Annotated in this window: 67 protein-coding genes and 4 tRNA genes (2 of these 71 running past the window's edge); 62 read left to right on the top strand and 9 right to left on the bottom strand. The window is 47.9% G+C overall.

Translation table 11 applies throughout. The features are described from left to right. From FGL10_RS08995 to topA, 5 genes are all read left to right on the top strand, one after another. Window positions 1-749 carry the final stretch of a sensor histidine kinase gene (locus FGL10_RS08995; protein WP_003707107.1) on the top strand. It extends 1357 nt beyond the left edge of the window, so 749 of the gene's 2106 nt are visible here — the last part of the coding sequence; the start codon falls outside the window, past its left edge; it ends in the stop codon at window positions 747-749. Window positions 750-753: 4 nt separating this feature from the next. After that, window positions 754-2028, top strand: a complete 1275-nt coding sequence (locus FGL10_RS08990; protein WP_003707108.1) for a sigma-54-dependent transcriptional regulator — start codon at window positions 754-756, stop codon at window positions 2026-2028. Between the two features lie 90 nt (window positions 2029-2118). Continuing rightward, window positions 2119-3312 (top strand): DNA-processing protein DprA, encoded by a 1194-nt coding sequence (dprA, locus tag FGL10_RS08985; protein ID WP_003707112.1) that lies wholly within the window; start codon window positions 2119-2121, stop codon window positions 3310-3312. A gap of 25 nt (window positions 3313-3337) precedes the next feature. Beyond that, window positions 3338-3799 carry a Smg family protein gene (locus tag FGL10_RS08980; protein WP_003707113.1) on the top strand — a complete coding sequence of 154 codons (462 nt, stop codon included), beginning with the start codon at window positions 3338-3340 and terminating at the stop codon, window positions 3797-3799. A 71-nt stretch (window positions 3800-3870) separates the two neighbouring features. After that, window positions 3871-6177 carry a type I DNA topoisomerase gene (gene topA, locus FGL10_RS08975; protein WP_003707115.1) on the top strand — a complete coding sequence of 769 codons (2307 nt, stop codon included), beginning with the start codon at window positions 3871-3873 and terminating at the stop codon, window positions 6175-6177. Between the two features lie 73 nt (window positions 6178-6250). On the opposite strand, the gene FGL10_RS08970 is transcribed toward topA, so the two are convergent. After that, window positions 6251-6946, bottom strand: coding sequence for a hypothetical protein (locus FGL10_RS08970; protein ID WP_003707116.1), 696 nt, complete (start codon window positions 6944-6946; stop codon window positions 6251-6253). A 688-nt stretch (window positions 6947-7634) separates the two neighbouring features. Here FGL10_RS08970 and FGL10_RS08960 point away from each other — a divergent pair. The 16 genes from FGL10_RS08960 to rpoC all read left to right on the top strand — a co-directional run bounded on the left by FGL10_RS08960 (window position 7635) and on the right by rpoC (window position 22731). Beyond that, on the top strand, window positions 7635-8012 hold the full coding sequence (locus FGL10_RS08960) for a helix-turn-helix domain-containing protein (protein ID WP_003707118.1): 378 nt from the start codon (window positions 7635-7637) through the stop codon (window positions 8010-8012). 88 nt (window positions 8013-8100) lie between these two features. Beyond that, a complete protein-coding gene (gene rsmD / locus FGL10_RS08955; RefSeq protein ID WP_003707120.1) occupies window positions 8101-8670 on the top strand; it encodes a 16S rRNA (guanine(966)-N(2))-methyltransferase RsmD in 570 nt (189 codons plus the stop codon). Between the two features lie 122 nt (window positions 8671-8792). Then, window positions 8793-9044, top strand: coding sequence for a YfhL family 4Fe-4S dicluster ferredoxin (locus FGL10_RS08950; protein ID WP_002215364.1), 252 nt, complete (start codon window positions 8793-8795; stop codon window positions 9042-9044). A gap of 96 nt (window positions 9045-9140) precedes the next feature. After that, window positions 9141-9224: transfer RNA gene (locus tag FGL10_RS08945), tRNA-Tyr, on the top strand. Window positions 9225-9254: 30 nt separating this feature from the next. Beyond that, window positions 9255-9328 (top strand) — tRNA-Gly (locus tag FGL10_RS08940). A 9-nt stretch (window positions 9329-9337) separates the two neighbouring features. Beyond that, window positions 9338-9412: transfer RNA gene (locus FGL10_RS08935), tRNA-Thr, on the top strand. A 43-nt stretch (window positions 9413-9455) separates the two neighbouring features. Beyond that, complete coding sequence (gene tuf / locus FGL10_RS08930) at window positions 9456-10640, top strand: elongation factor Tu (RefSeq protein ID WP_036475232.1); 1185 nt, start codon at window positions 9456-9458, stop codon at window positions 10638-10640. Window positions 10641-10646: 6 nt separating this feature from the next. Then, a tRNA-Trp gene (locus FGL10_RS08925) sits at window positions 10647-10722 on the top strand. A gap of 114 nt (window positions 10723-10836) precedes the next feature. Further along, window positions 10837-11115: a preprotein translocase subunit SecE gene (gene secE, locus FGL10_RS08920; RefSeq protein ID WP_003711141.1), complete on the top strand. Its 279-nt coding sequence runs from the start codon at window positions 10837-10839 to the stop codon at window positions 11113-11115. A 1-nt stretch (window position 11116) separates the two neighbouring features. Continuing rightward, window positions 11117-11653: a transcription termination/antitermination protein NusG gene (gene nusG, locus FGL10_RS08915; protein ID WP_003711142.1), complete on the top strand. Its 537-nt coding sequence runs from the start codon at window positions 11117-11119 to the stop codon at window positions 11651-11653. A 101-nt stretch (window positions 11654-11754) separates the two neighbouring features. After that, on the top strand, window positions 11755-12189 hold the full coding sequence (gene rplK / locus FGL10_RS08910) for a 50S ribosomal protein L11 (RefSeq protein WP_002220151.1): 435 nt from the start codon (window positions 11755-11757) through the stop codon (window positions 12187-12189). Continuing rightward, entirely contained in the window at window positions 12189-12884 is a 696-nt protein-coding gene (gene rplA / locus FGL10_RS08905) for a 50S ribosomal protein L1 (protein ID WP_003677918.1), read from the top strand. Before rplK ends, rplA begins: the two co-directional genes overlap by 1 nt. A 223-nt stretch (window positions 12885-13107) precedes the next feature. Then, window positions 13108-13608, top strand: coding sequence for a 50S ribosomal protein L10 (gene rplJ / locus FGL10_RS08895; RefSeq protein ID WP_003711143.1), 501 nt, complete (start codon window positions 13108-13110; stop codon window positions 13606-13608). A gap of 58 nt (window positions 13609-13666) precedes the next feature. Then, on the top strand, window positions 13667-14035 hold the full coding sequence (gene rplL / locus FGL10_RS08890; RefSeq protein WP_003711144.1) for a 50S ribosomal protein L7/L12: 369 nt from the start codon (window positions 13667-13669) through the stop codon (window positions 14033-14035). A 190-nt stretch (window positions 14036-14225) separates the two neighbouring features. Beyond that, window positions 14226-18404 carry a DNA-directed RNA polymerase subunit beta gene (gene rpoB / locus FGL10_RS08885; RefSeq protein ID WP_036475237.1) on the top strand — a complete coding sequence of 1393 codons (4179 nt, stop codon included), beginning with the start codon at window positions 14226-14228 and terminating at the stop codon, window positions 18402-18404. Between the two features lie 151 nt (window positions 18405-18555). Beyond that, entirely contained in the window at window positions 18556-22731 is a 4176-nt protein-coding gene (gene rpoC / locus FGL10_RS08880; RefSeq protein ID WP_036475234.1) for a DNA-directed RNA polymerase subunit beta', read from the top strand. Window positions 22732-22743: 12 nt separating this feature from the next. Here rpoC and FGL10_RS08875 read toward each other — a convergent pair whose 3' ends face one another. After that, complete coding sequence (locus FGL10_RS08875; RefSeq protein ID WP_232043742.1) at window positions 22744-23043, bottom strand: hypothetical protein; 300 nt, start codon at window positions 23041-23043, stop codon at window positions 22744-22746. 261 nt (window positions 23044-23304) lie between these two features. On the opposite strand from FGL10_RS08875, the gene rpsL reads away from it, so the two are divergent. The 5 genes from rpsL (at window position 23305) to rpsJ (ending at window position 27991) form a co-directional block, all read left to right on the top strand. Further along, window positions 23305-23676, top strand: a complete 372-nt coding sequence (gene rpsL, locus FGL10_RS08870) for a 30S ribosomal protein S12 (protein WP_002218431.1) — start codon at window positions 23305-23307, stop codon at window positions 23674-23676. 117 nt (window positions 23677-23793) lie between these two features. Then, complete coding sequence (rpsG, locus tag FGL10_RS08865; protein WP_002242159.1) at window positions 23794-24264, top strand: 30S ribosomal protein S7; 471 nt, start codon at window positions 23794-23796, stop codon at window positions 24262-24264. 18 nt (window positions 24265-24282) lie between these two features. Next, entirely contained in the window at window positions 24283-26388 is a 2106-nt protein-coding gene (gene fusA, locus FGL10_RS08860; RefSeq protein ID WP_003711150.1) for an elongation factor G, read from the top strand. A gap of 89 nt (window positions 26389-26477) precedes the next feature. Beyond that, entirely contained in the window at window positions 26478-27662 is a 1185-nt protein-coding gene (gene tuf, locus FGL10_RS08855) for an elongation factor Tu (protein ID WP_036475232.1), read from the top strand. Between the two features lie 17 nt (window positions 27663-27679). Next, window positions 27680-27991, top strand: a complete 312-nt coding sequence (gene rpsJ, locus FGL10_RS08850; RefSeq protein WP_002215394.1) for a 30S ribosomal protein S10 — start codon at window positions 27680-27682, stop codon at window positions 27989-27991. 85 nt (window positions 27992-28076) lie between these two features. Here rpsJ and FGL10_RS12135 read toward each other — a convergent pair whose 3' ends face one another. After that, window positions 28077-28262 (bottom strand): hypothetical protein, encoded by a 186-nt coding sequence (locus tag FGL10_RS12135; RefSeq protein WP_171007427.1) that lies wholly within the window; start codon window positions 28260-28262, stop codon window positions 28077-28079. Between the two features lie 19 nt (window positions 28263-28281). On the opposite strand from FGL10_RS12135, the gene FGL10_RS08845 reads away from it, so the two are divergent. From FGL10_RS08845 to FGL10_RS12655, 36 genes are all read left to right on the top strand, one after another. Beyond that, on the top strand, window positions 28282-29346 hold the full coding sequence (locus tag FGL10_RS08845; protein ID WP_171007435.1) for a GTPase family protein: 1065 nt from the start codon (window positions 28282-28284) through the stop codon (window positions 29344-29346). An 8-nt stretch (window positions 29347-29354) separates the two neighbouring features. After that, window positions 29355-30038, top strand: a complete 684-nt coding sequence (locus FGL10_RS08840; RefSeq protein ID WP_003707130.1) for a GTPase family protein — start codon at window positions 29355-29357, stop codon at window positions 30036-30038. Window positions 30039-30255: 217 nt separating this feature from the next. Further along, window positions 30256-30900: a 50S ribosomal protein L3 gene (rplC, locus tag FGL10_RS08830; protein WP_003707134.1), complete on the top strand. Its 645-nt coding sequence runs from the start codon at window positions 30256-30258 to the stop codon at window positions 30898-30900. Continuing rightward, a complete protein-coding gene (gene rplD / locus FGL10_RS08825; RefSeq protein ID WP_003707135.1) occupies window positions 30900-31520 on the top strand; it encodes a 50S ribosomal protein L4 in 621 nt (206 codons plus the stop codon). The genes rplC and rplD overlap by 1 nt, the downstream gene beginning before the upstream one ends. Next, window positions 31517-31831: a 50S ribosomal protein L23 gene (gene rplW / locus FGL10_RS08820; RefSeq protein WP_171007434.1), complete on the top strand. Its 315-nt coding sequence runs from the start codon at window positions 31517-31519 to the stop codon at window positions 31829-31831. Before rplD ends, rplW begins: the two co-directional genes overlap by 4 nt. Window positions 31832-31836: 5 nt before the next feature. Beyond that, entirely contained in the window at window positions 31837-32670 is an 834-nt protein-coding gene (rplB, locus tag FGL10_RS08815) for a 50S ribosomal protein L2 (protein ID WP_003707139.1), read from the top strand. Window positions 32671-32675: 5 nt separating this feature from the next. Beyond that, entirely contained in the window at window positions 32676-32954 is a 279-nt protein-coding gene (gene rpsS, locus FGL10_RS08810; RefSeq protein ID WP_003707141.1) for a 30S ribosomal protein S19, read from the top strand. An 8-nt stretch (window positions 32955-32962) separates the two neighbouring features. Continuing rightward, a complete protein-coding gene (gene rplV / locus FGL10_RS08805) occupies window positions 32963-33292 on the top strand; it encodes a 50S ribosomal protein L22 (protein WP_002215424.1) in 330 nt (109 codons plus the stop codon). A 9-nt stretch (window positions 33293-33301) separates the two neighbouring features. After that, window positions 33302-33997 (top strand): 30S ribosomal protein S3, encoded by a 696-nt coding sequence (rpsC, locus tag FGL10_RS08800; protein ID WP_003707143.1) that lies wholly within the window; start codon window positions 33302-33304, stop codon window positions 33995-33997. Continuing rightward, window positions 33981-34397, top strand: a complete 417-nt coding sequence (gene rplP / locus FGL10_RS08795; protein ID WP_003675880.1) for a 50S ribosomal protein L16 — start codon at window positions 33981-33983, stop codon at window positions 34395-34397. The genes rpsC and rplP overlap by 17 nt, the downstream gene beginning before the upstream one ends. Next, window positions 34397-34588 carry a 50S ribosomal protein L29 gene (gene rpmC, locus FGL10_RS08790; protein ID WP_003675882.1) on the top strand — a complete coding sequence of 64 codons (192 nt, stop codon included), beginning with the start codon at window positions 34397-34399 and terminating at the stop codon, window positions 34586-34588. Before rplP ends, rpmC begins: the two co-directional genes overlap by 1 nt. Then, window positions 34588-34851, top strand: coding sequence for a 30S ribosomal protein S17 (gene rpsQ / locus FGL10_RS08785; RefSeq protein ID WP_003707145.1), 264 nt, complete (start codon window positions 34588-34590; stop codon window positions 34849-34851). The genes rpmC and rpsQ overlap by 1 nt, the downstream gene beginning before the upstream one ends. A 228-nt stretch (window positions 34852-35079) precedes the next feature. Next, on the top strand, window positions 35080-35448 hold the full coding sequence (gene rplN / locus FGL10_RS08780) for a 50S ribosomal protein L14 (protein WP_002215434.1): 369 nt from the start codon (window positions 35080-35082) through the stop codon (window positions 35446-35448). An 11-nt stretch (window positions 35449-35459) separates the two neighbouring features. After that, window positions 35460-35783 carry a 50S ribosomal protein L24 gene (gene rplX / locus FGL10_RS08775; protein ID WP_003707147.1) on the top strand — a complete coding sequence of 108 codons (324 nt, stop codon included), beginning with the start codon at window positions 35460-35462 and terminating at the stop codon, window positions 35781-35783. 9 nt (window positions 35784-35792) lie between these two features. Beyond that, window positions 35793-36332: a 50S ribosomal protein L5 gene (gene rplE, locus FGL10_RS08770; RefSeq protein WP_003707149.1), complete on the top strand. Its 540-nt coding sequence runs from the start codon at window positions 35793-35795 to the stop codon at window positions 36330-36332. A 2-nt stretch (window positions 36333-36334) separates the two neighbouring features. Then, window positions 36335-36640, top strand: a complete 306-nt coding sequence (gene rpsN, locus FGL10_RS08765; protein ID WP_003707151.1) for a 30S ribosomal protein S14 — start codon at window positions 36335-36337, stop codon at window positions 36638-36640. Between the two features lie 14 nt (window positions 36641-36654). Continuing rightward, on the top strand, window positions 36655-37047 hold the full coding sequence (gene rpsH, locus FGL10_RS08760) for a 30S ribosomal protein S8 (RefSeq protein ID WP_003707153.1): 393 nt from the start codon (window positions 36655-36657) through the stop codon (window positions 37045-37047). Between the two features lie 13 nt (window positions 37048-37060). Then, on the top strand, window positions 37061-37594 hold the full coding sequence (gene rplF, locus FGL10_RS08755) for a 50S ribosomal protein L6 (protein ID WP_003707154.1): 534 nt from the start codon (window positions 37061-37063) through the stop codon (window positions 37592-37594). A 13-nt stretch (window positions 37595-37607) separates the two neighbouring features. Further along, window positions 37608-37961: a 50S ribosomal protein L18 gene (gene rplR / locus FGL10_RS08750; protein WP_003684709.1), complete on the top strand. Its 354-nt coding sequence runs from the start codon at window positions 37608-37610 to the stop codon at window positions 37959-37961. A 17-nt stretch (window positions 37962-37978) separates the two neighbouring features. Beyond that, window positions 37979-38497, top strand: coding sequence for a 30S ribosomal protein S5 (rpsE, locus tag FGL10_RS08745; RefSeq protein ID WP_003684704.1), 519 nt, complete (start codon window positions 37979-37981; stop codon window positions 38495-38497). Then, complete coding sequence (rpmD, locus tag FGL10_RS08740) at window positions 38490-38675, top strand: 50S ribosomal protein L30 (RefSeq protein ID WP_003713268.1); 186 nt, start codon at window positions 38490-38492, stop codon at window positions 38673-38675. Before rpsE ends, rpmD begins: the two co-directional genes overlap by 8 nt. Before the next feature lies 1 nt (window position 38676). Further along, a complete protein-coding gene (gene rplO, locus FGL10_RS08735) occupies window positions 38677-39111 on the top strand; it encodes a 50S ribosomal protein L15 (protein WP_003707156.1) in 435 nt (144 codons plus the stop codon). Between the two features lie 13 nt (window positions 39112-39124). Continuing rightward, a complete protein-coding gene (gene secY / locus FGL10_RS08730; RefSeq protein ID WP_036469113.1) occupies window positions 39125-40435 on the top strand; it encodes a preprotein translocase subunit SecY in 1311 nt (436 codons plus the stop codon). Between the two features lie 4 nt (window positions 40436-40439). Beyond that, window positions 40440-40658: a translation initiation factor IF-1 gene (gene infA, locus FGL10_RS08725; RefSeq protein WP_003707159.1), complete on the top strand. Its 219-nt coding sequence runs from the start codon at window positions 40440-40442 to the stop codon at window positions 40656-40658. 18 nt (window positions 40659-40676) lie between these two features. Further along, window positions 40677-40790 (top strand): 50S ribosomal protein L36, encoded by a 114-nt coding sequence (gene rpmJ, locus FGL10_RS08720; protein ID WP_003697674.1) that lies wholly within the window; start codon window positions 40677-40679, stop codon window positions 40788-40790. A 67-nt stretch (window positions 40791-40857) separates the two neighbouring features. Next, complete coding sequence (gene rpsM / locus FGL10_RS08715) at window positions 40858-41220, top strand: 30S ribosomal protein S13 (RefSeq protein ID WP_003707161.1); 363 nt, start codon at window positions 40858-40860, stop codon at window positions 41218-41220. A 19-nt stretch (window positions 41221-41239) separates the two neighbouring features. Further along, a complete protein-coding gene (gene rpsK, locus FGL10_RS08710) occupies window positions 41240-41635 on the top strand; it encodes a 30S ribosomal protein S11 (protein ID WP_002216249.1) in 396 nt (131 codons plus the stop codon). Between the two features lie 19 nt (window positions 41636-41654). Further along, entirely contained in the window at window positions 41655-42275 is a 621-nt protein-coding gene (rpsD, locus tag FGL10_RS08705) for a 30S ribosomal protein S4 (protein ID WP_003707165.1), read from the top strand. 25 nt (window positions 42276-42300) lie between these two features. Continuing rightward, window positions 42301-43287 carry a DNA-directed RNA polymerase subunit alpha gene (locus tag FGL10_RS08700; RefSeq protein WP_003707167.1) on the top strand — a complete coding sequence of 329 codons (987 nt, stop codon included), beginning with the start codon at window positions 42301-42303 and terminating at the stop codon, window positions 43285-43287. A gap of 23 nt (window positions 43288-43310) precedes the next feature. Further along, window positions 43311-43679: a 50S ribosomal protein L17 gene (gene rplQ, locus FGL10_RS08695; RefSeq protein ID WP_003713265.1), complete on the top strand. Its 369-nt coding sequence runs from the start codon at window positions 43311-43313 to the stop codon at window positions 43677-43679. Between the two features lie 147 nt (window positions 43680-43826). Beyond that, window positions 43827-44540 (top strand): septum site-determining protein MinC, encoded by a 714-nt coding sequence (gene minC / locus FGL10_RS08690; RefSeq protein WP_118847184.1) that lies wholly within the window; start codon window positions 43827-43829, stop codon window positions 44538-44540. Between the two features lie 28 nt (window positions 44541-44568). Continuing rightward, entirely contained in the window at window positions 44569-45384 is an 816-nt protein-coding gene (minD, locus tag FGL10_RS08685; RefSeq protein ID WP_003707174.1) for a septum site-determining protein MinD, read from the top strand. 3 nt (window positions 45385-45387) lie between these two features. Then, window positions 45388-45651 (top strand): cell division topological specificity factor MinE, encoded by a 264-nt coding sequence (minE, locus tag FGL10_RS08680; protein WP_003707176.1) that lies wholly within the window; start codon window positions 45388-45390, stop codon window positions 45649-45651. 3 nt (window positions 45652-45654) lie between these two features. Then, on the top strand, window positions 45655-46575 hold the full coding sequence (gene oxyR / locus FGL10_RS08675; RefSeq protein WP_003707178.1) for a LysR family transcriptional regulator OxyR: 921 nt from the start codon (window positions 45655-45657) through the stop codon (window positions 46573-46575). Between the two features lie 543 nt (window positions 46576-47118). Then, entirely contained in the window at window positions 47119-47595 is a 477-nt protein-coding gene (locus tag FGL10_RS12660) for a hypothetical protein (protein WP_003707184.1), read from the top strand. 645 nt (window positions 47596-48240) lie between these two features. Further along, window positions 48241-48519 carry a pertactin-like passenger domain-containing protein gene (locus FGL10_RS12655; protein WP_003707188.1) on the top strand — a complete coding sequence of 93 codons (279 nt, stop codon included), beginning with the start codon at window positions 48241-48243 and terminating at the stop codon, window positions 48517-48519. Window positions 48520-48925: 406 nt separating this feature from the next. On the opposite strand, the gene FGL10_RS08660 is transcribed toward FGL10_RS12655, so the two are convergent. The 6 genes from FGL10_RS08660 to FGL10_RS08635 all read right to left on the bottom strand — a co-directional run. Continuing rightward, window positions 48926-49390, bottom strand: coding sequence for a hypothetical protein (locus tag FGL10_RS08660; RefSeq protein ID WP_003707191.1), 465 nt, complete (start codon window positions 49388-49390; stop codon window positions 48926-48928). A gap of 65 nt (window positions 49391-49455) precedes the next feature. Then, complete coding sequence (locus FGL10_RS08655; RefSeq protein ID WP_003707193.1) at window positions 49456-52293, bottom strand: valine--tRNA ligase; 2838 nt, start codon at window positions 52291-52293, stop codon at window positions 49456-49458. Between the two features lie 118 nt (window positions 52294-52411). Then, entirely contained in the window at window positions 52412-53983 is a 1572-nt protein-coding gene (locus FGL10_RS12130; RefSeq protein ID WP_003707195.1) for a protein phosphatase 2C domain-containing protein, read from the bottom strand. Between the two features lie 98 nt (window positions 53984-54081). Beyond that, window positions 54082-54741, bottom strand: coding sequence for a vWA domain-containing protein (locus FGL10_RS08645; protein ID WP_036469119.1), 660 nt, complete (start codon window positions 54739-54741; stop codon window positions 54082-54084). Between the two features lie 184 nt (window positions 54742-54925). Continuing rightward, entirely contained in the window at window positions 54926-55702 is a 777-nt protein-coding gene (gene lpxA / locus FGL10_RS08640) for an acyl-ACP--UDP-N-acetylglucosamine O-acyltransferase (RefSeq protein WP_003707199.1), read from the bottom strand. Window positions 55703-55744: 42 nt separating this feature from the next. Further along, window positions 55745-56073, bottom strand: partial view of an Abi family protein gene (locus FGL10_RS08635; protein WP_003707201.1) — the final stretch only. The gene runs 352 nt beyond the window's last position; only the last 329 of its 681 coding nucleotides appear in the window; its start codon lies off the right edge, out of view; it ends in the stop codon at window positions 55745-55747.

The raw sequence follows: 56073 nt of genomic DNA, 5'->3' as shown, positions 1-56073 counted from the left end.
CGACGGTATTACCCGAAGACAACGGCAACGGCGTGGTGATGGTGATTGACGACATCACCGTATTGATACACGCGCAAAAAGAAGCGGCGTGGGGCGAAGTGGCCAAACGTTTGGCACACGAAATCCGCAATCCGCTCACGCCCATCCAGCTTTCCGCCGAACGGCTGGCGTGGAAATTGGGCGGGAAGCTGGACGAGCAGGACGCGCAAATCCTGACGCGTTCGACCGAAACCATCATCAAACAGGTGGCGGCGTTAAAAGAAATGGTCGAAGCATTCCGCAATTATGCGCGCGCGCCGTCGCTCAAATTGGAAAATCAGGATTTGAACGCCTTAATCGGCGATGTGTTGGCATTGTATGAGGCCGGCCCGTGCCGGTTTGCGGCGGAACTTGCCGGCGAACCGCTGATGATGGCGGCGGATACGACCGCTATGCGGCAGGTGCTGCACAATATTTTCAAAAATGCCGCCGAAGCGGCGGAAGAAGCCGATGTACCCGAAGTCAGGGTAAAATCGGAAGCGGGGCAGGACGGACGGATTGTCCTGACGGTTTGCGACAACGGCAAAGGCTTTAGCAAAGAAATGCTGCACAATGCCTTCGAGCCGTATGTAACGGACAAACCGGCGGGAACGGGATTGGGACTGCCCGTGGTGAAAAAAATCATTGAAGAACACGGCGGCCGCATCAGCCTGAGCAATCAGGATGCGGGCGGCGCGTGTGTCAGAATCATCTTGCCAAAAACGGTATAAATTTATGCGTAGCAGCGATATTTTAATTGTAGACGACGAAATCGGCATCCGCGACCTGCTGTCGGAAATCCTGCAGGACGAAGGTTATTCGGTCGCATTGGCGGAAAATGCCGAAGAGGCGCGCAAGCTGCGCCATCAGGCGCGCCCGGCGATGGTGCTGCTGGATATTTGGATGCCCGATTGCGACGGTATCACGCTTTTGAAGGAGTGGTCGAAAAACGGGCAGCTCAATATGCCGGTGGTGATGATGAGCGGGCACGCCAGCATCGATACCGCCGTGGAGGCGACCAAAATCGGTGCGATCGACTTTTTGGAAAAACCGATTTCCCTGCAAAAACTGCTGTCTGCGGTCGAAAACGCGTTGAAGCACGGCGCGGCGCAGGCGGAAGAGGGTCCCGTGTTCGACAAACTGGGCAGCAGCGCGGCGATTCAGGAAATGAACCGCGAAGTCGGGGCGGCGGCAAAACGCACATCCCCCGTCCTCCTGACGGGCGAGGCGGGTTCGCCGTTTGAAACCGTGGCGCGTTATTTCCATAAAAACGGCACGCCGTGGGTCATTCCGGCAAAGGCGGAATATCTGGCCGATATGCCGATGGAGCTGCTGAAAAAGGCGGAAGGCGGTGTCTTATATGCGGGCGACATCGCGCGATACGGACGCAACATCCGGGACGGCATCGCCTTTATCGCCGGCAAGGCGGAACGCTGCCGCGTCAGGCTGGTCGCAGCGTACGGCCGGCCGGCGGGTTCGGACGGCGGGGGCGAAGAAAAAGCGGCAGGTTTCCCGCCGGATTCGACCGTCCGCATCCCGCCCCTGCGTATGCAGCACGAAGACATTCCCTTCCTGATACAGGGGATTGCCTGCAATGTGGCGGAAAGCCAAAAAATCACGCCTGCCGCATTCGGTGAAGATGCGCTTGCCGTATTGTCCCGTTACGACTGGCCGGGGAATTTCGAGCAGTTGCAAAATGTCGTTACAACGCTGCTGCTGGAGGCGGACGGGCGGGAAATCGGTATCGGCGCGGCTTCTTCGGCACTGGGGCGCGGCGCGCCTGACGACGGAACGGGGCATATGGCGTGCGGGTTCGACTTCAACCTGCCCCTGCGCGAATTGAGGGAGGCGGTGGAGCGGCGTTATTTCGAGTACCACATCGCCCAAGAAGGTCAGAATATGAGCCAAGTGGCGCAGAAAGTCGGATTGGAACGCACGCACCTTTACCGCAAACTCAAACAGCTCGGCATCGGCGTTTCGCGCCGTGCGGGGGAAAAAACCGAAGAATAGGCCCGGACGGCCGGTTTTCCGGCTGCGGGCTTCTGTGTTCAGACGGCATTTGGTGCAAATGCCGTCTGAAATCGTAAGGGGACGGATTTTATGACAGAGGACGAACGTTTCGCGTGGCTGCAATTGGCGTTTACACCCTATATCGGCGCAGAAAGTTTCCTGCTGCTGCTGCGCCGTTTCGGCAGCGCGTCAAACGCCTTGTCCGCACCGGCGGAACAGGTCGCCCCGGCGGTGCGGCACAAGCAGGCGCTTGAGGCTTGGCGCAATGCGGAAAAACGCGCCTTGGCGCGGCAGGCGGCAGAAGCGGCGTTGGAATGGGAAATGCGGGACGGATGCCGTCTGATGCTGCTTCAGGATGAAGATTTCCCCGAAATGCTGGCGCAGGGGCTGACCGCGCCGCCGGTTTTGTTTTTGCGCGGCAACGTGCGGCTGCTGCACAAGCCTTCCGCCGCCATTGTCGGCAGCCGCTATGCCACGCCGCAGGCCATGCGGATTGCCAAAGATTTCGGCAGGGCGTTGGGTGGGAAAGGCATTCCCGTTGTGTCGGGTATGGCTTCGGGCATCGATACCGCCGCCCATCAGGGTGCGTTGCAGGCAGAAGGCGGCACCATCGCCGTGTGGGGGACGGGCATAGACCGCATTTATCCGCCGGCCAACAAAAACCTTGCTTATGAAATCGCCGAAAAAGGATTGATTGTCAGCGAGTTCCCCATCGGCACGCGGCCGTATGCCGGCAATTTTCCGCGCCGCAACCGTCTGATTGCCGCCCTGTCGCAGGTTACGCTGGTGGTTGAAGCCGCGTTGGAATCCGGTTCGCTGATTACCGCCGGCCTGGCGGCAGAAATGGGGCGCGAAGTGATGGCGGTACCCGGTTCGATAGACAATCCGCACAGCAAAGGCTGCCACAAACTGATTAAAGACGGCGCGAAACTGACGGAATGTTTGGACGACATCCTGAACGAATGCCCGGGGCTATTGCAAAATACGGGTGCTTCATCATATTCTATAAATAAGGGAATGCCTGAAAAGCGCATCACTGCCGTTCAGACGGCATACGCCCCGCCGCCTTCGCCTGAAGGCAAAATGCCGTCTGAAGGGGCGGCATGCGGCACAGCCCACGGCAGCATACTGGATAAAATGGGTTTCGACCCGGTTCATCCCGACGTGCTTGCCGGGCAGCTTGCTATGCCTGCCGCAGATTTGTATGCCGCACTGTTGGAATTGGAACTGGACGGCAGCGTTGCCGCAATGCCCGGCGGCAGATACCAGCGTATCCGAACTTGAACGCACTTTATATTAAGGAACACGAATGACCGAAGTCATCGCCTACCTCATCGAACATTTCCAAGATTTCGATACCTGTCCGCCGCCCGAAGACTTGGGTATGCTGCTTGAAGAAGCGGGTTTCGATACGATGGAAATCGGCAACACCCTGATGATGATGGAAGTATTGCTCAACAGCTCCGAATTTTCCGCCGAACCTGCCGACAGCGGCGCATTGCGCGTGTACAGCAAAGAAGAAACCGACAACCTGCCGCAGGAAGTGATGGGGCTGATGCAGTATCTAATTGAAGAAAAAGCCGTAAGCTGCGAACAGCGGGAAATCATCATTCACGCGCTCATGCACATTCCGGGCGACGAAATTACCATAGATACCGCCAAAGTGCTGACCCTGCTGCTTTTATGGGCAAACAAGAGCGAGCTGCCCGTGTTGGTCGGCGACGAGCTGATGAGCGCGCTTTTACTCGACAACAAACCTACGATGAACTGAAGCGGCTTCAGACGGCCCGCCCGAGGCCGTCTGAAACGCCGGCATCAAAACCACCATCCAGAGAACGACAAATGGCGAAAAACCTATTAATCGTCGAATCCCCGTCCAAAGCCAAAACCCTGAAAAAATATTTGGGCGGCGATTTTGAAATCCTTGCATCCTACGGACACGTCCGCGACCTCGTCCCCAAAAGCGGCGCGGTCGATCCCGACAACGGCTTTGCGATGAAATACCAACTAATCAGCCGCAACGCCAAACACGTCGATGCCATCGTCGCCGGTGCCAAAGAAGCCGAAAACATCTACCTCGCCACCGACCCGGATAGGGAAGGCGAAGCCATTTCCTGGCATCTTTTGGAAATCCTCAAATCCAAACGCGGCCTGAAAAACATCAAGCCGCAGCGTGTCGTGTTCCACGAAATCACCAAAAACGCCGTGCTCGATGCCGTCGCCCATCCGCGCGAAATCGAAATGGATTTGGTCGATGCGCAACAAGCCCGTCGCGCTTTGGACTATCTGGTCGGCTTTAACCTTTCGCCATTGTTATGGAAAAAAATCCGACGCGGCTTGAGCGCGGGCCGTGTGCAAAGTCCCGCCTTGCGTCTGATTTGCGAACGCGAAAACGAGATCCGCGCGTTTGAAGCGCAGGAATATTGGACGGTGCATCTCGACAGCCGCAAAGGACGCAGCAAGTTCACCGCCAAACTCGCCCAATATAACGGCGCGAAACTCGAACAATTCGACCTGCCGAACGAAGCCGCTCAAGCCGGCGTATTGAAAGAATTCGAAGGCAAAGAGGCAGTCGTTACCGCCATCGAAAAGAAAAAGCGCAGCCGCAATCCCGCCGCACCGTTCACCACTTCTACTATGCAGCAGGATGCCGTGCGCAAACTCGGCTTCACCACCGACCGCACCATGCGTACCGCCCAGCAGCTTTACGAAGGTATAGACGTAGGGCATGGCGCGATCGGTCTGATTACCTATATGCGTACCGACAGCGTGAATTTGGCGGATGAAGCCTTAACCGAAATCCGCCATTACATCGAAAACAAAATCGGCAAAGAATATCTGCCGAGTGCCGCCAAACAATACAAAACCAAATCCAAAAACGCCCAAGAAGCGCACGAAGCCATCCGCCCGACTTCCGTGTACCGCACGCCCGAAAGCGTCAAACCTTTCTTGAGTGCAGACCAGTTCAAACTCTATCAAATGATTTGGCAGCGCACCGTCGCCTGTCAGATGATGCCCGCCAAATTCGACCAAACCACCGTCGATATTACCGTCGGCAAAGGTGTCTTCCGCGTAACCGGACAAGTGCAAACCTTCGCAGGCTTCCTCAGCGTTTACGAAGAAAGCAGCGATGACGAAGAGAGTGAAGACAGCAAAAAACTGCCTGAAATGAGCGAAGGCGACAAACTGCCCGTGGACAAACTTTACGGCGAACAACACTTCACCACCCCGCCGCCGCGCTACAACGAAGCCACGCTGGTTAAAGCTCTCGAAGAATACGGCATCGGCCGCCCCTCAACCTACGCCAGCATTATTTCCACGCTCAAAGACCGCGAATACGTTACCCTTGAGCAAAAACGCTTCATGCCCACAGACACAGGCGACATCGTCAACAAATTCCTGACCGAACATTTCGCCCAATACGTCGATTACCACTTCACCGCCAAACTTGAAGACCAGCTCGACGAAATCGCCGACGGCAAACGCCAATGGATTCCCGTGATGGACAAATTCTGGAAACCGTTCATTAAACAAGTGGAAGAAAAAGAAGGCATCGAACGCGCCAAATTCACCACGCAGGAACTTGACGAAACCTGCCCGAAATGCGGCGGACACAAACTGCAAATCAAATTCGGCAAAATGGGCCGCTTCGTCGCCTGTGCCGGCTATCCCGAGTGCGGCTACACACGCAACGTCAACGAAACCGCCGAAGAAGCTGCCGAACGCATCGCCAAAGCGGAAGCAGAACAAGCCGAACTTGACGGGCGCGAATGCCCCAAATGCGGCGGACGGCTGGTGTACAAATACAGCCGCACCGGCAGCAAATTCATCGGCTGCGCCAACTACCCCAAATGCAAACACGTCGAGCCGCTGGAAAAACCGAAAGACACCGGCGTCCAATGTCCGCAATGCAAAAAAGGCAACCTCGTCGAGCGCAAATCCCGCTACGGCAAACTGTTTTACAGTTGCAGCACCTATCCCGACTGCAACTACGCCACCTGGAACCCGCCCATCGCCGAAGAATGCCCGAACTGCCATTGGCCGGTTTTAACCATCAAAACCACCAAACGCTGGGGCGTGGAAAAAGTCTGTCCGCAAAAAGAATGCGGTTGGAAAGAGCAGATTGAACCGCCTGCGCCGAAAGAGTGAGAATAGGTCAGTTTAAAAGAGAAAAGGTCGTCTGAAAAATTTTTCAGACGACCTTTTCTTTTCTGTGATTGGTTTATTTGAATCCGCGTGCTGTTTTAAAGTCCGATAAAATACGATTCATTTCTGGTTCAAATAAGGATATGTAATCGTACGATAGACCGCGACTGGCACTGGGGTGTGGAAAACAAACGACTTCGCAATTTTCAAACGATTGGAATCTGACCTTGAAACGTGTACCGCTAAAATCTTTTTGTACTACTCGTAGCGGTTGAGTTTGTTTTCCGACAAGCTGCTCGAAGCGCGGCAATACATTTGCGCGATTAAGATAATTTGTCAGATTGCTTCCCATGAAGAGAATCAATTTCGGACGTAGTTTCTCAATATGGTAAAGAAAATTATCGACGTGTTCGGGCTGGAGAAATTTGTTTTGATTGTCAATTTTGTTACCCTGAGTAGCAGCCCAGTTGGTTTGCACCAGGGATTTTTCAAATGCACCACCCAAATCATTTTCGTCTAAGGGGTGTCCCCACATTTCAAACCAAATTTTTATCGTATTGTCGTAACGCCACTTTTTTGCCTGCTCGCCATAATATAGGGATTTATTGGCAAATGTATGGTCGATTTTATTTTCAGGGAGTTTGTATTTGCCTGCTACATAAGCAGCCTCATCGGCTTTACTCCAGCCCCATTCATACCCACAAATCATTAAGCCATGTTTGTCATTGTAGCCTTTGAATAGACTGTTGCTCAAATTTAAATCCTTCATCATGAACCCTTCCTTTTAAAATTTAAGAGCGATTGACTTCAATGTTTTTAGATGGGGTGGAAAAATCCTTGTGTAGGCAACATAAATTCAATAAATTTCTTGATAATCCGAAACCTACTAATAGCGTACCTATAAAAGCTTTTCGATTACGTTCAGCATGACGGCTACGTCGTTCATATTTTTTACGCTTGCTATTCCCCATTATTGCAGCTAAGCCAAATGATATGGCGAGAATTGCCCAAATAATAGTACTTAATAACAATTTTCCCATACTATCAATAAGGAAATAAAAAACCTTTTAGTATTAGATCGATAGGTTATAATCCATGCCCATGAAAATGCAATAAGAGCTATACATAAGATACAAGCTGACAGGATTTCTTTATTTTTAATTAAAAAACTTAGAGCAATGAGGATGACAGGCGTCAATAAAACAATAGTTACATCCTGATAGCTATAAAAGAAAACTGCCCTATTTTGAATGTGGAGATGTGCACAGAATCCAATATAGCTAAGGATAATAGTTAATATAATAAAAAAAGACCACCAAGGGTGAAGAGATAGGAATTCCATGTTTTCCCCTTTTTTGTAAAAATTAAAAAATTTTATCTAAGAGTTAATTGCCTAACCAGCCAGAAGAAGTTTAAAATCTATCTCAATAATTCAATTACCTATACAGAAAGTTCAGCTTATGGAAACCCACGAAAAAATCCGCTTGATGCGCGAATTGAACAAATGGTCGCAGGAGGATATGGCGGAAAAGCTGGCGATGTCGGCAGGCGGGTATGCCAAAATCGAACGGGGTGAGACGCAGTTGAATATCCCGCGTTTGGAGCAGTTGGCTCAGATTTTCAAAATCGATATGTGGGATTTGCTCAAATCTGGCGGCGGCGGGATGGTGTTGCAGATTAATGAAGGAGATAGTGGTGGCGATATTGCGTTGTATGCGTCGGGTGATGTTTCGATGAAAATAGAATTTTTAAAAATGGAATTGAAACACTGCAAAGAAATGTTGGAACAAAAAGACAAAGAAATCGAGCTGCTCCGCAAGCTGACCGAAACCGCTTAAACAGATATGCCGTCTGAAAAAAGTTTTCAGACGGCATATTCTTTGACAGGTCTTGTATAATACCGTTTGAACTTACAGGTTTTTGATTATGGCGGCAGGCAAACATACCAAACACAGTAACCGGGTACGCATTATCGGCGGGCAATGCCGGGGCAGGAAATTGAGTTTCGCATCCGCAGACGGGCTGCGCCCAACCCCCGACAGCGTGCGTGAAAAGCTGTTTAACTGGCTGGGACAGGATTTGACGGGCAAAACGGTTTTGGATCTCTTCGGAGGCAGCGGCGCACTCGGTATGGAAGCCGCTTCGCGTAATGCAAAACGGGTCGTGATTGCAGACAACAACCGTCAAACGGTACAAACCCTTGAGAAAAACAGTCACGAACTGGGTTTGGGGCAGGTGCAAACCGTCTGTTCGGACGGCATTGCCTATTTGACAAACCTAAAAGAGAAATTCGATGTCGTCTTCCTTGATCCGCCGTTTGCGTGGCAAAGTTGGGAAAGTCTTTTCAATGCATTGGGCACACGCCTGAATGACGGTGCATATGTCTATATCGAGGCGGGTACGCTGCCGGATATTCCCGATTGGCTGGCGGAGTATAGGGAGGGGAAATCGGGGCAGAGTACATTTGAATTAAGGGTTTTCCAAGTGGCTGAATAATATGCGCTTTGATAATCATTTCCAGGTTGTAAACATTCGTTTGCAACCGTCCGGTTCAAAAAAACCTTGTGCTATAATCCGCGCCCGCCCGGTTTTGATAATTTAGTGGAAAAGGAAAAGAAATGTCGCTCTTTATTACCGACGAGTGCATCAACTGCGACGTATGCGAACCCGAATGTCCGAATGATGCCATTTCCCAAGGCGAGGAAATTTATGAAATCAACCCCAACCTCTGCACGCAGTGCGTCGGACACTACGATGAACCGCAGTGCCAGCAGGTTTGTCCCGTCGATTGCATCTTGATTGACGAAGAACACCCCGAAACCCATGACGAATTGATGGCAAAATACGAAAAGATAATTCAGTTTAAATAAATTACATTTGAAAACAGAATATTAAATCTGTTTTAAGATAAAATAAAAAAAAACTTGACGGAAAAACGAGCCGCTAATAAACTAGCGTTCTCTTTTGGAGGGATTCCCGAGCGGTCAAAGGGGGCAGACTGTAAATCTGTTGCGAAAGCTTCGAAGGTTCGAATCCTTCTCCCTCCACCAAAATTCTTACTTGGGGCAGTAGCGAGTAATGCGGGTGTAGCTCAATGGTAGAGCAGAAGCCTTCCAAGCTTACGGTGAGGGTTCGATTCCCTTCACCCGCTCCAAACAATTAGGCCCATGTAGCTCAGGGGTAGAGCACTCCCTTGGTAAGGGAGAGGTCGGCAGTTCAAATCTGCCCATGGGCACCATCTGATTCAACCATCCTTTTTTAAAAGCTTATAGGAAATTGCCATGGCTAAGGAAAAATTCGAACGTAGCAAACCGCACGTAAACGTTGGCACCATCGGTCACGTTGACCATGGTAAAACCACCCTGACTGCTGCTTTGACTACTATTTTGGCTAAAAAATTCGGCGGTGCTGCAAAAGCTTACGACCAAATCGACAACGCCCCCGAAGAAAAAGCCCGCGGTATTACCATTAATACCTCACACGTAGAATACGAAACCGAAACCCGCCACTACGCACACGTAGACTGCCCGGGTCACGCCGACTACGTTAAAAACATGATTACCGGTGCCGCACAAATGGACGGCGCAATCTTGGTATGTTCCGCCGCCGACGGCCCTATGCCGCAAACCCGCGAACACATTCTGTTGGCCCGCCAAGTAGGTGTACCTTACATCATCGTATTCATGAACAAATGCGATATGGTCGACGATGCCGAGCTGTTGGAACTGGTTGAAATGGAAATCCGCGACCTGCTGTCAAGCTACGACTTCCCAGGCGACGACTGCCCAATCGTACAAGGTTCCGCACTGAAAGCTTTGGAAGGCGATGCCGCTTACGAAGAAAAAATCTTCGAACTGGCTGCCGCATTGGACAGCTACATCCCGACTCCCGAGCGTGCCGTGGACAAACCGTTCCTGCTGCCTATCGAAGACGTATTCTCCATCTCCGGCCGCGGTACGGTAGTAACCGGCCGTGTAGAGCGCGGTGTCATCCACGTTGGCGACGAGATCGAAATCGTCGGTCTGAAAGAAACCCAAAAAACCACCTGTACCGGTGTCGAGATGTTCCGCAAACTGCTGGACGAAGGTCAGGCAGGCGACAACGTAGGCGTATTGCTGCGCGGTACCAAACGTGAAGAAGTGGAACGCGGTCAGGTATTAGCCAAACCGGGTACCATCACTCCGCACACCAAGTTCAAAGCAGAAGTGTATGTATTGAGCAAAGAAGAGGGCGGTCGTCACACTCCGTTCTTCGCCAACTACCGTCCGCAATTCTACTTCCGTACCACCGACGTAACCGGCGCGGTTACTTTGGAAGAAGGCGTGGAAATGGTAATGCCCGGTGAGAACGTAACCATTACTGTAGAACTGATTGCGCCTATCGCTATGGAAGAAGGTCTGCGCTTTGCGATTCGCGAAGGCGGCCGTACCGTGGGTGCGGGCGTGGTTTCTTCTGTAATTGCTTAAGTTTAGAGGCCAATAGCTCAATTGGTAGAGTATCGGTCTCCAAAACCGAGGGTTGGGGGTTCGAGACCCTCTTGGCCTGCCAAATAAAAAATTAACCGGCCTTGTGTCGGTTAATTTTTTTGTATTTGTTATTTAGTAAACTCTCTTGCCATTTGCATGGATTGAGAATAGACAGATGCTATGATGGATAAATAATATGACAGAGCATACGCCTGAAAAAAAGAACGTTAAAGTGGATCAGCCGGTTGTTCAAGGTAAAGAATCTGCATCTAATCCCGGTAAAGAGGGTTTTTTTGCATATTTCTCAAACTCTTGGTCCGAATTCAAAAAGGTGGTTTGGCCTAAGCGTGAAGATGCTGTCAGAATGACTGTATTTGTTATAGTGTTTGTTGCTGTGCTTTCCATATTCATCTATGCGGCAGATACAGCAATTTCATGGTTATTTTTTGATGTATTGCTGAGAAGGGAAGGTTGAGATGTCGAAAAAATGGTATGTTGTACAGGCGTATTCGGGGTTTGAGAAGAATGTCCAACGAACATTGGAAGAGCGAATTGCCCGTGAAGAGATGGGAGATTATTTCGGACAAATCTTGGTACCTGTAGAGAAAGTTGTTGATATTCGCAATGGTCGTAAGACTATTAGTGAAAGGAAGTCATATCCGGGGTATGTATTGGTGGAAATGGAAATGACAGATGACTCTTGGTATCTTGTAAAGAGTACGCCCCGTGTTTCCGGGTTTATCGGAGGAACGGCCAATAAACCCATGCCTATCAGTCAAAGAGAAGCTGAAATTATTTTGCAACAGGTTCAAACGGGATCTGAGAAACCCAAACCAAAAGTTGAGTTTGAAGTCGGTCAGCAGATACGTGTGAATGAGGGGCCGTTTGCTGATTTTAATGGTGTTGTAGATGAAGTTAATTATGAGCGGAACAAGTTGCGTGTATCTGTTCAGATATTTGGTCGTGAAACGCCTGTCGAGCTGGAGTTTGGGCAGGTTGAGAAGATTAACTAATTTTATACTTGAAAAATAAGTATTAAAACGATAAAATTAAAAATTAATTTGGGGAGCGGAAATGGTTCCGCGTTATACCCGTTTCTAGGAGTCCTATAAAAGTGGCAAAGAAAATTATCGGCTACATCAAACTGCAAATTCCTGCAGGTAAAGCCAATCCATCTCCCCCAGTTGGTCCGGCCTTGGGTCAACGTGGTCTGAATATTATGGAATTTTGTAAGGCATTTAATGCTGCAACCCAAGGTATGGAACCTGGTTTGCCGATTCCGGTTGTTATTACTGCATTTGCAGATAAATCATTCACTTTTGTGATGAAAACCCCGCCGGCTTCTATTTTGTTGAAAAAAGCTGCCGGTTTGCAAAAAGGTAGTTCTAATCCTCTGACTAACAAAGTGGGCAAACTGACCCGCGCCCAGTTGGAAGAAATTGCTAAAACTAAAGAGCCTGATTTGACTGCTGCTGATTTGGATGCGGCTGTCCGTACTATTGCCGGCTCTGCTCGCTCAATGGGTTTGGATGTGGAGGGTGTTGTATAATGGCTAAAGTATCTAAACGCTTGAAAGCTCTGCGCTCTTCTGTTGAAGCTAACAAACTGTACGCAATCGACGAAGCAATTGCTTTGGTTAAAAAAGCTGCTACTGCTAAATTTGACGAATCTGTCGATGTATCTTTCAACTTGGGTGTTGATCCTCGTAAATCTGACCAAGTTATCCGTGGTTCAGTTGTTCTGCCCAAAGGTACCGGTAAAACAACCCGTGTGGCTGTATTTACTCAAGGTGCAAATGCAGATGCTGCTAAAGAAGCTGGTGCGGATATTGTCGGTTTTGAAGATCTGGCAGCTGAAATTAAAGCCGGTAACTTGAACTTTGACGTTGTTATTGCTTCTCCTGATGCAATGCGTATTGTTGGTCAGTTGGGTACTATTTTGGGTCCTCGTGGTCTGATGCCGAACCCTAAAGTAGGCACGGTTACTCCTAACGTTGCTGAAGCAGTTAAAAATGCAAAAGCAGGTCAAGTACAATACCGTACAGATAAAGCCGGTATCGTTCATGCAACCATCGGTCGTGCTTCTTTCGCTGAAGCTGACTTGAAAGAAAACTTCAATGCGTTGCTGGATGCTATCGTTAAAGCTAAACCTGCTGCTGCTAAAGGTCAGTACCTGAAAAAAGTTGCTGTATCCAGCACTATGGGTTTGGGTGTTCGCGTTGATACTGCAAGCGTGAACAACTAAGAAATTTTCAGGTAATCCGGTCTTTTGGATTACCTGAATTTGGGCTACTTAAAATTAAGTAGATGTCCAAGACCGTAGGGATCGTAAGATTTAATCGTAACTGCCCTACGCAGACGGTAGTCCTGAAACACATTGCAAGATTGCTTGTAAGATGTCTTTTTAGGTTACCGCGCTGGTGGGATATCGTTTCGGTATCCTGTTTATAAACAGTGGGAGGTAGACCTTGAGTCTCAATATTGAAACCAAGAAAGTGGCAGTCGAGGAAATTAGCGCGGCAATTGCTAACGCTCAAACCCTCGTAGTCGCTGAATATCGCGGTATCAGTGTTTCCAGTATGACTGAGCTTCGTGCGAATGCGCGTAAAGAAGGCGTTTACTTGCGCGTTCTGAAAAATACTCTGGCTCGTCGCGCGGTGAAAGGTACTTCATTCGCAGAATTGGCCGATCAAATGGTCGGTCCGTTGGTTTACGCTGCTTCTGAAGATGCTGTTGCTGCCGCTAAAGTGCTGCACCAATTCGCGAAAAAAGATGACAAAATTGTCGTTAAAGCCGGTTCTTACAATGGCGAAGTAATGAACGCTGCTCAGGTTGCTGAGTTGGCTTCTATTCCAAGTCGCGAAGAGCTGTTGTCCAAACTGTTGTTCGTTATGCAAGCCCCTGTATCTGGCTTTGCGCGCGGTTTGGCTGCTTTGGCAGAGAAAAAAGCCGGCGAAGAAGCCGCTTAATCGATTTTGTTTCATTTAATCAATTATTTTTTAATACAATATTTGGAGTATAAATAGCATGGCTATTACTAAAGAAGACATTTTGGAAGCCGTTGGTTCTTTGACCGTAATGGAATTAAACGACTTGGTTAAAGCTTTTGAAGAAAAATTCGGCGTTTCTGCTGCTGCTGTTGCTGTTGCAAGTTCTGCTGGTCCTGCTGCTGCCGCTGAAGAAAAAACTGAGTTTGACGTAGTATTGGCTTCTGCCGGCGATCAAAAAGTCGGCGTGATTAAAGTAGTCCGCGCAATTACCGGTTTGGGTCTGAAAGAAGCTAAAGACATCGTTGACGGCGCACCTAAAACCATTAAAGAGGGTGTTTCTAAAGCTGAAGCTGAAGACATCCAAAAACAACTGGAAGAAGCTGGCGCTAAAGTCGAAATCAAATAATTTGATGCTTCTTATGAAGGCTGGCAGTTTTCTGCCAGCCTTATTTTGCTTCTTAAAATAAGCATTAAGTATTGTTTACATTTATTTGCATAGTCTTTATCAAATCATTGCAAATAAATGTAAATATCAGATTGATGCGTACCGTTGTTTTCAGACGGCCTATTATTGAAAATTGCTTTTCGGAGTGTATATGAGCTATTCGTTTACCGAGAAAAAACGTATCCGCAAGAGTTTTGCAAAGCGGGAGAATGTCTTGGATGTTCCTTTCCTGCTGGCAACCCAAATTGATTCTTATGCGAAATTTTTGCAGCTGGAAAATGCTTTTGACAAACGTACCGATGACGGTCTTCAGGCGGCATTTAATTCTATTTTCCCGATTGTGAGCCATAATGGTTATGCGCGATTGGAGTTTGTGCATTACACATTGGGCGAGCCTTTGTTCGATATTCCCGAATGTCAGTTGCGCGGAATCACTTATGCAGCCCCCTTGCGCGCGCGTATCCGTTTGGTGATTTTGGATAAAGAAGCATCTAAGCCGACTGTCAAAGAAGTTCGTGAAAACGAAGTGTATATGGGTGAAATTCCGTTGATGACCCCGAGCGGTTCTTTTGTGATTAACGGCACAGAGCGTGTGATTGTTTCTCAGTTGCACCGTTCGCCCGGTGTGTTTTTCGAGCATGACAAAGGTAAGACGCACTCTTCCGGCAAATTGTTATTCTCCGCCCGTATCATTCCCTACCGCGGTTCATGGTTGGATTTTGAATTTGACCCGAAAGATTTGCTGTATTTCCGTATCGACCGCCGCCGTAAAATGCCGGTAACGATTTTGTTGAAGGCTTTGGGCTACGGCAATGAGCAAATCTTGGATATTTTCTACGACAAAGAAACGTTCTATTTGTCTTCAAACGGTGTTCAAACCGATTTGGTCGCAGGCCGTCTGAAAGGCGAAACTGCCAAAGTCGATATCTTGGATAAAGAAGGCAACGTATTGGTTGCCAAAGGTAAGCGCATTACTGCGAAAAATATCCGTGATATTGCCAATGCAGGCCTGACCCGTTTGGATGTAGAACCGGAAAGCCTGCTGGGCAAAGCATTGGCTGCCGATTTGATTGATTCGGAAACCGGCGAGGTATTGGCTTCTGCCAATGATGAAATTACAGAAGAGTTGTTGGCCAAATTTGATATCAACGGCGTAAAAGAAATTACGACCCTTTATATCAATGAGCTGGATCAGGGTGCTTATATCTCCAACACTTTGCGCACGGATGAGACTGCCGGCCGGCAGGCGGCGCGTGTTGCGATTTACCGTATGATGCGTCCGGGCGAACCGCCTACCGAAGAGGCGGTCGAGCAATTGTTTAACCGCTTGTTCTTCAGTGAAGACAGCTACGATTTGTCCCGCGTAGGCCGTATGAAATTTAATACGCGCACATACGAACAAAAACTGTCCGAAGCGCAACAAAACTCTTGGTACGGCCGCCTGTTGAACGAAACGTTTGCCGGTGCTGCCGAAAAAGGCGGCTATGTCCTGAGCGTCGAAGATATTGTCGCCTCGATTGCGACTTTGGTCGAGCTGCGTAACGGTCACGGCGAAGTGGACGATATCGACCACTTGGGCAACCGTCGTGTTCGTTCCGTGGGTGAGTTGACTGAAAACCAATTCCGCAGTGGTTTGGCCCGTGTGGAACGTGCAGTTAAAGAGCGTTTGAACCAAGCAGAATCCGAAAACTTGATGCCGCACGACTTGATTAATGCGAAACCTGTTTCTGCCGCGATTAAAGAATTCTTCGGCTCCAGCCAATTGAGCCAATTTATGGATCAGACCAACCCATTGTCTGAAGTAACCCATAAACGCCGTGTATCTGCGTTGGGTCCGGGCGGTTTGACCCGCGAACGTGCAGGCTTTGAGGTGCGGGACGTGCATCCGACCCACTACGGCCGCGTATGTCCGATTGAAACACCTGAGGGTCCGAACATCGGTTTGATCAACTCATTGTCCGTTTATGCGCGTACTAATGATTACGGTTTCTTGGAAACCCCTTACCGCCGTGTTGTTGATGGTAAAGTAACCGAAGAAATCGATTACTTGTCTGCCATCGAAGAAGGCTGCTATGTGATTGCACAGGCGAATGCCGATTTGGATTCAGACGGCAATCTGATTGGCGATTTGGTTACCTGTCGTGAAAAAGGCGAAACCATTATGGCAACGCCCGACCGCGTCCAATATATGGACGTGGCAACCGGCCAGGTGGTATCCGTTGCGGCATCCCTGATTCCGTTCTTGGAACACGATGATGCGAACCGCGCATTGATGGGTGCCAACATGCAACGTCAGGCAGTGCCTTGCCTGCGTCCTGAAAAACCGATGGTCGGTACCGGTATCGAGCGTTCCGTTGCCGTTGACTCTGCTACTGCAATCGTTGCCCGCCGAGGTGGTGTGGTTGAGTATGTAGATGCCAACCGCGTCGTCGTTCGTGTTCATGATGATGAAGCGACTGCCGGCGAAGTGGGTGTCGATATTTACAACTTGGTTAAATTCACCCGTTCTAACCAATCTACCAACATCAACCAACGTCCGGCTGTAAAAGCAGGCGACGTGTTGCAACGCGGCGACTTGGTGGCCGACGGCGCGTCCACCGACTTGGGCGAATTGGCTTTGGGTCAAAACATGACCATCGCCTTCATGCCATGGAACGGTTACAACTATGAAGACTCGATTCTGATTTCAGAAAAAGTGGCTGCGGATGATCGTTACACTTCGATTCACATTGAGGAATTGAATGTCGTTGCCCGCGATACCAAGCTGGGCGCGGAAGATATTACCCGCGATATTCCGAACTTGTCCGAGCGTATGCAAAACCGTTTGGATGAATCCGGCATCGTATATATCGGTGCAGAAGTAGAAGCCGGCGATGTGCTGGTAGGCAAAGTAACGCCCAAAGGCGAAACCCAACTGACTCCTGAAGAAAAACTGCTGCGCGCCATCTTCGGCGAAAAAGCGTCTGACGTAAAAGATACTTCATTGCGTATGCCTACCGGTATGAGCGGTACGGTTATCGACGTTCAAGTCTTTACCCGCGAAGGCATCCAACGCGACAAACGCGCCCAATCCATTATCGATTCCGAGTTGAAACGCTACCGTTTGGATTTGAGCGACCAGTTGCGTATTTTCGACAACGACGCATTCGACCGTATCGAGCGTATGATTGTCGGTCAGAAAGCCAACGGCGGCCCGATGAAGCTGGCTAAAGGCAGTGAAATCACGACTGAATATCTGGCAGGTTTGCCTAGCAAGCACGATTGGTTCGATATCCGTCTGGCTGACGAAGATTTGGCCAAGCAGTTGGAACTGATTAAATTGAGCCTGCAACAAAAACGCGAAGAAGCGGATGAGTTGTATGAGATCAAGAAGAAAAAACTGACCCAGGGCGACGAGCTGCAACCGGGCGTACAAAAAATGGTGAAAGTATTTATCGCCATCAAACGCCGTCTGCAAGCCGGGGACAAAATGGCGGGCCGCCACGGTAACAAAGGTGTGGTATCGCGCATTCTGCCTGTGGAAGACATGCCGTACATGGCTGACGGCCGTCCGGTAGACATCGTACTGAACCCGTTGGGCGTACCTTCCCGTATGAACATCGGTCAGATTTTGGAAGTTCACTTGGGTTGGGCGGCAAAAGGTATCGGCGAACGCATCGACCGTATGCTGAAAGAGCAACGCAAAGCCGGCGAGCTGCGCGAGTTCTTGAACAAACTCTACAACGGCAGCGGTAAGAAAGAAGATTTGGACAGCCTGACAGATGAAGAAATCATCGAATTGGCTTCCAACCTGCGCAAAGGCGCATCTTTCGCCTCTCCTGTATTCGACGGTGCGAAAGAGTCTGAAATCCGCGAAATGTTGAATTTGGCTTATCCGAGCGATGATCCTGAAGTTGAAAAATTGGGCTTCAACGACAGCAAAACCCAAATCACGCTGTATGACGGACGCTCTGGCGAACCGTTTGACCGCAAGGTAACAGTCGGTGTGATGCACTATCTGAAACTGCACCACTTGGTTGACGAAAAAATGCACGCCCGTTCTACCGGCCCGTACAGTCTGGTTACCCAGCAGCCTTTGGGCGGTAAAGCCCAGTTCGGCGGCCAACGTTTCGGTGAGATGGAGGTTTGGGCACTGGAAGCATACGGCGCAGCCTACACGCTGCAAGAGATGCTGACTGTGAAGTCTGACGACGTGAACGGCCGTACCAAAATGTACGAAAACATCGTCAAAGGCGAACACAAAATCGATGCCGGTATGCCCGAGTCCTTCAACGTATTGGTCAAAGAGATTCGCTCACTGGGCTTGGATATCGATTTGGAACGCTACTGATACGGGTTTCAGACGGCATAAGGGGAGCTGTTCTGCAGGTATGCGGGGCAGCCGACAATGTTTAAAAACGAAATGCCGTCTGAAAACACTGTACCTCTATCCATATCGAAAATCCGCCACGCGGTAAAAATACTTCCTTCAAGGAGCAAAAATGAATTTGTTGAATTTATTTAATCCGTTGCAAACTGCCGGCATGGAAGAAGAGTTTGATGCCATCAAAATCGGTATTGCCTCTCCCGAAACCATCCGCTCATGGTCTTACGGCGAAGTTAAAAAGCCCGAAACCATCAACTATCGTACGTTCAAACCTGAGCGTGACGGTTTGTTCTGCGCCAAAATCTTTGGTCCGGTCAAAGACTACGAATGCTTGTGCGGAAAATACAAACGCTTGAAATTTAAAGGCGTAACCTGTGAAAAATGCGGCGTAGAAGTGACCCTGTCCAAAGTGCGCCGCGAACGCATGGGCCACATTGAATTGGCCGCACCGGTTGCCCATATTTGGTTCTTGAAATCCCTGCCTTCCCGCTTGGGTATGGTACTGGACATGACTTTGCGCGACATCGAGCGCGTATTGTACTTTGAAGCATTTGTGGTAACCGACCCCGGTATGACTCCGCTGCAACGCCGCCAATTGCTGACTGAAGACGATTACTACAACAAACTGGACGAATACGGCGACGACTTCGATGCCAAAATGGGTGCGGAAGGTATCCGCGAATTGCTGCGTACCTTGAATGTGGCGGGCGAAATCGAAATCCTGCGCCAAGAGTTGGAATCGACCGGATCCGACACCAAAATCAAAAAAATCGCCAAACGTTTGAAAGTATTGGAAGCCTTCCACCGTTCCGGTATGAAGCTGGAATGGATGATTATGGACGTGCTGCCGGTATTGCCGCCTGATTTGCGTCCGTTGGTTCCATTGGATGGCGGTCGTTTTGCCACTTCCGATTTGAACGATTTGTACCGTCGCGTCATCAACCGCAACAACCGTCTGAAACGTCTGTTGGAACTGCACGCGCCCGACATCATCGTTCGTAACGAAAAACGTATGTTGCAAGAAGCGGTCGACTCTCTGTTGGATAACGGCCGTCGCGGTAAAGCCATGACCGGTGCCAACAAACGTCCGTTGAAATCATTGGCAGATATGATTAAAGGTAAAGGCGGCCGTTTCCGTCAAAACCTGCTGGGTAAACGTGTGGACTATTCAGGTCGTTCCGTGATTACCGTAGGCCCATACCTGCGCCTGCACCAATGCGGTCTGCCGAAAAAAATGGCGTTGGAACTGTTCAAACCGTTCATTTTCCACAAATTGGAAAAACAAGGTTTGGCTTCTACCGTTAAAGCTGCGAAAAAATTGGTAGAGCAAGAAGTACCTGAAGTATGGGACATCTTGGAAGAAGTCATCCGCGAACATCCGATTATGCTGAACCGTGCACCAACCCTGCACCGTTTGGGTATTCAAGCGTTTGAGCCTATTCTGATCGAAGGTAAAGCGATTCAGTTGCACCCATTGGTGTGTGCCGCATTTAATGCCGACTTTGACGGTGACCAAATGGCGGTACACGTTCCATTGAGCTTGGAAGCGCAAATGGAAGCGCGCACCCTGATGCTGGCTTCAAACAACGTATTGTCTCCGGCCAACGGCGAACCAATCATCGTACCTTCTCAAGATATCGTATTGGGTCTGTACTACATGACCCGCGACCGCATCAATGCCAAAGGCGAAGGCAGCCTGTTTGCCGATGTGAAAGAAGTGCATCGTGCATACCATACCAAACAGGTCGAGCTGGGTACGAAAATCACCGTACGTCTGCGCGAATGGGTGAAAAACGAAGCCGGAGAATTCGAGCCTGTCGTTAACCGTTACGAAACAACCGTCGGCCGCGCATTGTTGAGCGAAATCCTGCCGAAAGGCCTGCCGTTTGAGTATGTCAACAAGGCATTGAAGAAAAAAGAAATTTCCAAGCTGATTAACGCATCGTTCCGCCTGTGCGGCTTGCGCGATACGGTTATCTTTGCCGATCACCTGATGTACACCGGTTTCGGATTTGCGGCAAAAGGCGGTATTTCCATTGCCGTTGACGATATGGAAATTCCAAAAGAAAAAGCAGCCTTGCTGGTCGAGGCTAATGCCGAAGTTAAAGAAATCGAAGACCAATACCGTCAAGGTTTGGTGACCAACGGCGAACGCTACAACAAAGTAGTGGATATTTGGGGTCGTGCCGGCGATAAAATCGCTAAAGCGATGATGGATAACTTGTCCAAACAAAAAGTTATCGACCGTGACGGCAACGAAGTCGATCAAGAGTCATTCAACTCCATTTATATGATGGCGGACTCCGGTGCCCGCGGTTCTGCGGCTCAGATCAAACAGTTGTCCGGTATGCGCGGTTTGATGGCGAAACCTGACGGATCGATTATTGAAACGCCGATTACCTCAAACTTCCGCGAAGGTCTGACCGTGTTGCAATACTTTATTGCGACCCACGGTGCGCGTAAAGGTTTGGCGGATACCGCATTGAAAACCGCGAACTCCGGTTACCTGACCCGTCGTCTGGTAGACGTAACCCAAGACTTGGTCGTTGTTGAAGACGATTGCGGCACTTCAGACGGCTTTGTCATGAAGGCAGTCGTACAAGGCGGTGATGTGATTGAAGCATTGCGCGATCGTATTTTGGGCCGTGTTACTGCTTCTGACGTTGTCGATCCGTCAAGCGGCGAAACATTGGTTGAAGCCGGTACGTTGTTGACTGAAAAACTGGTGGATATGATTGACCAATCCGGTGTCGATGAAGTCAAAGTCCGTACGCCGATTACTTGTAAAACCCGTCACGGTTTGTGTGCGCACTGTTACGGTCGTGACTTGGCACGCGGCAAACTGGTTAACGCCGGTGAGGCAGTCGGTGTGATTGCTGCACAATCAATCGGTGAACCGGGTACCCAGTTGACCATGCGTACGTTCCACATCGGCGGTGCGGCATCCCGTGCGGCGGCAGCCAGCCAAGTTGAAGCCAAATCCAACGGTACGGCACGATTCAGCAGCCAAATGCGTTATGTCGCCAACAACAAAGGCGAATTGGTTGTCATCGGCCGTTCTTGCGAAGTCGTGATTCATGACGATATCGGCCGTGAACGTGAACGCCACAAAGTACCTTACGGTGCCATCCTGCTGGTACAAGACGGTATGGCCATCAAAGCCGGTCAAACCTTGGCAACTTGGGATCCGCATACCCGTCCGATGATTACCGAACACGCAGGTATGGTGAAATTCGAAAACGTGGAAGAGGGTGTTACCGTTGCCAAACAAACCGATGATGTAACCGGTTTGTCCACTTTGGTAGTGATTGACGGTAAACGCCGTTCCGGCAGCGCATCCAAACTGCTGCGTCCGACTGTGAAACTCTTGGACGAAAACGGTTTGGAAATCTGCATCCCGGGTACTTCTACTCCGGTATCTATGGCGTTCCCAGTGGGCGCAGTGATTACCGTACGCGAAGGTCAGGAAATCGGTAAAGGCGACGTATTGGCGCGTATCCCGCAAGCCTCTTCCAAAACCCGCGACATTACCGGCGGTCTGCCGCGCGTTGCCGAGTTGTTTGAAGCACGCGTGCCGAAAGATGCAGGTATGTTGGCGGAAATTACCGGTACCGTTTCCTTCGGTAAAGAAACCAAAGGCAAACAGCGTCTGATTATTACCGACGTGGACGGTGTGGCATACGAAACCCTGATTTCCAAAGAGAAACAGATTTTGGTACACGACGGTCAAGTGGTAAACCGAGGCGAAACCATTGTGGACGGCGCGGTCGATCCGCACGATATTCTGCGTCTGCAAGGTATCGAAGCACTGGCACGCTACATTGTCCAAGAGGTGCAAGAGGTTTACCGCCTGCAAGGTGTGAAGATTTCCGACAAACACATCGAAGTCATCATCCGTCAAATGTTGCGCCGTGTGAACATTGCGGATGCCGGCGAAACCGGCTTCATTACCGGAGAGCAGGTCGAACGCGGCGATGTGATGGCTGCCAATGAAAAAGCTTTGGAAGAAGGCAAAGAACCGGCACGTTACGAAAACGTATTGCTGGGTATTACCAAAGCCTCCCTGTCCACCGACAGCTTCATTTCCGCCGCATCGTTCCAAGAAACGACCCGCGTCCTGACCGAAGCCGCGATTATGGGCAAACAAGACGAGCTGCGCGGTCTGAAAGAGAACGTCATCGTCGGCCGTCTGATTCCTGCCGGTACCGGTTTGACTTACCACCGCAGCCGCCATCAACAATGGCAAGAGGTAGGGCAGGAGACTGCTGAAACCCAAGTAACGGATGAATAATCTTCGGCGCGTTCATTCAATAAAAAAAACCGCAAGCCTTGAGCCTGCGGTTTTTCTTTCAGACGGCATTCGTATTGATTTGGAACGCAGGCTGCTTACCAATTCTTTCAACAGCACATTTTCATCGGTTTTCTGTTGCAGCATTTGGTCTTTATGCAGGATTAATTCTTTTTGATGGCTTATGATTAATTTTAGTTTTTCGATTTCTGCAAATAGCTCATTGGAGGGAGAGTCATAGAAGGAGATGTTGTTATTATCCCCTTCATTGATCTGGCAGATAAAGCCATTATCTCCCGGTTGAAGCAAGTCCATCAAATCGACCATCGAAGATGAAATGCGCCCGACCGATGAAATGGAAAGTACCGTTTGGTAACAATCGTTTGCCTAAAATGCCGTCTGAAGGCTTCAGACGGCATTTTACATGGATTGTGCAGGCTTAAGCCTTTATCCGGAAAAAGAAAAATAATAAAACGGGAACAATGTTTTGCTTGACTAAGTGTTTGCAATAAAAATATAATTCCACTCTTGCCGACATGGTGTCGGCAAGTATTTAACTCAACAGGACGAGAAAATATGCCAACTATCAACCAATTGGTACGCAAAGGCCGTCAAAAGCCTGTGTACGTAAACAAAGTGCCCGCACTGGAAGCCTGCCCGCAAAAACGCGGCGTGTGCACCCGTGTATACACGACTACCCCTAAAAAACCTAACTCTGCATTGCGTAAAGTATGTAAAGTCCGCCTGACCAACGGTTTTGAAGTCATTTCATACATCGGCGGCGAAGGCCACAACCTGCAAGAGCACAGCGTCGTACTGATTCGCGGCGGCCGTGTAAAAGACTTGCCGGGTGTGCGTTACCACACTGTACGCGGTTCTTTGGATACTGCAGGTGTTAAAGACCGTAAACAAGCCCGTTCCAAATACGGTGCTAAGCGTCCTAAATAATTATAGGGACTCAAATAGGCACGTCGGCCGCCTAAGCTGAACAACGGCCGAGTAAGTGAATACTCAATTGGGTATTCATGGGAATTGACCCGACTGAATAGATTAAAGGAAATTAAAATGCCAAGACGTAGAGAAGTCCCTAAGCGCGACGTACTGCCAGATCCTAAATTCGGCAGCGTCGAGCTGACTAAATTCATGAACGTATTGATGATTGACGGTAAAAAATCTGTTGCAGAACGTATCGTTTACGGTGCCCTGGAGCAAATTGAGAAAAAAACCGGCAAAGCAGCAATCGAAGTATTTAACGAAGCCATTGCAAACGCCAAACCTATCGTGGAAGTGAAAAGCCGCCGTGTAGGTGGTGCAAACTACCAAGTTCCTGTTGAAGTTCGTCCTTCACGTCGTCTGGCTTTGGCAATGCGTTGGGTTCGTGATGCGGCCCGTAAACGTGGTGAGAAATCTATGGATCTGCGTTTGGCAGGCGAATTGATTGATGCGGCTGAAGGCCGTGGCGGTGCGTTGAAAAAACGTGAAGAAGTACACCGCATGGCTGAAGCCAACAAAGCATTCTCTCACTTCCGTTTCTAATATCGAAAGGCTAACAAAATGGCTCGTAAGACCCCGATCAGCCTGTACCGCAACATCGGTATTTCCGCCCATATCGATGCGGGTAAAACCACGACGACAGAACGTATTTTGTTCTATACCGGTTTGACCCACAAGCTGGGCGAAGTGCATGATGGCGCGGCTACTACCGACTACATGGAACAAGAGCAAGAGCGTGGTATTACCATTACCTCCGCTGCCGTTACTTCCTACTGGTCCGGTATGGCGAAACAATTCCCAGAACACCGCTTCAACATCATCGACACCCCGGGACACGTTGACTTTACCGTAGAGGTAGAGCGTTCTATGCGTGTATTGGATGGTGCGGTAATGGTTTACTGCGCGGTGGGTGGTGTTCAACCTCAATCCGAAACCGTATGGCGGCAAGCCAACAAATACCAAGTGCCGCGCTTGGCATTTGTAAACAAAATGGACCGTCAAGGTGCCAACTTCTTCCGCGTTGTCGAGCAAATGAAAACCCGTTTGCGCGCAAACCCTGTGCCTATCGTGATTCCGGTGGGTGCGGAAGACAGTTTCACCGGCGTTGTCGATCTGTTGAAAATGAAATCCATCATTTGGAATGAGGCCGATAAAGGTACAACCTTTACCTATGGCGACATTCCTGCCGAATTGGTTGAAACTGCCGAGGAATGGCGTCAAAACATGATTGAAGCCGCAGCAGAAGCCAGCGAAGAATTGATGGATAAATACTTGGGTGGAGATGAGCTGACCGAGGAAGAAATCGTAGGTGCATTGCGTCAACGTACTCTGGCAGGCGAAATCCAACCTATGCTGTGTGGTTCTGCATTTAAAAACAAAGGTGTTCAACGTATGTTGGACGCAGTTGTAGAATTGCTGCCAGCCCCTACCGATATTCCTCCGGTTCAAGGTGTTAATCCTAACACTGAAGAAGCCGACAGCCGTCAAGCCAGCGATGAAGAGAAATTCTCTGCATTGGCATTCAAAATGTTGAACGACAAATACGTCGGTCAGCTGACCTTTATCCGCGTTTACTCAGGCGTAGTAAAATCCGGCGATACCGTATTGAACTCCGTAAAAGGCACTCGCGAACGTATCGGCCGTTTGGTACAAATGACTGCTGCGGACCGTACTGAAATTGAAGAAGTACGCGCCGGCGACATCGCAGCCGCTATCGGTCTGAAAGACGTTACTACCGGTGAAACTTTGTGTGCAGAAAATGCACCGATTATCTTGGAACGCATGGAATTCCCCGAGCCGGTAATCCATATTGCCGTTGAGCCGAAAACCAAAGCCGACCAAGAGAAAATGGGTATTGCCCTGAACCGCCTGGCTAAAGAAGATCCTTCTTTCCGTGTCCGTACAGACGAAGAGTCCGGTCAAACCATTATTTCGGGTATGGGCGAGCTGCACCTGGAAATTATTGTTGACCGTATGAAACGCGAATTCGGTGTGGAAGCGAATATCGGCGCACCCCAAGTGGCTTACCGTGAAACCATCCGCAAAGAAGTCGAAGCCGAATACAAACACGCCAAACAATCCGGCGGTAAAGGTCAATACGGTCACGTTGTGATCAAAATGGAACCTATGGAACCGGGTGGTGCAGGCTACGAATTTATCGATGAAATTAAAGGCGGTGTGATTCCTCGCGAATTCATTCCGTCTGTCGATAAAGGTATCCGTGACACCCTGCCTAACGGTATCGTTGCAGGCTACCCTGTAGTGGACGTACGCGTACGTTTGATCTTCGGTTCCTCACACGATGTCGACTCTTCTCAACTGGCCTTCGAATTGGCTGCTTCCCAAGCCTTCAAAGAAGGTATGCGTAAAGCCAATCCTGCCCTGCTTGAGCCGATTATGGCAGTTGAAGTGGAAACCCCTGAAGAATACATGGGTGACGTAATGGGCGACTTGAACCGTCGTCGCGGTGTTGTATTGGGTATGGATGATGACGGTATCGGCGGTAAAAAAGTCCGTGCCGAAGTACCTTTGGCAGAAATGTTCGGTTATTCTACCGACCTGCGTTCTGCAACCCAAGGCCGCGCTACTTACTCTATGGAGTTCAAAAAATACGCTGAAGCTCCTGCCCACATAGCTGCTGCTGTAACTGAAGCCCGTAAAGGCTAATCAGGCAAATAGGCCGTCTGAAAGGCTGAAATGATTTTTCAGACGGCCTCTGTTCTTTAATCGATCTTTATATGTAAAGGAATTAGCTCATGGCTAAGGAAAAATTCGAACGTAGCAAACCGCACGTAAACGTTGGCACCATCGGTCACGTTGACCATGGTAAAACCACCCTGACTGCTGCTTTGACTACTATTTTGGCTAAAAAATTCGGCGGTGCTGCAAAAGCTTACGACCAAATCGACAACGCCCCCGAAGAAAAAGCCCGCGGTATTACCATCAATACCTCACACGTAGAATACGAAACCGAAACCCGCCACTACGCACACGTAGACTGCCCGGGTCACGCCGACTACGTTAAAAACATGATTACCGGTGCCGCACAAATGGACGGCGCAATCTTGGTATGTTCCGCCGCCGACGGCCCTATGCCGCAAACCCGCGAACACATTCTGTTGGCCCGCCAAGTAGGTGTACCTTACATCATCGTATTCATGAACAAATGCGATATGGTCGACGATGCCGAGCTGTTGGAACTGGTTGAAATGGAAATCCGCGACCTGCTGTCAAGCTACGACTTCCCAGGCGACGACTGCCCAATCGTACAAGGTTCCGCACTGAAAGCTTTGGAAGGCGATGCCGCTTACGAAGAAAAAATCTTCGAACTGGCTGCCGCATTGGACAGCTACATCCCGACTCCCGAGCGTGCCGTGGACAAACCGTTCCTGCTGCCTATCGAAGACGTATTCTCCATCTCCGGCCGCGGTACGGTAGTAACCGGCCGTGTAGAGCGCGGTGTCATCCACGTTGGCGACGAGATCGAAATCGTCGGTCTGAAAGAAACCCAAAAAACCACCTGTACCGGTGTCGAGATGTTCCGCAAACTGCTGGACGAAGGTCAGGCAGGCGACAACGTAGGCGTATTGCTGCGCGGTACCAAACGTGAAGAAGTGGAACGCGGTCAGGTATTAGCCAAACCGGGTACCATCACTCCGCACACCAAGTTCAAAGCAGAAGTGTATGTATTGAGCAAAGAAGAGGGCGGTCGTCACACTCCGTTCTTCGCCAACTACCGTCCGCAATTCTACTTCCGTACCACCGACGTAACCGGCGCGGTTACTTTGGAAGAAGGCGTGGAAATGGTAATGCCCGGTGAGAACGTAACCATTACTGTAGAACTGATTGCGCCTATCGCTATGGAAGAAGGCCTGCGCTTTGCGATTCGCGAAGGCGGTCGTACCGTGGGTGCCGGCGTGGTTTCTTCTGTAATTGCTTAATTGAGGGATATTGATAAATGGCAAACCAAAAAATCCGTATCCGCCTGAAAGCTTATGATTACGCCTTGATTGACCGTTCTGCTCAAGAAATCGTTGAAACTGCAAAACGCACCGGTGCCGTTGTAAAAGGTCCGATTCCTTTGCCGACCAAAATCGAGCGTTTCAACATTTTGCGTTCTCCGCACGTGAACAAAACTTCCCGTGAACAATTGGAAATCCGCACCCACTTGCGCCTGATGGACATCGTGGATTGGACCGATAAAACTACCGATGCGCTGATGAAGCTGGATTTGCCGGCCGGTGTTGATGTAGAAATCAAAGTCCAATAATTCGGACTGTCGAAAATCCCCAAGCAATCAATGCTTGGGGATTTTTTATGTTATGCCGTCTGAAAATATGCGGCGGCAAACAGATTCAAGATAAAACAACAAAATCAAAAAACAGTGCGGTCGGTGAAATCGGCTTATTTTGTGCTTCAAGAATTTTCAGACGGCATTTTTTAGTGAACAAAACAGGATATTTTTTATCCATAGCTTTCCGAAGGCTTGCCCCCCCCCGAAGAAAGGTAGAATCAGGCTTGGTTTGGGCAGAAGCATCCATCTGATTCTAAGGATGGATGATGTTTTATTCTCAAGTAAATAAAGGAAAGATGATGAGCCTACTTAATGTCTTTAAAGATATTTTAAACAACAAAGAATTGAATTCGGAAGAACGGCATGATTTGGAGCGGGCGGTTAATATCTTGCAGGATACGCACGTCAATATTTTGATTACCGGAGCCACCGGTTGCGGCAAATCATCCACCATCAATGCCTTGTTCAGCATAGATCAGGCAACGGGAAAGAGTGATGGGGCGGTAAAGGAAGTCGCAAAAGTAGGCGTGGGCGTAGATCCTGAAACTATGGATATTGCCAAATATGAATTGGAGAATATGACGATTTGGGATAGTCCGGGTTTGGGCGACGGAGAGGAGGCAGATCAACGGCACTGGCGCAATATCATCAATAAGCTGCTGGAGAAAGACAGTAACGGCAATGCCGTCATCGACTTGGTTTTGGTGCTGCTTGACGGCGGCTCCAGAGACTTGGGGACATCATACGAACTGATTAACAATGTAATCATCAATACATTGAAGAAGAGCGGGGAAGGCCGTACAGACCGGTTGCTGGTTGCGATTAATCAGTGCGATATGGCGATGAAAGGGCGGAATTGGGATGCGGAAGCCGGCCGTCCGAACGCCGCCTTGGAAAACTTTTTGGAGGAGAAAGTGTGTTCGACACGTAAGCGCATTCAGGAAGCTACCGGCGTTACGGTCAACCCGATTTATTTTTCAGCGGGCTTTAAGAGTGAGGATGAGGAGCAGCGTCCCTATAACATAACCCGCCTGTTGCGTTACATCATTACGGCTATGCCGTCTGAAAAACGGGTGATTGTGGCAGAGAAGATTAATGTGGAAGAAATCGAGCGAGATACCAGCCGCCGCAAACAGGAGGAGCGGCAAGAAATCGACAGCAGTATCGGCAGTGCGCTGGAGAAAATATTGGGGGCTGCGGGAGGCGTGGTTAAAGATGTTGTTTCAACGATAGCGAGCAGTGTCGGGACGCTGATCGGCGGCGCTGCAAAAGCGATTGGAGAAACGATTGGAAGGGGGATTAGCACGATTGCCCCTTGGTTTGGCTGGTAGGAGCGCATATGCATCGTTACCGTATTTCTGAAATCGGGCAAAAAGTCACAGCAGCCGGTTTCCATCCTCTGGATGTCTTGCTTGTCGGTGCGACAGGTGTCGGCAAGTCCTCAACCTTAAATGCCTTGTTTGGCGAACAAAAAGCCAAGGTAGGCACAGGCGTGGATCCCGAAACGCAATTGGTCGAAAGCTATATGCTGAACGATGTGTTGCGGTTTTGGGACAGCGCAGGTTTGGGCGACGGGAAGGAGGCTGACCGCACACATCGGCAAAAACTGATTGATGTCCTGTCCAAAACCTACACTCATTCGGATGGGCAGTGGGGCTGGATAGATTTGGTGTTCGTTATCCTTGACGGCAGCTCCCGCGATTTGGGTACGGCTTATGATTTATTGAGGGACGTTATCCTTAAAATGATTGATCCGGATAGGGTTATTGTTGCAATCAATCAGGCGGATATGGCGATGAAAGGACGTTATTGGGATAGGGTGCTGCATCAGCCACTGCCGAATTTGCAACAGTTTCTAGACGAAAAGGCCGAATCGGTACAAAAAAGGCTTCTGGAAGCGACAGGTTTGCAGATTTCCAAACCCGTTTACTATTCGGCATACGAAAACTACCATCTCAAAGAAATAATGGATGCAGTCATCAACCATATTCCGGTTTGTCGAAGAAAGATGCATACGCTGTGATGATTGGATACAGGCCTTTTGAAAGAGTCCGACCCTATGCCGTCTGAAGATTCAAAACGCTTCAGACGGCATATTGAAGATATTTCTGATATTTCTGTTGATATTTCTTTGACTTGTCGGATATAATGCCGAGCTTGGTACATTTGTGCTAAGTTTAACTTTGTCCGAAAGACAGGCCAATCGTAGCCTGTCCCTTTACTTTAAAAGGAAAATAATCATGACTTTAGGTCTGGTTGGACGCAAAGTTGGTATGACCCGCGTGTTCGACGAACAGGGTGTTTCTGTTCCGGTAACCGTTTTGGATATGTCTGCCAACCGCGTTACACAAGTAAAATCCAAAGATACTGACGGTTATACCGCCGTTCAAGTTACCTTTGGTCAGAAAAAAGCCAATCGTGTCAACAAAGCCGAAGCCGGACACTTTGCAAAAGCAGGTGTTGAAGCCGGTCGCGGTTTGATTGAGTTTGCTTTGACTGAAGAAAAATTAGCTGAATTGAAAGCCGGTGACGAAATCACCGTTTCTATGTTTGAAGTCGGTCAGCTGGTCGATGTAACCGGTACCTCTAAAGGTAAAGGTTTCTCCGGTACAATCAAACGTCATAACTTCGGCGCCCAACGTACTTCCCACGGTAACTCCCGTTCTCACCGTGTTCCAGGCTCTATCGGTATGGCGCAAGACCCGGGTCGCGTGTTCCCCGGTAAGCGCATGGCCGGCCAATACGGCAACACCAAAGCAACTGTTCAAAAATTGGAAGTTGTCCGTGTTGATGCAGAACGCCAACTGCTGTTGGTTAAGGGTGCTGTTCCGGGTGCGGTCAATAGTAATATTGTAGTTCGTCCCAGCGTGAAAGTAGGTGCGTAATGGAATTGAAAGTAATTGACGCTAAAGGACAAGTTTCAGGCAGCCTGTCTGTTTCTGATGCTTTGTTCGCCCGCGAATACAATGAAGCGTTGGTTCATCAGCTGGTAAATGCCTACTTGGCAAACGCCCGCTCTGGCAACCGTGCTCAAAAAACCCGTGCCGAAGTAAAACACTCGACCAAAAAACCATGGCGTCAAAAAGGTACCGGCCGCGCCCGTTCCGGTATGACTTCTTCTCCGCTGTGGCGTAAAGGCGGTCGCGCGTTCCCGAACAAACCTGACGAAAACTTCACTCAAAAAGTAAACCGTAAAATGTACCGTGCCGGTATGGCGACTATTCTGTCCCAATTGGCTCGTGACGAGCGTTTGTTTGCGATTGAGGCGTTGACTGCTGAAACTCCTAAAACCAAAGTTTTTGCCGAACAAGTGAAAAATTTGGGTCTGGAGCAAGTGTTGTTTGTAACCAAACAGCTCGACGAGAATGTTTACTTGGCTTCACGCAACTTGCCAAACGTGTTGGTTTTGGAAGCCCAACAAGTTGATCCTTACAGCTTGCTGCGTTACAAAAAAGTCGTTATCACTAAAGATGCAGTTGCACAATTAGAGGAGCAATGGGTATGAATCAACAACGTTTGACTCAAGTAATCTTGGCACCTGTCGTTTCTGAAAAAAGCAACGTATTGGCTGAAAAACGCAACCAAATGACGTTTAAAGTTTTGGCAAATGCAACCAAGCCTGAAATCAAAGCTGCTGTCGAGCTGCTGTTCGGTGTTCAAGTTACTTCTGTAACTACCGTTACCGCTAAAGGCAAAACTAAGCGTTTTGGTCGTACTTTGGGTCGCCGCAGTGATGTTAAAAAAGCTTATGTAAGCTTGGCTGCCGGTCAAGAGTTGGATTTGGAAGCCGCTGCTGCAGCTGCAGATAAGGAATAAACAAAATGGCAATCGTTAAAATGAAGCCGACCTCTGCAGGCCGTCGCGGCATGGTTCGCGTGGTAACAGAAGGTTTGCACAAAGGTGCGCCTTATGCACCTTTGCTCGAAAAGAAAAATTCTACTGCTGGTCGTAACCATAATGGTCATATCACCACTCGTCATAAAGGCGGCGGTCATAAACACCATTACCGTGTTGTAGACTTTAAACGTAACAAAGACGGTATTCCTGCCAAAGTAGAGCGTATCGAATACGATCCTAACCGTACTGCCTTTATTGCACTGTTGTGCTATGCAGACGGCGAACGTCGCTACATCATCGCTCCTCGCGGTATTCAAGCAGGTGCTGTATTAGTTTCCGGTGCTGAAGCTGCCATCAAAGTAGGTAACACCCTGCCGATCCGCAACATTCCGGTTGGTACGACTATCCACTGTATTGAAATGAAGCCTGGTAAAGGTGCACAAATTGCACGTTCTGCCGGTGCTTCTGCGGTATTGCTGGCTAAAGAAGGCGCATACGCTCAAGTCCGTCTGCGTTCTGGCGAAGTCCGTAAAATCAACGTAGATTGCCGTGCAACCATCGGTGAAGTCGGTAATGAAGAGCAAAGCCTGAAGAAAATCGGTAAAGCCGGTGCCAATCGTTGGCGCGGTATTCGTCCGACCGTTCGTGGTGTTGTCATGAACCCTGTCGATCACCCGCATGGTGGTGGTGAAGGTCGTACTGGTGAAGCTCGCGAACCTGTTAGCCCATGGGGTACTCCTGCTAAAGGCTACCGCACTCGTAATAACAAACGCACGGATAACATGATTGTTCGTCGTCGTTACTCAAATAAAGGTTAATTAGTATGGCTCGTTCATTGAAAAAAGGCCCATATGTAGACCTGCATTTGCTGAAAAAAGTAGATGCTGCTCGTGCAAGCAACGACAAGCGCCCGATTAAAACTTGGTCTCGTCGTTCTACCATTCTGCCTGATTTTATCGGTCTGACCATTGCTGTACACAACGGCCGTACCCATGTGCCCGTGTTTGTCAGTGATAACATGGTTGGTCATAAATTAGGCGAATTCTCATTGACCCGTACCTTTAAAGGCCACTTGGCTGATAAAAAGGCTAAAAAGAAATAAGGTGAATCATGAGAGTAAATGCACAACATAAAAATGCCCGTATCTCTGCTCAAAAGGCTCGTTTGGTAGCTGATTTGATTCGTGGTAAAGACGTTGCCCAAGCTTTGAATATTCTGGCTTTCAGTCCTAAAAAAGGTGCCGAGCTGATTAAAAAAGTATTGGAGTCGGCTATTGCTAATGCCGAGCACAATAACGGTGCCGACATTGATGAGTTGAAAGTGGTAACTATCTTTGTTGACAAAGGTCCAAGCTTGAAACGTTTCCAAGCTCGTGCCAAAGGTCGCGGTAACCGCATTGAAAAACAAACTTGTCATATCAATGTGACAGTGGGCAACTAAGGAAAAGCTATGGGACAAAAGATTAACCCTACAGGCTTTCGCCTGGCGGTAACTAAAGACTGGGCTTCAAAATGGTTTGCTAAAAGCACCGACTTTTCTGCTGTTTTGAAACAAGATATTGATGTTCGTAACTACCTGCGTAAAAAATTGGCGAATGCTTCTGTTGGTCGCGTAGTTATTGAACGTCCTGCAAAATCTGCACGTATTACCATTCACTCTGCCCGTCCAGGCGTAGTAATTGGTAAAAAAGGTGAGGATATCGAAGTTCTGAAACGTGATTTGCAAGCCTTGATGGGTGTGCCTGTTCATGTGAATATCGAAGAAATCCGTAAACCTGAATTGGATGCGCAAATTATTGCCGATGGTATTGCCCAGCAATTGGAAAAACGCGTTCAATTTCGTCGTGCTATGAAGCGCGCAATGCAAAATGCTATGCGCTCAGGGGCAAAAGGCATCAAGATTATGACTTCAGGCCGTCTGAATGGTGCGGATATTGCCCGTAGCGAATGGTATCGTGAAGGTCGTGTACCGCTGCATACTTTACGTGCAAATGTAGATTATGCGACTAGCGAAGCCCATACTACTTATGGCGTGCTGGGTCTGAAGGTTTGGGTTTATACTGAAGGAAATGTAAAGGCTTCAGCTAAACCTGAGCATGAAAAGAAACAAAGAAAGGCAGGTGGACGTAATGCTGCAGCCAACTAGACTGAAATACCGCAAGCAACAAAAAGGCCGCAATACCGGCATTGCTACCCGCGGTAACAAAGTAAGTTTCGGTGAGTTCGGTTTGAAAGCCGTTGGTCGTGGCCGTTTGACTGCCCGCCAAATCGAAGCTGCTCGTCGTACAATGACCCGCCATATTAAACGTGGTGGTCGTATTTGGATTCGTGTATTCCCCGATAAACCAATTACTGAAAAACCTATCCAAGTTCGTATGGGTGGCGGTAAAGGTAACGTGGAATATTACATTGCCGAAATCAAACCAGGCAAAGTGTTGTATGAAATGGACGGTGTTCCGGAGGCTTTGGCTCGTGAGGCATTTGAATTGGCTGCCGCCAAATTGCCCATTCCTACGACCTTTGTAGTAAGACAGGTAGGTCAATAATGAAAGCAAATGAATTGAAAGACAAATCTATTGAGCAATTAAATGCAGATTTGTTGGACTTGTTGAAAGCTCAATTTGGCTTACGTATGCAAAATGCCACCGGTCAATTGGGTAAACCAAGCGAATTAAAACGTGTACGTCGCGATATTGCTCGTATTAAAACCATTTTAACTGAAAAAGGTGCTAAGTAATGAGCGAAAATAAAAATGTTCGTACTTTGCAAGGCAAAGTGGTAAGCGACAAGATGGACAAAACCGTTACGGTATTGGTTGAACGTAAAGTTAAACACCCTCTGTACGGTAAAATTATCCGGTTATCCACTAAAATTCATGCCCATGATGAAAATAATCAATATGGGATTGGTGATGTAGTGGTAATTGCGGAATCTCGTCCTTTGTCAAAAACCAAGTCTTGGGTTGTAAAAGAATTGGTTGAGAAAGCACGTACTGTTTGATTTAAAATACAGTCATGCGGCTTAATCAAGAAACGAAGTCTTGCAGCAAAGTTGATTTGCGTGTAAACTTCGTTTCTTATCTTCCAGCTTCTTATGGAAGTTTCTCTCCCTTCGGGATCCAAGACTGGTTTGCTAGAACCGTGATGGTTTCATTTAATGAGCAGCTTAAAGTAAGGTGCAAGTTATGTGAAAATGGTAAATTAAGTTGGTCAATTTAAAGGTGTTAAAATGATTCAAATGCAGACCATCTTAGATGTGGCTGATAACTCTGGTGCGCGTCGCGTAATGTGCATCAAGGTATTGGGCGGATCTAAGCGTCGCTACGCTTCTGTTGGCGATATTATTAAAGTGGCAGTTAAAGATGCAGCCCCGCGTGGCCGTGTCAAAAAAGGCGATGTATACAATGCGGTAGTTGTTCGTACTGCTAAGGGCGTGCGTCGTCCTGATGGTGCGTTAATCAAATTCGATAACAATGCCGCTGTGTTGCTGAATAATAAACTTGAACCTTTGGGTACTCGTATTTTTGGTCCGGTAACCCGTGAATTGCGTACTGAGCGATTTATGAAAATCGTTTCATTGGCGCCTGAAGTATTATAAGGAATAGCGCGATGAATAAAATCATTAAAGGCGATCGGGTTGTAGTAATTACCGGTAAAGACAAAGGTAAACATGGTCAGGTAGTTCGAGTGTTGGGTGATAAAGTTGTTGTTGAGGGCGTTAATATTGTAAAACGCCATCAAAAACCTAATCCAATGCGTGGTATTGAGGGTGGCATTATTGCCAAAGAAATGCCTTTGGATATTTCTAATATTGCAATCCTGAATCCGGAAACTAAGAAAGCGGACCGTGTCGGTATTAAGCTGATTGAAAATGAAGGCAAAGTTAAACGCGTTCGTTTCTTCAAATCAAATGGCTCTATCATTGGGGCATAAGGAGATAACATGGCTCGGTTGAGAGAGTTTTATAAAGAGGCAGTTGTTCCCGAATTGGTTAAACAATTCGGCTACAAGTCAGTAATGGAAGTCCCGCGTATTGAAAAAATCACCTTGAATATGGGTGTGGGTGAAGCTGTTGCCGATAAAAAGGTTATGGAACATGCTGTTTCCGATTTAGAGAAAATTGCCGGTCAGAAGCCGGTTGTTACTGTCGCCCGTAAATCTATCGCAGGTTTTAAAATCCGTGATAACTATCCGGTTGGTTGCAAAGTAACATTGCGTCGTGATCAAATGTTTGAATTCTTAGATCGTTTGATTACTATTGCATTACCTCGCGTACGCGACTTCCGTGGTGTAAGCGGTAAATCATTTGATGGCCGTGGCAATTACAATATGGGCGTTCGTGAGCAAATTATTTTTCCGGAAATTGAATACGATAAAATTGATGCTTTGCGTGGTTTGAATATTACTATTACAACCACTGCAAAAACTGATGAAGAAGCGAAAGCTTTGTTGTCACTGTTCAAGTTTCCGTTTAAAGGATAATCATGGCTAAGAAAGCACTTATTAATCGTGAGCTGAAACGTCAAGCATTGGCGAAAAAGTTTGCAGCCAAACGTGAGGCAATTTTCGCCGTTATTAATGATTCGAATGCGACTGAAGAAGAACGTTTTGAAGCACGTTTGAAATTTCAATCCATTCCCCGTAATGCGGCACCTGTGCGTCAACGCCGTCGTTGTGCTTTGACAGGTCGTCCTCGCGGCACTTTCCGTAAATTTGGTTTGGGTCGTATTAAAATCCGTGAAATCGCTATGCGTGGCGAGATTCCCGGTGTTGTTAAAGCTAGCTGGTAATAGGAGTATAAATAATGAGTATGCATGATCCTATTTCCGATATGTTGACTCGTATTCGCAATGCGCAACGTGCTGATAAAGTAACGGTTGCTATGCCTTCCTCTAAATTAAAATGTGCAATTGCAAAAGTTCTGAAGGAAGAGGGTTATATCGAGGATTTTGCGGTTTCTGCTGATGCAAAACCGGTATTGGAAATTCAATTGAAATACTATGCAGGCCGTCCGGTAATTGAGCAAATTAAACGTGTTTCACGTCCGGGTTTGCGTATTTACAAAGCATCAAGTGAGATTCCCAGCGTAATGAATGGTTTGGGTGTCGCTATTGTTAGTACTTCTAAAGGTGTCATGACTGATCGCAAAGCTCGTTCTGAGGGTGTGGGCGGTGAGTTATTGTGCATCGTAGCCTAGTGGAGAAATGTAAATGTCACGCGTCGCAAAAAAACCAGTGACTGTTCCTGCTGGTGTAGAAGTAAAATTCGGAACAGATGCATTGGTAATCAAGGGTAAAAACGGCGAATTGTCTTTTCCTTTGCATTCCGATGTCGCTATCGAACTGAACGATGGTAAATTAACTTTTGCTGCAAAAAATGACAGTAAACAGGCTAATGCTATGTCTGGTACTGCTCGTGCATTGGTTGATAACATGGTTAAGGGAGTTTCTGAAGGTTTTGAGAAAAAGCTTCAATTGATTGGTGTGGGTTATCGTGCCCAGGCTCAAGGCAAAGTTTTGAACTTGTCTTTGGGTTTCTCTCATCCCATCGTATATGAAATGCCTGAGGGTGTTTCTGTTCAAACTCCCAGCCAAACAGAAATCGTTTTGACTGGTGCGGATAAACAAGTGGTTGGTCAAGTCGCTGCTGAAATTCGTGCATTCCGTTCTCCTGAGCCTTATAAAGGTAAAGGTGTTCGTTATGTAGGTGAAGTAGTAGTGATGAAAGAAGCCAAGAAAAAATAATTGAGGTTCACTAATGGATAAACATACAACCCGACTCCGTCGTGCACGTAAAACCCGTGCACGTATTGCGGACTTGAAAATGGTAAGATTATGTGTGTTCCGCAGCAATAATCATATTTATGCCCAAGTAATTAGTGCTGAAGGTGATAAAGTATTGGCTCAAGCCTCTACATTGGAAGCTGAAGTGCGTAGTAGCCTGAAATCAGGTAGCAACGTTGAAGCGGCAGCTGTAGTTGGTAAACGTATTGCTGAAAAAGCTAAAGCAGCGGGTGTTGAAAAAGTTGCTTTTGACCGTTCAGGTTTCCAATATCACGGTCGTGTGAAAGCTTTGGCTGAAGCTGCACGTGAAAATGGTTTAAGCTTCTAATCTTTGGAGACTTTCAGATGGCAAAACATGAAATTGAAGAACGCGGTGACGGCCTGATTGAGAAAATGGTCGCAGTTAATCGTGTGACTAAAGTAGTTAAGGGCGGCCGTATCATGGCTTTCTCTGCGCTGACAGTTGTTGGTGATGGCGATGGTCGCATCGGTATGGGCAAAGGTAAATCAAAAGAAGTGCCGGTTGCTGTTCAGAAAGCAATGGATCAGGCCAGACGTTCCATGATTAAAGTACCTTTGAAAAATGGTACTATTCATCATGAAGTTATTGGTCGTCATGGCGCTACTAAAGTATTTATGCAACCTGCCAAAGAAGGTAGCGGTGTGAAAGCAGGTGGGCCAATGCGTTTAGTATTCGATGCTATGGGCATCCATAATATCTCTGCTAAGGTTCATGGTTCTACTAATCCTTACAATATTGTACGCGCTACATTAGACGGCTTGTCTAAACTATATACCCCTGCTGATATTGCCGCTAAACGCGGTTTGACAGTAGAAGATATTTTGGGGGCTAATCATGACTGAGCAAAAAAAGATTAAAGTTACATTGGTTAAGAGCCTGATTGGTACAATTGAGTCTCATCGTGCTTGTGCTCGCGGCTTGGGTTTACGTCGCCGTGAGCATACTGTGGAGGTTTCAGATACCCCTGAAAACCGTGGCATGATTAATAAAATCAGCTACTTGTTGAAAGTGGAGTCTTAATATGTTTTTGAATACTATTCAACCTGCTGAGGGTGCTACTCACGCTGGTCGTCGCGTAGGCCGTGGTATTGGTAGCGGTTTGGGTAAGACAGGCGGTCGTGGTCATAAAGGTCAAAAAAGCCGCGCCGGTGGTTTCCATAAAGTAGGTTTTGAAGGCGGTCAAATGCCTTTGCAACGCCGCCTGCCTAAGCGTGGTTTCAAATCTTTAACAGCTACCGCTAATGCTGAAGTTCGTTTGAGTGAGTTGAATCTGATTGCTGTAAACGAAATTGATGTCTTGGTTCTTAAACAAGCCGGTCTGATTCCTGCGGTTGCTTCTAATGTGAAAGTTATTGCTTCTGGTGAAATCTCAAAAGCAGTTACCTTGAAAGGCGTAAAAGCTACTAAAGGTGCTAAAGCTGCGATTGAAGCTGCCGGTGGCAAAGTAGACGAATAAGGCTTGCACTACAGTGGCTAATCAACAATCTTTATCAGGATTGTCCAAATTTGGAGATCTGAAAAAACGTCTAGTGTTTCTATTGGGAGCTTTAGTCGTTTTCCGTATTGGTGCTCATATACCGGTACCTGGTGTAGATGCTGTTGCTTTAGCTAAGTTATACGAGAGCGCTGGAGGCGGCATCTTAGGAATGCTGAATATGTTTTCTGGTGGGTCGTTAGAGCGCTTTAGTATATTTGCAATAGGAATTATGCCATATATTTCGGCATCTATTATCGTGCAGCTCGCTTCGGAAATCTTACCTTCGTTGAAGGCGTTAAAGAAAGAAGGAGAAGCCGGTAGGAAGCTCATTACGAAATATACCAGGTACGGCACTGTGTTATTAGCAATATTGCAGAGTCTAGGTGTCGCGTCTTTTGTATTCCAGCGAGGGATTGTTGTAACAAGCTCATTTGAATTTTATGTTTCCACAGTAGTTTCTTTAGTGACGGGAACGATGTTTCTTATGTGGCTTGGAGAACAGATTACCGAGAGGGGTATTGGAAACGGGATTTCTTTGATTATCACGGCTGGGATTGCTTCAGGAATCCCATCGGGTATTACAAGGCTGGTTGCTTTTGTGAATCAAGGAACTATGAGTATTTTAATGGCATTGCTTATCGTATTCGGGGTTCTGTTATTAATTTACTTGGTTGTATATTTTGAAAGTGCGCAACGTAAGATTCCCATTCATTATGCAAAGCGTCAGTTTAATAGTGGATTGGGAAATCACAATACGCATATGCCTTTCAAATTGAATATGGCCGGCGTGATTCCTCCTATTTTTGCTTCCAGTATTATCCTATTTCCTTCTACTCTTTTAGGTTGGTTTGGGTCGACTGATACAAATAGTATTTTGTATAAAATAGTCGGGTTGTTACAACACGGCCAATCATTGTATATGGTTTTATTCGCGGCAACAGTTATCTTCTTTTGCTATTTTTATACAGCTTTAGTTTTTAGTCCTAAAGAAATGGCAGAGAATTTAAAGAAGAGCGGTGCTTTTGTTCCCGGAATCAGACCTGGTGAGCAAACTTCTAGATATTTAGAAAAGGTTGTATTGCACCTAACACTTTTTGGGGCTCTGTATATCACGATTATTTGTCTGATTCCGGAGTTCCTGACTACGGTTCTAAACGTACCGTTTTATTTGGGTGGCACTTCTTTGCTTATTCTAGTTGTTGTAACGATGGATTTTAGTACGCAGATAAATTCGTACAGGCTGACTCAGCAATATGATAAGCTGATGATTCGTTCGGAAATGAAATTATTGTCTCGGAAATAGACTTATGGCGAAAGAAGATATTATCCAAATGCAGGGTGAGATTCTTGAGACTTTACCTAATGCAACATTCAAGGTAAAACTTGAGAATGAGCATGTTGTATTGGGTCATATTTCTGGGAAAATGCGGATGCATTATATCCGTATTTCTCCAGGTGATAAGGTAACAGTTGAATTAACCCCTTATGATTTAACCCGTGCTCGAATTGTTTTCCGAGCCAGATAAGAAATAAAAGGAAATAAAATGCGTGTACAGCCTTCTGTAAAGAAAATTTGCCGCAATTGCAAGATTATCCGTCGTAATCGTGTAGTTCGCGTAATTTGTACTGATCCGCGTCATAAACAACGTCAAGGTTAAGAACTTGGTTCTCTTAACTGCAGACTTTGTGGTATAGTAATAAAATTTGCCCTAAAAAGGAAAGAATATGGCTCGTATTGCAGGGGTGAATATCCCTAATAACGCTCATATCGTAATTGGTATTCAGGCTATTTACGGTATCGGTGCGGCTCGTGCTAAATTAATTTGCGAGGCGGCAAATATTGCCCCTACTACTAAAGCAAAAGATTTAGACGAGGCTCAATTGGATGCTTTGCGTGAGCAGGTTGCCAAATATGAAGTTGAAGGCGATTTGCGCCGTGAAGTAACGATGAGCATCAAGCGACTGATAGATATGGGTTGCTACCGTGGTTTCCGTCATCGTCGCGGACTGCCTTGTCGTGGTCAGCGCACTCGCACAAATGCCCGTACCCGTAAGGGTCCGCGCAAAGCGATTGCCGGTAAGAAATAAATTTTAAGGAATTTGATTAATGGCTAAAGCAAACACAGCTTCGCGTGTACGTAAAAAAGTACGTAAAACCGTGAGTGAGGGTATTGTGCATGTTCATGCATCTTTCAACAATACCATCATTACAATCACTGACCGTCAAGGCAATGCTTTGTCTTGGGCTACCTCTGGCGGCGCCGGTTTTAAAGGTTCTCGTAAAAGTACACCATTTGCGGCACAAGTTGCAGCAGAAGCGGCTGGTAAAGTTGCCCAAGAGTATGGCGTTAAGAATTTGGAAGTCCGCATTAAAGGTCCCGGGCCTGGTCGCGAATCTTCTGTACGTGCTTTAAACGCCCTTGGTTTCAAGATCACCAGCATTACTGACGTTACCCCGTTGCCTCATAACGGTTGCCGTCCGCCTAAAAAACGTCGTATTTAATATTGGAGTGATTTAAAACATGGCACGTTATATTGGTCCTAAATGTAAATTGGCACGTCGCGAAGGTACGGATTTGTTTTTGAAGAGTGCGCGCCGCTCTTTGGATTCCAAATGTAAATTGGATTCCGCTCCCGGTCAGCACGGTGCAAAAAAACCGCGTTTGTCGGACTACGGTTTGCAATTGCGCGAGAAACAAAAAATCCGCCGTATTTATGGTGTGTTAGAGCGTCAATTCCGCCGTTACTTTGCGGAAGCAGACCGTCGTAAAGGTTCTACCGGCGAATTGTTGTTGCAGTTGCTGGAGTCTCGTTTGGACAATGTTGTTTACCGTATGGGTTTTGGTTCTACTCGGGCTGAAGCGCGTCAATTGGTTTCTCATAAGGCTATTGCTGTAAACGGTCAGGTTGTTAATATCCCTTCTTTCCAAGTTAAAGCAGGCGATGTTGTAGCTGTTCGTGAAAAAGCTAAGAAACAAGTACGTATCCAAGAAGCATTGGGTTTGGCTATTCAAATCGGCCTGCCGAGCTGGGTGGCTGTTGATGCTGACAAATTGGAAGGCGTATTCAAAAATATGCCGGATCGCTCGGAATTGACCGGTGATATTAATGAACAGCTGGTGGTGGAATTCTACTCTAAATAATGCCAGCACAGTGAGGGACAGTTAAATGCAGAATAGCACAGCCGAATTTTTGAAACCTCGTCAAATTGATGTAAATACTTTTTCTGCGACTCGTGCAAAAGTGTCTATGCAGCCGTTTGAGCGTGGTTTCGGGCATACTTTAGGTAATGCTTTGCGCCGTATCTTACTGTCATCCATGAATGGCTTTGCTCCTACCGAGGTCGCTATTGCCGGTGTGTTGCATGAATACTCTACTGTCGATGGTGTTCAGGAGGATGTGGTTGATATCCTCCTGAATATCAAGGGTATCGTATTTAAACTTCATGGGCGTAGCCAAGTTCAACTTGTGTTGAAGAAAACAGGTTCTGGCGTAGTGTCTGCCGGTGATATCGAATTACCGCATGATGTAGAAATTCTGAATCCTGATCATGTCATTTGTCATTTGGCTGATAATGGTCAAATTGAAATGGAAATTAAAGTAGAGCAAGGCCGTGGTTATCAATCTGTTTCAGGTCGTCAGGCAGTTCGTGACGAGAACCGTCAGATTGGTGCAATCCAGTTGGATGCGAGCTTTTCTCCTATCAGCCGCGTTAGCTTTGAAGTTGAGCCTGCGCGTGTAGAGCAGAGGACGGATCTCGATAAGTTGGTTTTGGATATTGAAACCGACGGTTCTATTGATCCTGAGGAGGCTGTACGTAGTGCGGCGCGTATTTTGATTGATCAGATGTCTATTTTTGCCAATTTACAGGGTACGCCTGTGGAGGAGGTTGAAGAAAAAGCACCTCCTATCGACCCTGTTCTTTTGCGCCCGGTAGATGATTTGGAATTAACGGTACGCTCGGCTAATTGCCTGAAAGCTGAAGACATTTATTATATCGGTGATTTGATTCAACGCACTGAAACCGAGCTTCTTAAAACTCCGAACTTGGGACGCAAGTCTCTGAATGAGATTAAAGAGGTATTGGCATCTAAAGGTTTGACACTGGGTTCTAAGTTGGAAGCTTGGCCGCCTGCAGGCTTGGAAAAACCTTAATAAAGACTTAAAGGATAATTGATATGCGTCATCGTAATGGCAATCGCAAGTTAAACCGTACCAGCAGCCATCGTGCTGCAATGTTGCGTAATATGGCGAATTCATTATTGACTCACGAAACTATTGTAACAACCCTGCCTAAGGCAAAAGAGTTGCGCCGAGTGGTAGAACCGTTGATTACATTGGGTAAAAAGCCGTCGTTGGCTAACCGTCGTTTGGCATTTGACCGTACTCGCGACCGTGATGTTGTAGTAAAACTGTTTGGCGATTTGGGTCCTCGTTTTACTGCTCGTAACGGTGGTTACGTTCGAGTGCTGAAATATGGATTCCGTAAAGGTGATAATGCGCCTTTGGCACTGGTTGAGTTGGTTGACAAGCCGGTTGCCGAGTAAACCTGATGATATAACGCCATCTGCTGAAAAGCAGGTGGCGTTATTTTATGCAATATCTGACAGGTGGGGGTGTATTGGGTATTTTATTTAAAATATGAATTGAATAGCCGGAGTTTGCGCGGTAAACTTATATCATTGAAAAATTTTATAATGGTTTCTATGATGAATGCTTTTGATATAAAGTCAACAAAGATAGATGTTTTGTCTATTTCTTTGCATACATCGAATTTGTCTGATTTGGAGGACGTGCTGGTCAAATTGGGTAAGAAGTTCCAAGAGTCCGGTATGATTCCGTTTGTTTTGGATGTTCAGGAATTTGATTATCCGGATTCTTTAGATTTTGCCGCATTGGTTTCATTATTTTCAAAATATGGTATGCAGATTTTAGGTTTGAAGCATTCCAATGAACAGTGGGCCGCTGTGGCAGCGAAATATCATTTGTTATTTTGTCCCTCTCATTCTGAGAATACTAAAGGACATGGTGAAGTACAAAAAACGGCAAATAATCAGAACCAAAGGGCAAGGAAGACGGTATTGATTACAACGTCTGTCCGCACCGGTCAGCAGGTTTATGCCGAGGATGGCGATTTGATTGTTACCGGGGCAGTCAGTCAGGGGGCGGAATTGATTGCGGACGGTAACATACATATTTATGCGCCGATGAGGGGGCGTGCTTTGGCCGGTGCCAAAGGCGATACTTCTGCCCGCATATTTATCCACTCTATGCAGGCGGAGTTGGTTTCTGTCGCGGGGATTTATCGTAATTTTGAGCAGGATTTGCCGGATCACCTGCATAAGCGGCCGGTGCAGATATTGTTGCAGGATAACCGGTTGGTTATCAGTGCGATTGATTCAGAGTAATTGTTTGATATTTTAAAAAGGAAATATTGTGGCAAAAATTATTGTAGTAACTTCAGGTAAGGGCGGTGTAGGTAAAACGACTACCAGCGCCAGTATTGCGACAGGTTTGGCATTACGCGGATATAAAACTGCGGTAATTGACTTTGATGTGGGCTTGCGTAACCTCGATCTCATTATGGGTTGCGAGCGGCGTGTCGTTTATGATCTCATCAATGTCATTCAGGGTGAGGCGACACTTAATCAGGCTTTGATTAAAGATAAGAATTGCGAGAATCTGTTTATCTTGCCTGCCTCCCAAACTCGGGACAAAGATGCTTTGACGCGCGATGGCGTGGAAAAAGTGATGAAGGAATTGTCCGGCAAAAAAATGGGCTTTGAGTATATTATTTGCGACTCTCCCGCCGGTATCGAGCAAGGTGCGCTGATGGCGTTGTATTTTGCCGATGAAGCCATTGTAACGACCAATCCGGAGGTTTCCAGTGTTCGAGACTCCGACAGGATTTTGGGAATTTTGCAAAGCAAATCCCGTAAGGCGGAGCAAGGCGGTTCGGTTAAGGAGCATCTGTTGATTACCCGTTACTCTCCCGAACGTGTGGCTAAAGGCGAAATGCTTTCAGTACAGGACATTTGCGACATTCTGCGTATTCCCTTGCTGGGTGTGATTCCCGAATCTCAAAACGTTTTGCAGGCATCCAACTCCGGCGAACCGGTCATCCATCAGGACAGCGTGGCGGCCTCTGAGGCATATAAGGATGTTATTGCCCGTCTTTTGGGCGAGAACCGTGAAATGCGTTTCTTGGAAGCTGAGAAAAAAGGCTTCTTCAAACGTCTGTTCGGAGGTTAACGTATGTCATTGATTGATCTTTTATTCGGCAGAAAGCAGAAAACGGCAGCCGTTGCCCGCGACCGCCTTCAAATCATTATTGCACAAGAGCGCGCCCAAGAAGGTCAGGCGCCGGATTACCTGCCGACTTTGCGTAAGGAGCTGCTGGAAGTCTTGTCCAAATATGTGAATGTTTCATTGGAAAATATCCGTATTTCCCAAGAGAAGCAGGATGGTATGGATGTTCTCGAGTTGAACATTACTTTGCCGGAACAGAAAAAGGTATAGGACATGACCTTAACCGAATTGCGGTACATCGTCGCAGTCGCCCAAGAACGCCATTTCGGTCGGGCGGCGCGGCGTTGTTTTGTCAGCCAGCCCACTTTGTCTATCGCCATTAAGAAACTGGAAGAAGAGCTCGCCGTCTCTTTGTTTGACCGGAGCAGCAACGATATTATTACGACCGAGGCGGGGGAACGCATCGTTGCACAGGCGCGTAAGGTATTGGAAGAGGCGGAGCTTATCAGGCATTTGGCAAATGAAGAACAAAACGAGCTGGAGGGTGCGTTCAAACTCGGGCTGATTTTTACGGTTGCGCCGTACCTGCTGCCGAAACTGATTGTCTCGTTGCGCCGTACCGCACCGAAAATGCCTTTGATGTTGGAAGAGAACTACACGCAGACTTTGACCGAGTCGCTCAAACGCGGGGACGTTGACGCGATTATCGTTGCCGAACCGTTCCAAGAGCCGGGCATCGTTACCGAACCCTTGTATGACGAACCGTTTTTCGTGATTGTCCCGAAAGGGCATTCATTTGAGGAACTGGATGCCGTTTCGCCCCGGATGCTGGGTGAGGAGCAGGTTTTGCTGCTGACGGAAGGCAACTGTATGCGGGATCAGGTACTTTCAAGCTGTTCCGAATTGGCGGCGAAACAACGCATACAGGGGTTGACCAATACATTGCAGGGCAGCTCGATCAATACAATCCGCCATATGGTCGCCAGCGGTTTGGCAATCAGCGTGTTGCCGGCAACCGCGCTGACCGAAAACGACCATATGCTGTTCAGCATTATTCCGTTTGAGGGTACGCCGCCAAGCCGGCGGGTCGTATTGGCGTACCGGCGCAATTTTGTCCGTCCGAAGGCGTTGTCGGCGATGAAGGCGGCGATTATGCAGTCGCAGCTTCACGGAGTCAGCTTTATCCACGGCTAGGCGCAGGCAATGCCGTCTGAACGGGCTTCAGACGGCATTGTGCCGTTTGGGGGCATCCGGGCCGCCGGGATAAATCCTGCAAGGTCGTATCAACGGCAAAACAGAGGCTTGGGGCTTGATTTCACTGTTGTTAAAACGTCATCCGCACATTTCTGAACATAAATCAAAATATCCTTTGGGAATATCATTAAACTGATATAAATCCGAATACATCGGCTTTATCCGCAGCATTGGGCCGCGCACATCTTTATGCCGATGTTGTATATCAAAATAATTCGGCGATATAATATACACTTGAAATAATACATTTGGTACGGTATGCCGATAGTTACGGGATAGATTATGAAAAATGAAAAACTACTTTTTCCTCTCTTTGTGCCATTTTTGGCTTAAGCCGCCGGCAATACGGGGACTATTGTTACCGAAAACAACAAAAAGAACGACAAAATAAACCTGTATGTTGCCGCTATTGCAACGGCCGGTCAGGAAAATCACCATACCTTTGATTATTCTACGTCCACAACACCCATCAATGTCTTTATCGTGGCAGCCAATGGCGGTAAGAGCGACGTTACGATAAAGGGCGATGCTACTGTGGGTGACAAAGTTGTGCCTAATATGAAAAATTTTGACGGCACAGATGTACTGGAACCAAAAAATTGGATCATTGTAAAAGAAAGGGGAACAGGATCTGTAACGAATAATGGTAAGGGAAAAGCAAAATATAGTCTTGGTTCTAATAAAACCGACACGGGCACTGTGACATTGGCAGATAAAAGCTGGACCGGGGAGAATAAGATTACCTTTGAAAATACATCTATCAAGGGCGTTGGGAGCAATACAGTCATGTTTGCGAATCAAACATTAGATACGCCTAACGGTATGTCAGATACGACGATTACATTCAAAGGAAATAACTTCCTCTATGAAGATGGGGCAAATCACGCAGTGATGACAAGAATGGTATCCAATTTCTTAAAAATATGGATCTTATACCGGGTAAACCAACGGCAAATATAAACAGCCATACAAAAATCGTCTCTGAAGCAGGGTCTGCTCTAAATATGTATGTCAAATCAGGGTCCGGAAAGTCACGCGGTATCGGCGTTACTCAGTATAAAGAGTCTGTGTTTTATGCAGGTAAAAAGTATTACATCAATCAAACAGAAATGGAATTTCGCGGGGCTGTTAATATTAAGATAGAACGGGAAATCAAAATAGGTCTGAAAATTATGGTGTATTTGGGTCTAATACGACGAAAAAAAGAATGGAATCGGCGAACCGGAAGGTTCTTATAACAAAATCAATTTTTATAGTGATGTAAAGATTGATGTAAAGCCCGTCCTTGATGAAAACGGGAAACAAAAATCCATTGGGGATGCCATCAATGTAGATGGTAAATACTCTCATATCGGTATCTCCGGGGACGGTAAGGTTCAAATTGACGGAGATATTCACGTTATTAACGGGGGAACGGTTGACCTGAATTTGAAAAATAAAGATTCCTATATCAACGGTGAAATCCATATTGGGAAACAAAAATATGGGGGAGATCCGGATGGAGATTAGTCAAATCCCGACAATCAACCAAGCGGGCAAAACCTGTTTGAAGAGAATCGAGATGATCCGGATCCGGAGAAGAATACAACGAAGTTGACCTTGAATATGAGCAACGGCGCCCGTTGGAACGCTACGAATACATCAAAAATCAATGATTTGGCCATCGACAATGAGGCGGAAATTACCTTTGGATCGGATAAGCGATTTATCAATATTTCCACGGGAACACTAAAAGGGAATGGTATTTTCCATATGTCCGGCGATATTGCCGGGAATAAGTCGGATAGGCTGATTATTCGCAAATCCAGCGAAGGACATCATCAAATTACCTATAAAGATAACGGTGCTGCCAAAACCACAGGGAATGAAAGCCTGTTATTGTGAGCGGGAATTTTTAGGCGGAATGCAGCACTCGTTTAATGAAGCCGCAGTTGAAAAATTCGGCAATAAAGGACATTGGTGGGTTTACGGCCTGGGACTTTCCTATATGGACAAAGCTAAAAATACGCAACTCTATTTTGAGACGCAGCGGTCTACAAGGCATTATTTCAGACAAAATTGGCAGGCCCATCTCGGCGTAAGGCACTTGTTCTAGCCGATTCCCCGCAACGGCGCACGTTTAATGTGTGCCGTTTTTCTATCAAACCGCAACGGTATTCCGCCCCGGGGCAGATGAAGCCGCCCGGATTTTTGAGAAACAAAATGCCGTCTGAAGCGATATTCGGCTTTCAGACGGCATTTGTTATCTCAACCGGCAATCAGGCAAACTTGTCCGATCTGTGGTTACTTTTTACTTCACTTTCGTACATACCTCACGGGCAGTTTCGTCTTCGGACACCAATTTGCCTGTTTTATCCGCTTGATACACTTCATCTTTGACGGGTTTGCCCATCTGCGCGGCCAATCCGGCGTACATCATATTTTCCAAGAGCCGGCCATCCTCCGACTTTTCCAACCACGCCAATGTTTCGGGGCTGTGCTGTCGTGAAACTTCGCTATATTTGATTTGGCTTTGCGTTAAGGTATTGTTTTCAAAACGCCATTTCCCTGAGCCGACAATACGGTATGCCAAGATATTGCCGCCATCGTCCACTTTGAGCTTAGCGTCGCCACGGAAACTGCCGTCCTGAAGATATTTGACTTTTGCATCACTGCGGATGTTTTCATCCGTGCCGATGCAATGCCATGTACCGGCAATCGGAGAGGCCAGGGCGGTTGTTGCGGATAAAAGCATCGGCAGAATAAAGCGTTTCATCTGTTTCCTTTCTTAAAAGAGGCCGTCTGAAAATGGTTTCAGACGGCCTTGTTTATTCAATCAAATCAGTCTTTCAACTTCGCCAACTGATTTTGAACTTTCGACATTTTGTCTTCCAATTCCGCCAAATCGGCTTTGTCTTTTTCCACCAGATGCGCGGGGGCTTTTTCGGTGTAGCCGGGTTTGGAGAGTTTGGCGTTGAGTTTGTCCCAGGCTTTTTGCAGCTTCTCGGCTTCTTTGCCCAAACGGGCGGTTTCGGCGGCTTTGTCGATTTCGACTTTCAGCATCAGGCGCGCGCCGTTGCAGACGGCGACGGGCGCGTCTTCGCTTTCGGGCAGGGCGGCGACTTGCCGTGCTTCGGTCAGGCGGGTCATCATCGGCAGGTATTTGAGGTAGTCCGCCAAGTCGTCCGCGCTTTCGACAAACAGCGGGGCTTTGACGTTGGGCTGGATGCCCATTTCGCCGCGCAGGTTGCGGACTGTGCCAATCAAATCCTGCAACACGGTCATTTGCTCAAATGCCGTCTGAACAATCTCGCCGCCGTCGGCTTCGGGGAAGCGGGCGAGCATGATGCTGTCGGCGGTTTTCGCGTCGCACATAGGGGCGACGGTTTGCCACAGTTCTTCGGTGATGAACGGGATAATCGGGTGCAGCAGGCGCAGGGCGGCTTCGAGTACGCGCAATAAGGTATGGCGTGTGGCGCGTTGGCGGCTGGCGCAGCCGGTTTGGAGCTGCACTTTGGCGAGTTCCAAATACCAGTCGCAATAGTCGTTCCATACAAAGCTGTACAGGGTTTCCGCTGCCAAATCAAAGCGGTAGGTTTCGTAGGCTTGCGTAACCTGTTCGATGGTCTGATTCAGACGGCCTACAATCCACATATCGGGGAAGGAATAGCCGCGCGGTTCGGCGGCGGTTGCGCCGTAGCCGCAGTCTTGGTTTTCGGTGTTCATCAAGACGAAGTTGGTGGCGTTCCAGATTTTGTTGCAGAAGTTGCGGTAGCCTTCGGCGCGTTTGAAGTCGAAGTTGACGCTGCGGCCGAGGCTGGCGTAGCTCGCCATAGTGAAGCGCAATGCGTCCGCGCCCATACCGGGGATGCCTTCGGGAAAGAGTTTTTTGGTGGCTTCTTCCACTTTCGGCGCGGTTTCGGGTTTGCGCAGGCCGGTGGTACGTTTTACCAGCAGCTTGTCCAAGCCGATGCCGTCGATCAAATCCACAGGGTCGATGACGTTGCCTTCGGATTTGGACATTTTTTTGCCTTCGTGGTCACGCACGATGCCGTGGATGTACACGTCTTTAAACGGTACTTTGCCGGTAAAGTGGATGGTCATCATAATCATGCGCGCCACCCAGAAGAAGATGATTTCGTAGCCGGTTACCAAGACGTTGGACGGCAGGAAGGCTTTGAGTTCGTCGGTTTCAGACGGCCAGCCGAGCGTGGAGAACGGCACGAGCGCGGAGGAGAACCAAGTGTCCAATACGTCTTCTTCGCGGGTCAAACCGGTTTTGCCGGCTTGTTTTTCGGCTTCCGCCTGATTGCGGGCGACGTAAACATTGCCTGCTTCGTCGTACCACGCGGGGATTTGATGCCCCCACCACAGTTGGCGCGAGATACACCAGTCTTGGATGTTGTTCATCCATTGGTTGTAGGTGTTGACCCAGTTTTCAGGGATAAAGCGTACCGCGCCGCTGTCGACGGCTTTTTTGGCTTTGTCGGCAAGGCTCAAGCCTTTGAATTCGCTGTCAGGCTCGCCGCCGTTCGGTGTGGCGGACATGGCGACAAACCATTGGCTGGTCAGCATCGGCTCAATCACTGAGCCTGTACGGTCGCCTTTCGGCGTCATCAGCGTGTGCGGTTTGATTTCAACCAAGAAGCCTTGTTCCTGCAAATCGGCAACCATTTGTTTGCGCGCGGCAAAGCGGTCTAAACCTGCGTATTTTTCAGGCAGGGCAAAGCCTGGTTGCGCTTCGCCTTTGAAGTTGAACACTTCGGCGTTTGCCAGCACTTTGGCTTCCAAATCGAACACATTAATCAGGCGCGTGTCGTGGCGTTTGCCGACTTCGTAGTCGTTGAAGTCGTGTGCAGGCGTGATTTTCACGCAGCCTGTGCCGAAATCTTTTTCAACGTATTCGTCGGCAATCACGGGGATGGTGCGCCCAGTCAGCGGCAGGATTAATTCTTTACCAATCAAATGGGTGTAACGTTCGTCTTCAGGGTTGACGGCAACGGCAACGTCGCCCAGCAGTGTTTCGGGACGGGTGGTCGCGACGATAACGGCTTCGGCGGGATTATCGGCCAGCGGATAGCGGATGTGCCACATAGAGCCTTGTTCTTCCACGCTTTCCACTTCCAAATCCGATACCGCCGTGCCAAGCACGGGATCCCAGTTCACCAAGCGTTTGCCGCGGTAAATCAAGCCTTGCTCATACAGGCGCACGAACACTTCGGTTACGGTTTCGGCGCGCACGTCGTCCATCGTGAAATACTCACGCGTCCAGTCGGCAGAGCAGCCCACGCGGCGCATTTGTTGGGTAATCGTACCGCCGGAAACTTCTTTCCACTCCCACACTTTCTCCAAAAATTTTTCGCGCCCCAAGTCATGACGGGACACGTTTTGCGCGGCAAGCTGACGCTCGACCACGATTTGCGTGGCGATACCCGCGTGGTCGGTGCCGGGAATCCAAGCGGTGTTGCAGCCTTTCATGCGGTAGTAGCGGGTCAGACCGTCCATAATGGTTTGGTTGAAGGCGTGTCCCATATGCAGCGTGCCGGTTACGTTGGGCGGCGGCAGTTGGATGGAGAAAGACGGTTTGGTCAAATCCATATCGGGCCGGAAATAGCCTTGGGTTTCCCAGTTTTGATAGTGTTTGGATTCGATTTCGGCGGGGGAGTATTTGTCTAACATGGTGTAAGTGCCATTGGCGGCTTTAGTGAATCAATAAAGGGGCATTATAGCGAAAACGCAAATTATAGGCATAAAAAAGCAGCCGCATAGAATTTTTGGGCTGCTTAATCAAAGCGGGCTAAATTTCTGCCGAAATGATGGCGATTGAACAATCATCGCCGGAGTGCCTGTTTTGAAAATCTTTATCATAAAATGCTTCAGATAATTTGGAGCGGGCAAGTTTTCTTTGGCGCAATAATTCCGCCCAGTCCGATAAACGTGTCGAAACGCGTTTCCCATCGGTAGAAACCAGTTTTTCGGCTGCACCGTCACTCATACAAAATAAGGCTGTGATGTGTTCAGACGGCATAGTCCCCATCTGTACATCATTTTGTGTCAGGTATTCGTCAATAAAAGTCGTGGTATTGGCATATTCTCCTTTTCCGACATCTCCCAATGTTTTTAATTCGCATATTCTTTGTCCGTCAATTTTCTTAATTGTTTCATATACTAAAGCACCGTCTCCTATTTTCAGCCATAAGGTATGGACTGTCCCGGCTAAGGTTATCAGCAGGGCGCAACGGAAATCTTTAATAGGGCGGCGGTGTTCGTCTGCCAAGTCTTTTAAAATGCCTTGGGCATGTTTGACAGTCAGCAGGGCAAATTTTTTACAGGCTTCATCATTGGTTTCGGGGACATCCAGTAGCGGGGCAATCATTTGTTTGCCTTCAATTGTTTTATTGCCTTTGTAATCACTGACTTTGGGCCGGTCGGGGCGGATTTCTAACGCATGCCAGCCTTTACGCATTTCCTGCAGGTAAATATTCAATTCGCGCAGCCAAGTGTCGATGTCTGTGCGTTTTTGAGGATTATTTGCACCTTCTGTAAAGGTTTGAATGAAATGGCTCTTCAATTTGTAAGGCATATGGCTCCAAATATTGAACCAGGCACCTTTGGGGATGCCGCGACCGTCTTTGCCATATGGAAATTTTCCGTTGCATAAATTTTGAACGGGATCGGTGCCGCCAACCACATCATAAGGATGTCGGCCCAGCATTAACGCTTTGAATAAAATAATGGCAATAGAGAAGTACTCGCTTTCTAAAGTTCGGACAAGGTCTTTGTATGGTGTATTTTGGTGTTCTTTGGGCGTCATGTCCGGAGTGCCGACCTCGCAGGCATAAAATTTGTCTTTATAACGAATCTGATAGCTGTCGCAATCGATTAAGGTAACCTTGTCGGAGCGAGGGTCGAGCAGGATATTTTGCAGGTTGTAATCCCCCAGCATAATGCCATGATTATGTAACTTTTTTACTTCTTTCAGCAGATTAATCAGATAGGCGACAATTTTTATCCTGTCCAAATCAGGAAAGTGTTTTTTGTATGCCATAGCGTGCGCCAAATGGAACATAGTAACGCCGTCGGCGCGATACATGGCATAACCGATCCAGTTTTTCTGATTGTCGTAAACGTGAATAAGCGGCCAGCTGAGATTTTTTGATTTGCCGAGTTCGGACTCTTGTCCCAAACGCTTCATTACATCTATTTTGTTGATTAAAATCTCTCTCCGTTTTTGCAAAACACTGTCGTGGTATTTTTTAAACAGGATATCAGGGCGGTCTTCCAATGGGTAAACTTCAGCTTCCCCACCGCGTCCTAATAATTCCCCCAGTTGTTTGGGGATTCCGGTTTCATCGTAAATTTGATTCATTTAAGCAGACCTTGGTCGATATTGCGAAAATGTTTGATATGGGAAAAGCCTGTCGGATAGTTTAAATGTGTATCGCTAACAGGCTTTGGTTATGAGGTTCAAATTGATGCCCAAGTGTCGATTGGCGGCAGGGAAACCTGTGCGGCTGTGGAATTTGACGCGGAAACCCTGCTCATACTGGCAGAGAGCCATTGGAAGAAATCGCCAAAACGCAAACCGTCCAGTTTTAATGCGGGACGGTTGCTGAATTGCCCCAGTTTATCCATATCGGCATCGTTTACGCCGACCATCAGCGAAACCAATTTCCGATTTTCTGCCAAGGTTCGGGTTTCTTGGGCCGCATTCTGCCAACTGTCGGTCGGAGAACCGTCGCTGATGACCACCAGCCAAGGTTGATAGTAGGCAACGCCGTTTTTTTGATATTCGCGCTTACGGTCTTCCAGCATTTTTAATCCCTGTTCTACCGCCGATCCTAAAGGTGTCGATCCTTGTGCGGTAAAGGTGCTGGTGTAGTCGAGCTGTTCGGCAGTGGTAAAGGGGATGATTTCTTCAACGTGCCCGCCTGCTGCCAAAATGCCGACTTCGACGGAATAGGATGCGATTTCATCCTCTTGCAGGGCTTGGATAAACTGTTGAACACCTTGGTTTAACTGTTCGATAGGTTCGCCATACATAGAACCGGATGTATCGACGACCAACAGGCAGGGACAGCGGGGTGATGGATTTTCAATCAAATCGCCATGTAAATTTTGCGCCATTTTTCATCTCCATAAAATTAAAATTTTCGCAAAAAAAAACGATTTTCAAGACATATAAATTTAAAGTAAGTAGATATTTGGCAATATATTGCTTATTTTAAAATGGGATGATTGCGATTGGAATGAAAGGAAAATGCCGTCTGAAACGCTTTTGGAGGTTTCAGACGGCATTAAAAGGATACGGTCAGCGGATGATGCCGCGCGCCGATTGTGCGAAAAAGTCCCGGAATACGGCAAGCTCGGCTTGGGTTTCGGCGCGGCGGAGGATGTCCGCCTTGGCCTCTTCAAACGGAATGCCGCGATGGTAGAGGGTTTTGTACACGTCTTTGACGGCAGAAATCTGCTCTGCGGTAAAACCGTTGCGGCGCATACCTTCGCTGTTGAGGCCGGCCGGTTCGGCGCGGTAGCCAGATGCCATAAAATAGGGCGGTACGTCTTTGTGTACGCCTGCGGCGAAGGCGGTCATGGCGTAGTCGCCGATGCGGCAGAATTGGAAAACCAGCGTGTAGCCGCCTAAAACGACGTAGTCGCCGACGGTAACGTGTCCGGCGAGACTGGCGTTGTTGGCGAAGATGGTGTGGCTGCCGATGACGCAGTCGTGGGCGAGGTGGCAGTACGCCATAATCCAGTTGTCGTCGCCGATACGGGTTTCGCCGATGCCGGTAACTGTTCCGAGGTTGAACGTTGTAAATTCGCGGATGGTGTTGCCGTTGCCGATAATCAGCCGGGTCGGCTCGTCGCGGTATTTTTTGTCCTGCGGAATTTCGCCGAGGCTGGCAAATTGGAAAATGCGGTTGTTTTCGCCGATGCTGGTGTGGCCGTTGATGACGGCGTGCGGGCCGATTTCGGTGTTCGCACCGATTCGGACGTTGGGGCCGATAACGGTGTACGCGCCGACTTTGACGCTTGAGTCGAGTTCGGCTTTGGGGTCGATGACGGCGGTCGGGTGGATGAGGGTCATGTTTTTAATACTCCGCTGCTTGTTAAGACAAATAATAGAAAATCACAGTTTGTCGATTTCATCGCAGACCGCAATCACTTGATCGCTAAAATGGCTAAATACTGAAGCAGTATCTACATCCATGTAATTAAGCAGTTCAAAAATAGATTGGTGGATATTTCTAGCGTAGCCGGTATCTTTTATTGCACCTTTAAAACAAATCGGCTCGTGATGTGCCAAACGATTACGGAAATTGTTAATATTGGAAAGTTCTCGAAAAATCCATTTTTGGTTATGTTGCACACTTGGTGTAGATTTGGGCTTTTTTGGAAAAACTTTCATCAATACTTTCCCTGTAGCATCAAATTGGGCATCTTTCCCTCCCGCAAACA

Source organism: Neisseria lactamica, from assembly GCF_901482445.1.
Lineage (GTDB): Bacteria > Pseudomonadota > Gammaproteobacteria > Burkholderiales > Neisseriaceae > Neisseria > Neisseria lactamica.
Note: the sequence above shows the minus strand (reverse complement) of the source record. Positions and strands in the feature narration are given on the sequence as shown.

Coding starts and splice junctions, on each gene's coding strand:
- dprA (WP_003707112.1), top strand. CDS start 2,119: ATGACAGAGGACGAACGTTTCGCGTGGCTGCAATTGGCGTTTACACCC.
- rplF (WP_003707154.1), top strand. CDS start 37,061: ATGTCACGCGTCGCAAAAAAACCAGTGACTGTTCCTGCTGGTGTAGAA.
- rpsC (WP_003707143.1), top strand. CDS start 33,302: ATGGGACAAAAGATTAACCCTACAGGCTTTCGCCTGGCGGTAACTAAA.
- tuf (WP_036475232.1), top strand. CDS start 9,456: ATGGCTAAGGAAAAATTCGAACGTAGCAAACCGCACGTAAACGTTGGC.
- minE (WP_003707176.1), top strand. CDS start 45,388: ATGTCATTGATTGATCTTTTATTCGGCAGAAAGCAGAAAACGGCAGCC.
- rplN (WP_002215434.1), top strand. CDS start 35,080: ATGATTCAAATGCAGACCATCTTAGATGTGGCTGATAACTCTGGTGCG.
- FGL10_RS08980 (WP_003707113.1), top strand. CDS start 3,338: ATGACCGAAGTCATCGCCTACCTCATCGAACATTTCCAAGATTTCGAT.
- rplX (WP_003707147.1), top strand. CDS start 35,460: ATGAATAAAATCATTAAAGGCGATCGGGTTGTAGTAATTACCGGTAAA.
- FGL10_RS12135 (WP_171007427.1), bottom strand. CDS start 28,262: ATGGATGCTTCTGCCCAAACCAAGCCTGATTCTACCTTTCTTCGGGGG.
- rplV (WP_002215424.1), top strand. CDS start 32,963: ATGAGAGTAAATGCACAACATAAAAATGCCCGTATCTCTGCTCAAAAG.
- FGL10_RS08700 (WP_003707167.1), top strand. CDS start 42,301: ATGCAGAATAGCACAGCCGAATTTTTGAAACCTCGTCAAATTGATGTA.
- FGL10_RS08845 (WP_171007435.1), top strand. CDS start 28,282: ATGTTTTATTCTCAAGTAAATAAAGGAAAGATGATGAGCCTACTTAAT.
- FGL10_RS12655 (WP_003707188.1), top strand. CDS start 48,241: ATGAGCAACGGCGCCCGTTGGAACGCTACGAATACATCAAAAATCAAT.
- FGL10_RS08875 (WP_232043742.1), bottom strand. CDS start 23,043: ATGGACTTGCTTCAACCGGGAGATAATGGCTTTATCTGCCAGATCAAT.
- FGL10_RS08960 (WP_003707118.1), top strand. CDS start 7,635: ATGGAAACCCACGAAAAAATCCGCTTGATGCGCGAATTGAACAAATGG.
- FGL10_RS08660 (WP_003707191.1), bottom strand. CDS start 49,390: ATGAAACGCTTTATTCTGCCGATGCTTTTATCCGCAACAACCGCCCTG.
- oxyR (WP_003707178.1), top strand. CDS start 45,655: ATGACCTTAACCGAATTGCGGTACATCGTCGCAGTCGCCCAAGAACGC.
- topA (WP_003707115.1), top strand. CDS start 3,871: ATGGCGAAAAACCTATTAATCGTCGAATCCCCGTCCAAAGCCAAAACC.
- rplW (WP_171007434.1), top strand. CDS start 31,517: ATGAATCAACAACGTTTGACTCAAGTAATCTTGGCACCTGTCGTTTCT.
- rplE (WP_003707149.1), top strand. CDS start 35,793: ATGGCTCGGTTGAGAGAGTTTTATAAAGAGGCAGTTGTTCCCGAATTG.
- fusA (WP_003711150.1), top strand. CDS start 24,283: ATGGCTCGTAAGACCCCGATCAGCCTGTACCGCAACATCGGTATTTCC.
- tuf (WP_036475232.1), top strand. CDS start 26,478: ATGGCTAAGGAAAAATTCGAACGTAGCAAACCGCACGTAAACGTTGGC.
- rpmJ (WP_003697674.1), top strand. CDS start 40,677: ATGCGTGTACAGCCTTCTGTAAAGAAAATTTGCCGCAATTGCAAGATT.
- rpsJ (WP_002215394.1), top strand. CDS start 27,680: ATGGCAAACCAAAAAATCCGTATCCGCCTGAAAGCTTATGATTACGCC.
- rpsM (WP_003707161.1), top strand. CDS start 40,858: ATGGCTCGTATTGCAGGGGTGAATATCCCTAATAACGCTCATATCGTA.
- rpsN (WP_003707151.1), top strand. CDS start 36,335: ATGGCTAAGAAAGCACTTATTAATCGTGAGCTGAAACGTCAAGCATTG.
- FGL10_RS12130 (WP_003707195.1), bottom strand. CDS start 53,983: ATGAATCAAATTTACGATGAAACCGGAATCCCCAAACAACTGGGGGAA.
- rplO (WP_003707156.1), top strand. CDS start 38,677: ATGTTTTTGAATACTATTCAACCTGCTGAGGGTGCTACTCACGCTGGT.
- secE (WP_003711141.1), top strand. CDS start 10,837: ATGACAGAGCATACGCCTGAAAAAAAGAACGTTAAAGTGGATCAGCCG.
- rplA (WP_003677918.1), top strand. CDS start 12,189: ATGGCTAAAGTATCTAAACGCTTGAAAGCTCTGCGCTCTTCTGTTGAA.
- rpsQ (WP_003707145.1), top strand. CDS start 34,588: ATGAGCGAAAATAAAAATGTTCGTACTTTGCAAGGCAAAGTGGTAAGC.
- lpxA (WP_003707199.1), bottom strand. CDS start 55,702: ATGACCCTCATCCACCCGACCGCCGTCATCGACCCCAAAGCCGAACTC.
- FGL10_RS08655 (WP_003707193.1), bottom strand. CDS start 52,293: ATGTTAGACAAATACTCCCCCGCCGAAATCGAATCCAAACACTATCAA.
- nusG (WP_003711142.1), top strand. CDS start 11,117: ATGTCGAAAAAATGGTATGTTGTACAGGCGTATTCGGGGTTTGAGAAG.
- FGL10_RS08950 (WP_002215364.1), top strand. CDS start 8,793: ATGTCGCTCTTTATTACCGACGAGTGCATCAACTGCGACGTATGCGAA.
- rpsH (WP_003707153.1), top strand. CDS start 36,655: ATGAGTATGCATGATCCTATTTCCGATATGTTGACTCGTATTCGCAAT.
- rplP (WP_003675880.1), top strand. CDS start 33,981: ATGCTGCAGCCAACTAGACTGAAATACCGCAAGCAACAAAAAGGCCGC.
- rplC (WP_003707134.1), top strand. CDS start 30,256: ATGACTTTAGGTCTGGTTGGACGCAAAGTTGGTATGACCCGCGTGTTC.
- FGL10_RS08990 (WP_003707108.1), top strand. CDS start 754: ATGCGTAGCAGCGATATTTTAATTGTAGACGACGAAATCGGCATCCGC.
- rsmD (WP_003707120.1), top strand. CDS start 8,101: ATGGCGGCAGGCAAACATACCAAACACAGTAACCGGGTACGCATTATC.
- rpsG (WP_002242159.1), top strand. CDS start 23,794: ATGCCAAGACGTAGAGAAGTCCCTAAGCGCGACGTACTGCCAGATCCT.
- rpsD (WP_003707165.1), top strand. CDS start 41,655: ATGGCACGTTATATTGGTCCTAAATGTAAATTGGCACGTCGCGAAGGT.
- rpmC (WP_003675882.1), top strand. CDS start 34,397: ATGAAAGCAAATGAATTGAAAGACAAATCTATTGAGCAATTAAATGCA.
- rpsS (WP_003707141.1), top strand. CDS start 32,676: ATGGCTCGTTCATTGAAAAAAGGCCCATATGTAGACCTGCATTTGCTG.
- rplR (WP_003684709.1), top strand. CDS start 37,608: ATGGATAAACATACAACCCGACTCCGTCGTGCACGTAAAACCCGTGCA.
- FGL10_RS08645 (WP_036469119.1), bottom strand. CDS start 54,741: ATGGCGCAAAATTTACATGGCGATTTGATTGAAAATCCATCACCCCGC.
- rpoC (WP_036475234.1), top strand. CDS start 18,556: ATGAATTTGTTGAATTTATTTAATCCGTTGCAAACTGCCGGCATGGAA.
- rpsE (WP_003684704.1), top strand. CDS start 37,979: ATGGCAAAACATGAAATTGAAGAACGCGGTGACGGCCTGATTGAGAAA.
- rplD (WP_003707135.1), top strand. CDS start 30,900: ATGGAATTGAAAGTAATTGACGCTAAAGGACAAGTTTCAGGCAGCCTG.
- FGL10_RS08840 (WP_003707130.1), top strand. CDS start 29,355: ATGCATCGTTACCGTATTTCTGAAATCGGGCAAAAAGTCACAGCAGCC.
- FGL10_RS08970 (WP_003707116.1), bottom strand. CDS start 6,946: ATGATGAAGGATTTAAATTTGAGCAACAGTCTATTCAAAGGCTACAAT.
- infA (WP_003707159.1), top strand. CDS start 40,440: ATGGCGAAAGAAGATATTATCCAAATGCAGGGTGAGATTCTTGAGACT.
- rplQ (WP_003713265.1), top strand. CDS start 43,311: ATGCGTCATCGTAATGGCAATCGCAAGTTAAACCGTACCAGCAGCCAT.
- rpsK (WP_002216249.1), top strand. CDS start 41,240: ATGGCTAAAGCAAACACAGCTTCGCGTGTACGTAAAAAAGTACGTAAA.
- rplL (WP_003711144.1), top strand. CDS start 13,667: ATGGCTATTACTAAAGAAGACATTTTGGAAGCCGTTGGTTCTTTGACC.
- rpoB (WP_036475237.1), top strand. CDS start 14,226: ATGAGCTATTCGTTTACCGAGAAAAAACGTATCCGCAAGAGTTTTGCA.
- rpmD (WP_003713268.1), top strand. CDS start 38,490: ATGACTGAGCAAAAAAAGATTAAAGTTACATTGGTTAAGAGCCTGATT.
- rpsL (WP_002218431.1), top strand. CDS start 23,305: ATGCCAACTATCAACCAATTGGTACGCAAAGGCCGTCAAAAGCCTGTG.
- rplB (WP_003707139.1), top strand. CDS start 31,837: ATGGCAATCGTTAAAATGAAGCCGACCTCTGCAGGCCGTCGCGGCATG.